The sequence below is a fragment of the Collimonas sp. OK412 genome, assembly GCF_900112135.1.
Taxonomy (GTDB): Bacteria; Pseudomonadota; Gammaproteobacteria; order Burkholderiales; family Burkholderiaceae_D; genus Collimonas; species Collimonas rhizosphaerae.
This window is the reverse complement of the sequence record NZ_FOLC01000016.1, coordinates 1-54,956: the sequence shown is the minus strand read 5'-3', so window position 1 is coordinate 54,956 and position 54,956 is coordinate 1. Positions and strand designations below refer to the sequence as shown.

Here is a 54,956-nt window from a genome sequence, read left to right as displayed (position 1 = left end):
ATAAAAAAATCAAAGTATTGTGTGTGGACGATTCGGCGCTGATACGCAGCTTGATGACCGAAATCATCAATAGCCAGCCGGACATGACCGTGGTGGCGACGGCGCCCGATCCGCTGGTGGCGCGCGACCTGATCAAGCAGCTCAATCCCGACGTATTGACGCTGGATGTCGAAATGCCGCGCATGGATGGACTGGATTTCCTGGAAAAGCTGATGCGCCTGCGGCCGATGCCGGTGCTGATGGTGTCTTCGCTGACGGAGCGCGGTTCCGAAATCACGCTGCGCGCGCTGGAGCTGGGGGCGGTCGATTTCGTCACCAAGCCGCGCCTCGGCATACGCGAAGGCTTGCTGGAATATACCGACCTGATCGCCGACAAGATCCGCGCCGCCGCCCGCGCCCGCCTGCAATCGGCGCGCCGGCCCGCGGCCGATGCGGCGGCAGCGGGACAGGCGCCGCTGCTGCGCAGTCCTTTGCTGAGTACTGAAAAACTGATCATCATCGGCGCTTCCACCGGCGGCACCGAAGCGATCCGGGAAGTATTGCAGCCGCTGCCGCCGGATTGCCCGGGCATCATGATCGCGCAACACATGCCGCCCGGCTTTACCCGGTCGTTCGCGCAGCGCCTGGACGGCTTGTGCCGCATCACCGTCAAGGAAGCGGAGCACGGCGAGCGGGTATTGCCGGGCCATGCTTATATCGCGCCCGGCGGTTTCCATCTGTCGCTGGCGCGCAGCGGCGCCAACTATGTCGCCCACCTGGACCAGGAAGATCCGGTCAACCGCCATCGGCCTTCGATCGACGTGCTGTTCGATTCGGTCGCCCAGCATGCCGGCAAGAACGCCATCGGCGTGATCCTGACCGGCATGGGACGGGACGGCGCGGCCGGTTTGCTGCGCTTGCGCCAGGCTGGCGCTTACACCCTGGCGCAAGACGAAGCCAGCTGCGTGGTGTTCGGCATGCCGCGCGAAGCGATCGCCATGGGGGCGGCCAACGAGGTAGCCGGCATAGCGGAAATGAGCGCACGCCTGATGGCGCGCCTGATGTCGTACGGCGAACGCTCGAACCGGGTGTAAAAAACGGTGTGAACAATATCCGCCCTGTGTTTTTTTACATTTGTGACGTTATACAGGCATGGCGTCAGGAATGCGGGCATGCGTGCCAGGTCCTATTTTTAGTGTGGAGTAATCATGGTTGATAAAAGTATCAAAATTCTGGTGGTGGACGATTTTCCTACCATGCGGCGGATTGTAAGGAACCTGTTGAAAGAACTCGATTTCGTCAATGTCGACGAAGCCGAGGACGGCGCGGCAGGACTGGCTAAGCTAAAGGACGGCAATTTCGGGTTTGTCGTGTCCGACTGGAACATGCCGAACATGGATGGCTTGACCATGCTGCAATCGATACGCGCCGATCCGGCCCTGTCCAGGCTGCCGGTGCTGATGGTGACGGCCGAAGCCAAGAAGGAAAACATCATCGCCGCCGCCCAGGCCGGCGCCAACGGCTATGTGGTCAAGCCTTTTACCGCGGCCACGCTGGAGGAAAAGATCACCAAGATATTCGAGAAAATTGCGAAAGAGAGTGCTTGATATGAGCCTGCACGCCTTACAGATGCCGGCCGCCGGCGACTCCGCCGAGCAGCTGGTCAACCGCATCGGCCACCTGACGCGCCTGCTGCGCGAAAGCATGCGCGAACTCGGCCTGGACCAGGAAATCGCCAAGGCGGCGCAGGCGATCCCGGATGCCCGCGATCGCCTGAACTACGTGGCGGCGATGACAGAGCGCGCCGCCGAACGGGCCTTGAACGCGATCGACGTCGCCCAGCCGATCCAGGAAAAACTCAGCAAGCAAGCCAAGACGCTCAGCCAGCGCTGGGATGAATGGTTTGTCAGCCCGGTCGAGCTGGACGATGCCCGGGTGCTGGTGCTGGATACCCGCAATTACCTGAAAGACGTGCCGCAGCAGGCTTCGGCCATCAATGCGCAGCTGATGGAAATCATGATGGCGCAGGACTTCCAGGACCTGACCGGCCAGGTCATCAAGAAAATGATGGAAGTCGTGCAGGAAATGGAAAAACAGCTGCTGCAGGTGCTGATCGACAACACGCCGCTGGAAAAACGCAGTGAAGGCAACGGCCTGTTGAACGGTCCGCAAATGAACGCGGATGAAAATCCCGATGCGGTATCCGACCAGGAGCAGGTCGACGACCTGCTGTCGAGCCTGGGCTTCTGACCCGGATCATGGCGAATCCGCATCACGCCTGAAACAAAAGCGGCCAGGGCGGCGGTGAACACGCCCCGGCCGCAGCGATTGCCTGAGCAGCACCGCTATCCCCGCCTTGTTTGCCCGATTGCATCTGCGCCCTTGCATCAATAATCGATATTGATAGGGCGCTGTTCGTCCCTTCTGGTTCGGAGCATGCATGGCGGAAGAAAGCGATCTCGAAAAGACGGAACCCGGTTCTCCCCGGCGCCTGGAAAAGGCGCGCGAAGAAGGCCAGGTTGCCCGTTCGCGCGAGCTGAGCACGTTTGTCATGCTGAGCACCGGCATAGGCGGCTTGTGGCTGACGGCCGTGCCGATGGCGGAGCATATCGGCCATGCCTTGCGGCAGGGCATGCAATTCAAGCGCGCCGCCGGCTTCGATACCTCCTATATGCTGACCCAGGCCGCTGCTGCCGGGCAGGAAGCGCTGCAGGCTTTGCTGCCGTTGCTGGCCATGCTGGCGCTGGCGGCCCTGGCGGCGCCGCTGATGCTGGGCGGCTGGCTGTTTGCGCCGGATGCGCTGGCGCCCAAATTCTCCAAGCTCAATCCAATGGCCGGTATTGCTCGCATCTTTTCCAGCCAGTCGCTGGCGGAACTGTTCAAGGCATGCACCAAATCGGTACTGGTGGGCGGCATCGCCTACTGGGTCATGTCGCGCAATCTGGACACGCTGCTGGGCTTGCTGAGCGAACCGGTGCACGGCGCATTGGCGCATACGGTACGGCTGGTGGCCAATTGCTGCGGCCTGATCATTGCTTCGCTGCTGCTGGTGGCAGCCATCGACGTGCCCTACCAGCTGTGGAGTTATTACCGCAAGCTGCGCATGACGCGCGAAGAGCTGAAGCAGGAACACAAGGAAAGCGAAGGCGATCCGCACGTCAAGGGGCAGATCCGGCGCCAGCAGCAACAGATGGCGCGGCGGCGCATGATGGCCGAGGTGGCGACCGCCGACGTGGTGGTCACCAACCCGACCCACTTTGCGGTCGCGCTCAAATACAGCGACAAGGAAATGCGCGCGCCCCGGGTGGTTGCCAAGGGCACCGACCTGGTAGCGCTGCGCATCCGCGCCATCGGCGCCGAACACAAGATTCCCATGCTGGAAGCACCGCCCCTGACCCGGGCGCTGTATCGCCATACCAACCTGGGCGAAGAAATCCCGGCGGCGCTGTACACCGCGGTGGCTGAAGTGCTGGCCTGGGTTTACCAGCTGCAGCGCTGGCGCAGCGAGGGCGGCATCGCGCCACGCACACCGGCCGACCTGCCGGTTCCCGATTCACTCGACACTTTAGGAAGCCCGGCATGAAGCCAGCAGGCCCAGCTTTTTCATTCAGTTCCTTGCCCCGCCTGGGGGCCGCCATATTGGCCGGCAACAGCGTCAAGGGCATGGCCGGTCCGGTGCTGATCGTCATGATCCTGGGCATGATGATCCTGCCCCTGCCGCCGTTCCTGCTCGACTTGCTGTTCACCTTCAATATCGCGCTGTCGGTGATGGTGCTGCTGGTCAGCATGTACACCATGAAAGCGCTGGATTTCGCCGCCTTTCCGGCGGTGTTGCTGTTTTCGACCTTGCTGCGCCTGTCGCTCAACGTCGCTTCCACCCGTGTGGTGCTGCTGGAGGGCCATACCGGGCCGGACGCCGCCGGCAAGGTGATCGAAGCCTTCGGCCATTTCCTGGTGGGCGGCAATTTCGCCGTCGGCATCGTGGTGTTCGTGATCCTGGTGGTGATCAACTTCATGGTCATCACCAAGGGCGCGGGGCGGATTGCTGAAGTCGGCGCGCGCTTCACGCTGGATGCGATGCCTGGCAAGCAGATGGCGATCGACGCCGACCTCAACGCCGGCCTGATCGGTGAGGACGTAGCGCGCAAGCGCCGCGCCGAGGTCGCGCAGGAAGCGGATTTCTACGGCTCCATGGACGGCGCCAGCAAGTTCGTGCGCGGCGATGCGGTGGCCGGCTTGCTGATCATGGTGATCAATGTGGTCGGCGGCCTGATCGTCGGCGTCGCCCAGCATGGCCTGGATATTTCGGTGGCGGCCAAGAACTACACCTTGCTGACCATCGGCGACGGCCTGGTGGCGCAGATTCCGGCGCTGGTGATTTCTACCGCCGCCGGCGTCATCGTCTCGCGCGTGACGACCGATGAAGATGTTGGCCAGCAGCTGATGGGGCAGCTGTTCTCCAATCCGCAGGTGCTGTTCCTGACCGCCGGCATCATCGGCCTGATGGGGCTGGTGCCGGGCATGCCGCATGTGGCGTTCCTGATCATTGCCGGCGGCCTGGTATATCTCGGCCGGCGCCTGCTGCAGAAAAACGCGGCGGTGGAATATGCCGCCAAGGCGCCGCCGCCGTCCGCGGCAGCTGCCGAGCCGGCGGACGCCAGCTGGGACGACGTGGCGCTGGTCGATCCGCTCGGACTGGAAGTCGGCTACCGCCTGATTTCCCTGGTCGACCGCAGCCAGAACGGCGAACTGCTGGGCCGCATCAAGAGCATCCGCAAGAAGTTCGCGCAGGACATCGGCTTCCTGGTGCCGGTAGTGCACATCCGCGACAACCTGGAACTCAAGCCGAATTCCTATGTGATCACGCTCAAAGGCGTCGAGATCGCCAATGGCGAAGCCTGGCCTGGCCAATGGATGGCGATCAATCCGGGGCAGGTCAGCGCCACCTTGCCCGGCGTGCAGACGGCCGATCCGGCGTTCGGCCTGCCGGCGGTCTGGATCGAAAGCCACATGCGGGAACAGGCGCAGATCTACGGTTACACCGTGGTCGACGCCAGCACCGTGATCGCCACCCACCTGAACCACCTGATCCATGCCCATTCGGCGGAACTGCTGGGACGGCAGGAAGTGCAGCAGCTGCTGGACCGGGTCGCCAAGGACGCGCCGAAACTGATCGAAGACCTGGTGCCCAAGCTGCTGTCGCTGACGACGCTGCAGAAAATATTGCAAAACCTGCTGGACGAAAGCGTATCGATACGCGACATGCGCACCATCCTCGACGTCCTGCTGGAGCACGGAGGCACGGTCAGCGACGCCACCGAACTGACATCGCTGGTGCGGCTGGCGCTGGGCCGGGCGATCACCCAGCAGCTGTTCCCCGGCAACGGCGAACTGCAGGTGATCGGCCTCGACGGCTCGCTCGACCGCGTCCTGCTGCAGGCATTGAGCAACGGCAGCGGGCTCGAGCCGGGGCTGGCCGACAGCCTGCTGGCGCAGACCCAGGCCGCGATCGCGCGCCAGGAACAGTTCGGCCTGTCGCCGGTGCTGGTGGTGCAGCATCCGCTGCGGGTCTTGCTGGCGCGCTTCCTGCGCCGCAGCCTGCCGCAGCTCAAGGTGCTGTCGCACGCTGAAATTCCTGATACCCGCACCATCAAAGTAACCGCCACTATCGGAGGCAAGGCTTGAACATGCACACTGACAGCGTCACCATCGTCGCCCCGTCCAGCCGCGAAGCGCTGCGCCTGGTGCGCGAACAGCTGGGGCCGGACGCCATCATCGTTTCCAGCCGGGCGACCGCCGCCGGCGCCGAAATCGTCGCCATGCTGGAAACCGCGGGCGATGCGCGGCCGGCGCCGGCACCAACCCTGGCTCCTGTGGTTGCCGTACCGGCGACGGTGGCAGCACCAGTGGTCATACAGCCAGCTACAAGCGCCGCCGCGCCATCCGGCACGGACAGCAACGGTAGCGTTATCAGCGAAATCCATTCGATGCGCGGCATGATCGAGGAGCAGCTGGCCGGCCTGGTGTGGAACGACAAGCAGCGCCGCGACCCGGTGCGCGGCCATCTGCTGCGCACCTTGCTGGGCGCCGGCTTCAGCGCCAGCCTGGCGAAAGCGATGCTGGACCACCTGCCGACCGGCCAGAATTTTGCCTCCGGCATGGCATGGGTCAAGGCCGAACTGGCGCGCAACCTGCCGTTGATGGAAAACGAAGATGCGCTGATGGATGGCGGCGGCGTCTATGCCTTGATGGGCCCGACCGGGGTCGGCAAGACCACCACCACCGCCAAGCTGGCGGCGCGCTGCGTGATGCGCTTCGGCGCCGACAAGCTGGCGCTGCTGACTACCGACAGCTACCGCATCGGCGCATTCGAGCAGTTGCGCATCTACGGCAAGATCCTGGGGGTATCGGTGCATGCGGTGAAAGACGCCGCCGACCTGCGGCTGGTGCTGGAGGATTTGCGCGACAAGCACATGGTCCTGATCGATACGGTCGGCAAGAGCCAGCGCGACCGCAGCGTCTCCGAGCAGGTCGCCATGCTGTGCGGCGCCGGCCGCCCGGTCAAGCGCTTGCTGCTGCTGAACGCCGCCAGCCACGGCGACACCCTGAATGAGGTGGTGCATGCCTACAAGGACAGCGCCGGCGGCAACCAGCTGGCGGGCTGCATCTTCACCAAGACCGACGAAGCCACCCATCCCGGCGCATTGCTGGACACCGTGATCCGCCACCGGCTGCCGGTGCACTACGTTTCTTGCGGCCAGAAAGTGCCGGAAAACCTGATGCTGGCCGAGCGTTCGCAACTGGTCGACAGCGTGTTCCAGAGCGCCAGCCGCAGCGCCTTGTTTGTCCCGGGCGAAGCTGACCTGGGCGAGCTGCCGGCAGCATTGAACAACGACGCCGAACTGGCGGCCGCGTCTGCCGCTACCGAACGCTTGCGCGGCCAATGCCGGCAACTGATCCGGGTGCTGGCGCAGGACGCCGAAGAGCTGGCGGCCAACGCCGCTGCGCTGGCCGGCGGCGGGATCGGCTTCGAGACCAGCAGCCGGTTATGGCGCGACCTGGCGGACGACAGCACCGGCAGCCAGGCGGTGGTTCACAAGCTGCTGGCGCATGCGAAAACGGAAATCGGCGTTGCTTGCAACAGCCATGTGCTGGCAATCAGCGGCAAGACCGAGCTGGCCGCCAGCCGCAGCGGCGACGCCTATGCCTTGCAATCCAGCGTGCTGCTGTCGGATCGCGACGGCATGCCGCTGGCGGCGCCGCATCAATTGCTGTCCACCGTGTTTGCCGCCGCGGCAAACGGCGCTGTAGCCACGCCGGCGCTGCGCCAGCTGGCGTGGGTGCATGGCCAGGATTTCGGCAAGCCGGTGGTGCACCTGCTCGACAAAATGCCGGCGCCAGGCTTGATCGAATCCTGGCAGGCTGAAGGCATGTCATGGCTGGCCCGTGCGCGCGGCACTACTTGCGTGCTGGATGGCGCAGGCAGGACATCGTTGGCGAAGCTGGCGGCGCGGCTGGTGTTCGATGCACCCCAGGCGATGCTCTACAAGGGCAAGCCGGCGCAACAGATGCTGGCGGAGACGACAGTCGCCTTGCCCGGCGATAAACGGCACGATGCGGGCGCATTCAATTTGCGTTGCGTGGCCGTGCGCATCGTCGATCCGCACAGCGGAAAATTGCTGGCCGGCTGGTACCTGCTGGCCAATCTTGCGCCATCGGCGACGGCGTCGCAGCTTGCCGCGTGGGCCTGCTGGAAACAAGCCGCCGATCCTTACTACAAGCTGCTCAAGAAAGCGGTCCAGCAGCTCGATGCCTGCACCGAGCCGGGTGACAGCCGGATGCAAAAGCGCCTGCTGGTCGCTGCACAAGTCAGCACCACCGTCTGGCGCCTGGCGCACAACCGCGACAGCTGGGCCGGCGCCGCTCGCACGCTGCTGGCGCAGCTGGCCGGTCATCGGATCCGTGCCGGCGCGGCCAGCGCCACTTCCGCGGCAGCGCTGTTTGAAGGCTTCGGCAAGCTGATCGCCCTGCTGGATGCGCTGGCGCTGGATGCCGATAGCGTTCCCGGCCTGGCGCCGGCGCCGGGCACTGCGGCGCTGCCCGGATGAGGGGACGTCTGTGAGCAAAGTAGTCAGCGATCAGGCCGATGGTTTGCGCAACCTGATGGCGCAGCATTCGGGCACGCAGGCGGCGCGCGTCATCGCGCTGGTCGGCAGCAGTCCAAGGATAGGCGTCACCAGCGTCGCCTTGAACCTGGCCGCGGCCCTGGTGCAGCAAGGAAAAGAAGTGCTGCTGCTGGACGAGCAGAGCGGCGCACGGTCGGCAACGGCGATGTGGGCCGGCGCCGCGGCGTGCAGCTGGTCCGATGTCGCCGGCGGCCTGCCGCTGTCAACCGCGGCGTCGCGCCTGGCGTGCGGCGCGCTGCTGCTGGCGGTGCGCCAGGGCGATGCCCCTGCCGTGGCTGAGGTGCGCAATCTGTTCCAGGGGCAGGTGATCCTGGTCGACGCCGGCCTGGACCGCGACGGCGCCTTGTCGCCGCTGGCGGCGCAGGCCGACGATGTGGTGGTGCTGCTGCGGCCGCAGGCGGCTTCCATCACGGCTGCCTACGCCTGCATCAAGCAGCTGCATTACGCGCATGCCCTGCAGCGCCTGCGGATCATGCTCAACCTGGCGGCCGGCATGCCGGAGGCGCAGCGCGTGCTGGGCAACCTGGCCGGCGCCGGCAGCCGTTACCTGGGGCTGGCGCTGGAGCCTGCCGGCTGCGTCGCGGAAGACCCGCAGCTGGTGCGCGCGCTGGGACTCAAGTTGAGCGTGGTGGAAGCATTCCAGACCAGCGCCGCGGCAATCGATTTCCGCCGCATCGCTGGCCAGCTGCTGCAATGGCCGCGCCCTGTTGTTAACCGAAATCTGGACACTGTGTGAGTAAAGCAGGAAGAGGAATCCATCATGTATACGGCTCAGGGAAAAATCGATAAATCCGACACACTGGCGCAATACGCGCCGCTGGTGCGGCGCCTGGCTTTGCAGCTGATCGCGAAATTGCCGGCCAGCGTGGAGCTGGACGACATGATCCAGGCCGGCATGTTGGGTTTGCTGGACGCCGCCAACCGCTACCAGGATGACCAGGGCGCGCAGTTCGAAACCTACGCCAGCCAGCGTATCCGCGGCGCGATGCTGGACGAGCTGCGCGCCAACGACTGGCTGTCGCGCGGCTTGCGGCAGTCGTCGCGCAAGGTCGACGCTGCGGTGCAGGCGCTGGAGCAGAAGCTGGCGCGTCCGCCCAGCGAGCGTGAAATCGCGGTGTCGATGCAGCTGTCGCTGGAAGACTACCAGCATCTGCTGCAGGAAATCCACGGTTCGCAGCTGGTGTACTACGAAGACTGCGAAGGCGGCAGCAATGAAAATTCGTTTCTCGACCGCCAGCACGACAGCAGCGATCGCAGCGGCGTCGCCGATCCGTTGCAGCGTCTGCTGGACAGCGGCATGCGCCATATGCTGGTGGAGGCGATCGCCCTGATGCCGGAACGCGAACGGCTGCTGCTCAGCCTGTATTACGAGCAGGAAATGAACCTGCGTGAAATCGGCGCCATCCTGGAAGTCAGCCAGTCGCGCGTCTGCCAGCTGCATAGCCAGGCCATCAGCCGCCTGCGGGTGCGCTTGAATGAAACCAGCCGGAGCGAGGTAGCGTGAGATGAGCGACCTGGCCGGCTTCGGGTCCGGGCTGAGGCGGCTGTTGTTTTGCGGCGCGGCCGGCTGGCTGGCGCCTGCGGCTGTTTTTGCCGGAGAACCGCCGGTGGCTGCAATCAGTCTGAGTACCTATATGGGACGCGCTGAGAATCCGCCGGCCGGGCCCGGCGCTGTCCGGCTTGACAGCGGCGCTGCCGCGGGCGGAAAGGGCAGGGTGGCGGGTTCCTGGAGCGCTTCGGTTTCCACGCCCGCGCTGTTCTACCGCGGGGTGGCTTATCAGTCGGTTCAGGTAGCTCCGGTCGGCAGCGGCGTCTCTTCAGGCTCCAGGACCCGCCGGGTCGGCTGGCGCTACAGTTTCCTGACGGCGCCGCCGGCCGGCATCCATGCCTATCTGTGCAACTACGCCAGGTGCGCCGCTCTCAGCGGCGCCAGCGGCAGCACCGCCGCCTTTGACGGCGACAACGGCTGGTCGAATTTCGTGTTTGCTTTTGTGATCGACGGGCGCGGAGCCCTGGCCCCGGCATTGCAGGGGGCGGCCAGCCAGGTGATGGTCAGCTACGAGTAAATCGGGCTATGGGGGTCGGCGGCGTTCAGCTCGACGCCAGGCTATGGCCGTTGCCGAGCCCGACCTGGTGCTTGCCGTCGGCGCCATACAGCGATTGACCGTGGGCGCGCAGGAAATTGATCGAGCGCCGTACAAAATCCAGGTGGGTGTGGATCATGATGCCGTTGCGATGGTTGTAGTCGCGGGCCTGGGCTGCAAGCGCCAGCAATTCTTGCCAGGCTTGCTGCAGGTTGCCGCCGCCGGCCGCCGCCGCGGCGTCGCCGCCGGTTCGTCCCGCGTCGAAACCGGCTGCCCGTTGCCGCTGTTCCCGTTCCTGCTCAAGCGCAGTGATGCGTTCCGCCAGCTGGGCCTTGCGTTCGGTGATCAGCGGCAGCACATCGAAACGGCTCTTGATCAGCGCCTCCGCTTCCTGGTCCAGTAGATCGAGAAAGGCGTCCATGACGGCGCGCTCCTGCTGCAGGTGCTTGAAGAGCGCGCTGCTCATGACGGTTTCTTGCCCAGCAGGTCGCGTACCGTATCGAGCAAGCCGTCGGCGATTTTTTCGGGATTGATCTGATAGCGGCCTTCGCTGATGGCTTGGCGTATCTCGGCGACCCGGGCGGCGTCGAAATCGCCGGCGCCGGGTTGCAGCAACTGGGTTTGCAGCTGGCGCACTTGCGCCGACAGTGAATTCAGGGCGGCTGGCATAGGCGGGCTGGCGCTGTTGGCGGTGCCGGCGGCAGCGGCGTCGGCGGATGCGGCGCGCGCCGCGTTATCCTTGCTGGACGCCGCGTTGGCTGGGCTTGACACGCTATTGAGCGGCTTTGTAGGTTGATCGATTTTCAAGATGTTTCCTCTAAGGGATCTGTTCGTTATAACGGCAGCTTGCGCGGAATGTTTAGGGTTCCGGCTAAAAATGCCTGGATTGCTGTAAAAACAAGAGTCAATTCGGCAATTCTACCGAGCCATCGGCACGGGCGATGCCGCTCAGCATCTGCCCTGCCTGCGTCTTCACCTGTATTGCCACGCCGGCGGCGGCATTGGTCATCGCCCGTCCTTCGGTGCTGACGACGAAACCCGAGCCTTGCGACTGGACTTTCACGCTTTGCCCCTGTTGTATCACGGTGGCGCCGCGCAGCAGTTCCAGCCGCAGCGGCGCGCCCAGGGCAATCCGGTTCGAGGCTACCATGCCGGCGGCTTGCTGCGGATTGGTGACCACGCCGCGCGGCAGGGCGCTGAGGTCGCCCTGGCGCAGCTGGATATCGGCGGGGCCGACGGTGTCGCCGGCATTGATGGGACGGCTGGCTACATAGTAGTTCGCCACCACCGCCACATAGGCGGGCACATAGCGCGTCCACGCCGGCGTGGTGGAACCGTCGCCGTTGCAGCGCAGGCCGACCGAGACCCGTCCCCAGACCCGGGCGCCGGCGGGCAGGAACGCTTCCAGCGCATCGCAGGCGGGCAGGGCGCCTGACATCGGCGTCTCGACGCGGATGCTGACCTTGCCAGGCAAGCCGCCGGCCTGGGCCAGCAGGAACTGCTCGATCACCGGCCTGGCGCTGCCGCTCAGTTCCGCTGTCCTGGCGGATGCGGCCCGGCTGCCGACGCCTGGTCCCGCCGCCGCAAGGATCAGGCAGGTAATCGCAAGCCGGCGGCGCCGGGAGAATGGTGCATGCATATCGAATCTTCCCTCAATCGGAATTCATGGCGACGGAATGTCCGCCATCAGATTCTAGACAACCGCGCGTCGTCGCCAAGCGCCGAACTGGGCGCGGTTTGGCGTGCTGTTTGGGGTATTGGATTGCGATGCCCTGCCTATAATGGTTTGCGGAAACCTGTCGCGCCGGTTCAAAAAATTCTGCCGGAAGGCGATCTGAAAATCAAGGACATGCAATGGCGAACGTGAGCGAATTCGATGAAGAAGTCCCGGCCACCCTGGCGGATTTCCTGCGGCAGATGCGTTTGAAGCAAACCGGCGAGAACGGCAAGAGGCTGTCGCTGACAGCGATGCATCGGCGCTGCGGCTTGTCGGTGCCGGTGCTGAGCAAGCTCGAAACCGGCAGGGTCACCGATCCCAGCGGATCGACCATCAAGCGCGTGCTGGACGGTTACCGGCTGAGCTTCGAGGATGTCGCAAAATATTTTCCCGGTCCCAAATGAGGCCGGCATGGCGTATCTTGAATTGAGGCCGAATCAGCCGCCTGTTCCGTTGATTGCCGCCGGCGGCCGCTACCTATAATCGCTTTCATCAAAAGGTCTGTTGAGGGTAGGTACAAGATGGTAGACAAACTGGATGCAGCACTGCGCTTTCAGCAGGAAGCACTGAACTTGAGGGCGCGCCGGCAAGAGGTGCTGTCGTCGAATATCGCACACGCCGATACGCCCAATTACAAGGCGCGCGATTTCGATTTTAGCAGCAGCCTGACGCAAGCGATGGCGCAAGGCCGGCAGGCGCAGCCGGTGTCGATGGCGACCACTTCCGCGCGCCACATCCAGGGCGAGGCCATGGCCGCCGGCGAACCGGATTTGCTGTACCGGGTGCCGACCCAGTCCAGCATCGACGGCAATACCGTGGAGATGGATGTCGAGCGCGTCAATTTCACCGACAACGCGGTCCACTATGAATCCGGCCTGACCGTCATCGGCGCCCAGATCAAGTCGCTGCTGTCGGCGGTGCAGCAATGAATTTCCAGTTTTAGCCAGCGAGGATCAAGCCATGCCGTCCAATGTATCCATGAATATTTTCGACGTTGCCGGTTCCGCCATGAGCGCGCAATCGCAACGCATGAACGTCACCGCCAGCAACCTGGCCAATGCCGACAGCGTGTCCGGGCCCGATGGCCAGCCCTATCGCGCCAAGCAGGTGGTGTTTGCGGTGGCGGCAGGAGACCAGCAGGATCCGGCCAGCGCCGTCGGCGGCGTGCAGGTGGCGGGCGTGGTGGAAGACCAGTCGCCGCTGCGCATGGTGTACGACCCCAAGCATCCGCTGGCCAACGCCAGCGGCTACGTCACCATGCCGAACGTCAATGTGGTGGAAGAAATGGTCAACATGATTTCCGCTTCGCGCTCTTACCAGGCCAATGTCGAGGTGCTCAATACCGCCAAGAACATGATGCTGAAGACGCTGACCATCGGCCAGTAGCAAAGCACCGATTGCAGTTCCGATTTGAACGATTAATCCGCGGCCGCCTCGGCGGCGGCGCTTCAGGAGAAGACCATCATGGCAGTATCGGGAGTTTCAACCGACAACAGTGCAGCAGGAGCGCTGGCAGGAGCCGTGTCCAGCAGTTCCGACCAAGAGCAGCGCTTCCTTAAATTGCTGGTCACCCAGCTGAATAACCAGGACCCGCTGAATCCGCTGAACAATGCGGAGCTGACTTCGCAGCTGGCGCAGATGAGCACCGTCAGCGGCATCGAAAACCTGAACAGCACGCTCAATTCGCTGGTGGCGCAAACCGGCTCCAGCCAGACCTTGCAGGCCGCCTCGCTGATCGGCCATACGGTGCTGACGCCAGGCAGCAGCGTCGCGCTCAAGGATAGCGCCGCTACTTCCTTCGGGCTGGACATGCAAGGCGCGGCCGATACGGTCAAGGTCACGATCACCGACGCCGCCGGCAATACCGTGCGCACGATCGATGTCGGCGCGCTGCCGCAAGGCACCAAGACCTTGTCGTGGGACGGCAAGAACGACACCGGTACCGCGATGGGCGATGGCGCCTACAAAATCAGCGTGGCTGCTGCCGTCGGCGGCAGCGCAGTCGCGGCGAACACGCTGACGTACTCGCAGGTTGCCAGCGTGGCGCAGACGGCCAGCGGCGTGACGTTGAACCTGGGTGCGGCCGGCACGGCGGCATTGAGCGACGTTAAGCAGTTTCTATAAATCCGGCTTTTTTCATTATTTTTCCGCAACCCGGAAGCTGAAAAAAATGCTGCAAATTGATTTCAAAAGGAGTGGACCATGGGGTTTCAACAAGGCGTAAGCGGATTGAATGCAAGTTCCAGCAATCTCGATGTGATCGGCAATAATGTCGCCAACTCGGGCACCGTGGGCTTCAAGGCTGGCAGTGTCCTGTTTGCCGATGTATATGCGGGTTCGCGGGTCGGCCTCGGCACCCAGGTAGCCGGCGTTTCGCAAAATTTCACCCAGGGCGCGGTGCAGACCAGCACCCGCGCGCTGGACGTGGCGATCACCAACGGCGACGGTTTTTTCCGCCTGGCCAGCCCATCCGGCGAAGTATCCTATTCGCGCAACGGCCAGTTCACTATCGACAAGGATAACTACATCGTCAATTCCGGCGGCCTGCGCGTGACCGGCTATCAGGTCGGCGCCAATGGCAGCATCGCCGGCGGCACACCGGCAGCCTTGCAGTTGCCGGCTGCGGCGATGACGCCGAACGCCACCACCAAGATCAATGCGCAATACAACATCGATTCGCGCAGCACGGTGCCCGTCACGGCGCCGTTCAATGCGACCGATTCCACCAGTTTCAATTACCAGAACGCGGTGACCGGCTACGATTCGCTGGGCAATCCGCATGAAATCACGAATTTCTTCGTGAAGACCGCGGCGAACGCCTGGGATGTCTACCAGACCGTCGACGGCGGCGCCAGCAGCAATATCGGCTCGTTGACCTTCGATACGGCCGGCAAGATGCTGACGCCTGCCGCCGGCACCCTGGCTCCTGCCGCAGTGCCGCTGGCAAACGGCGCGGCGCCGATGAACTTCACGATCAACCTGACCGGCACTACGCAGTTCGGCAACGACAATGCGGTCGCCAAGCAGACCCAGGACGGTTATACCTCCGGCAGCCTGACTGCGTTCGCCATCAATCCGGACGGCACCGTAACCGGCAAGTACTCGAACGAACAGACCAAGACCCTGGGCCAGATCGTCCTCACTTCCTTTGCCAATCCGGACGGCCTGCAATCGAAGGGCGGCAATGTCTGGGCTGAAACCGCTGCGTCAGGCCAGCCGCTGGTCGGGACGGCGGGCGCCGGCACCAAGGTTGGTTCCTTGACTTCGGGCGCGCTGGAATCGTCCAACGTCGACCTCACCGCCGAACTGGTCAACATGATCATTGCGCAGCGTACCTACCAGGCCAACGCGCAAACCGTGAAGACCCAGGACCAGGTCATGCAGACCCTGGTGAGCATGCGCTGATGATGGATTTTTTCGTCATTAGCGCGGCGGCGGGAACCGGCCTGGAGAATCCATGGACCGCATGATCTACATTGCCATGAGCGGCGCCAAGCAAGCCATGGAGCAGCAAGCCTCGGTGGCCAGCAACATGGCCAACGTATCGACGCCCGGTTTCCGCGCGCAGCTGAACAATTTCCGCGCCGTGCCGGTAGTCGGCGAGGAAGCGGCGACCCGCGCTTTCGTGGTGACTTCGACGCCCGGCGCCGACATGAGCACCGGGCCGTTGACCGAAACCGGGCGGCCGATGGACGTAGCGGTGCGCGGCGACGGCTGGCTGACGGTGCAGACCGCGGACGGCGGCGAAGCGTATACGCGGGTCGGCAACCTGCAGGTGGGCGCCGACGGCCAGCTGATGACGATGGACAAGCTGCCGGTGATCGGCGACGCCGGACCGATGGCGGTGCCGCCCGGCGCCGCTGTGATGATATCGACCGACGGCCTGGTCAGCGCCATCGGCGCCGGCGATCCGGCTACCAACGTGGCCCAGGTCGGCCGTTTGAAACTGGTCAATCCGGCTGCCGGCGATTTGCTGCGCGGCGACGACGGCTTGTTTCGCATGCGCGCCGGGGCTGCCGCGCCGGACGCCGATCCGGCGGTGACGCTGCAGACCGGCGTGGTGGAAGGCAGCAACGTCAACCCGGTGTCGGCGATGGTGGAAATGATCGCCAATGCGCGCAGTTTTGAAATGCAGATGAAGGCGGTCAAGAGCGCCGATGAAAACGACCAGCGCGCCAACCAGCTGCTGAGCATGAGCAGCTAAAGCAGCTAATCCATTTTTCGACAGGAATTTCACCATGATACGTTCCCTTTCCATCGCCAAGAGCGGCCTCGACGCGCAACAGCAGCAGCTCGACGTGATATCGAACAACCTGGCCAACGTCGGCACCACCGGCTTCAAGCGCAGCCGCGCAGTGTTCGAAGACCTGATGTACCAGAACCTGCGCCAGGTAGGCGGCCAGACTTCGGACCAGACCAACCTGCCATCCGGCCTGCAGATCGGCACCGGCGTGCGGCTGGTGGCGACCGAGCGGATTCATACCCAGGGCAACCCGACCAAGACCGACAATACCAAGGACGTGGCGATTACCGGCGACGGTTTCTTCCAGGTGCAAATGCCGGACGGCACCACCGCCTATACGCGCGACGGTTCGTTCCAGTCCGACTCCACCGGCCAGCTGGTCACCGCCAGCGGCTACCCGGTGCAGCCGGCCATCACCATCCCGCAAAACGCCACCAGCATGACCATCGCCAAGGACGGCACGGTATCGGTGACCCAGGCCGGCAGCACCGCCAGCGTGCAGGTCGGCCAGATCCAGCTGGCGACGTTCCTGAATTCGACCGGCTTGCAAAGCAATGGCGAAAACCTGTACACCGAAACCAATGCTTCCGGCACCGCCAACCAGACCACGCCGGGCCAGAACGGCGCCGGCACGCTGAGCCAGGGATATGTCGAATCGTCGAACGTGAACGTGGTGGAAGAACTGGTGAACATGATTCAGACCCAGCGTTCTTACGAAATCAACAGCAAGGCGGTCACGACTTCTGACCAGATGTTGCAGCGCCTTACGCAGTTGTGATGGCGGCGCCGATGAAATATTGCACCAGGTGCCTGCTGCTGGCGGCGCTGCTGCTAGGCGGCTGCGCGCAATTGCCGCGCGAGCCGCTGGTGCAGCAGCCGATGACCGCGCGTGCGGAAGTGCGGCCGGCGGCGCCGGTGAATGGCGCCATCTACCAGTCCGGCTCCAGCAGCCAGGCCTTGTTCGAAGACCGGCGGCCGCGCAATGTCGGCGACATCCTGACCATCATCGTCAGCGAAAACGTTAACGCCAGCAAGAATTCGGCGGCCAACGCCAGCCGCAACGGCAGCACCAGCAGCGCGCTGGCGGCGATACCGAAGATTTTCGGCGGCCTGTTCGGCAACCTGGACGCCGACGCCAAGGCCAGCAACGCATTGACCGCCAAGGGCGGCGCCAATGCGACCAATACCTTTAACGGCGTGATCACGGTGACGGTGACCGAGGTGCTGGGCAACGGCAACCTGATGGTCAGCGGCGAGAAGCAGATGATGATCAACCAGGGCACCGAATTCATCCGTTTCTCCGGCGTGGTCAATCCGCGCACGGTGAGCGGCAACAACAGCGTGGCCTCGACCCAGGTGGCCGACGCCAGGATCGAATACAGCGCCAAGGGTTATATCGACGAAGCGCAGACCATGGGCTGGCTGCAGCGTTTCTTCCTCAACGTCTTACCGTTCTGACCATGCGATCATCATTCCAGTTTTTTTTGCGGCGCGCGCGGCGCAGCCGCGGCGCTGTATTCCTGTCGCTTTGCCTCGCCTGCGCCGTGTCGCCGGCGCAGGCGGAGCGTCTCAAGGAACTGGCCAGCATCCAGGGCGTGCGCGACAATCCGCTGATCGGCTACGGCCTGATGGTCGGCCTCGACGGCAGCGGCGACCAGACCATGCAGACGCCGTTCACCACCCAGACCCTCAACAACATGCTGTCGCAGCTGGGCATATCAATGGCGCCCGGCACCAACATGCAGCTCAAGAACGTGGCGGCGGTGATGGTGACCGCTACCTTGCCGTCGTTTGCCCGTCCGGGCCAGAACATCGACGTCACCGTATCGTCGATGGGCAACGCCAAGAGCCTGCGCGGCGGCACCCTGCTGATGACGCCGCTCAAGGGCGCCGACGGCATGGTGTATGCGATCGCGCAGGGCAACATGGTGGTCGGCGGCGCCGGCGCCTCGGCCAACGGCAGCAAGGTGCAGATCAACCAGCTCAGTTCCGGCCGGATTCCTGCCGGCGCCATTGTCGAGCGCGCGGTCAGTTCGCCGCTGGGCGACGCGAATAGCTTGACGCTGGAACTGAATGTATCCGATTTCGGCACGGCGCAGAAAGCCGTCGAGGCCATCAACCGCAGTTTTGGCGCCGGCACTGCCAGCGCGCTCGATGCGCGCGTGATCCAGGTCGCCGCGCCGGCCCAGGCGGAAGCGCGGGTCAGTTTCCTGGCGCGCATGGAAAATCTCGACATCACGCCGGCGCAAGCGGCAGCGCGGGTAGTGATCAACGCCCGCACCGGCTCGGTGGTGATGAACCAGACCGTGCGCGTGCTGGACTGCGCGGTAGCCCATGGCAATTTGTCGGTGGTGATCAATACCCAGCCTGTGATCAGCCAGCCTGGACCGTTCTCGGGCGGCAGCACGGTGGTGGCGCAAACTTCGCAAATCCAGCTGAACCAGGCGGGCGGCGCCTTGCAGGTAGTCAAGAACGGCGCATCGCTGGCCGATGTGGTGAAGGGCTTGAATACGCTGGGCGCCAATCCGCAGGACCTGGTCTCCATCTTGCAGGCGATGAAAGCCGCCGGCGCCTTGCGCGCCGAACTTGAAATCATCTGAGGCCGGCATGAGCGTCCCCGGTCCCATCAACAGCAGTCGCAGCGGCGACCTTGACCAGCGTTTTGCGCTGGATGTGCAAGGCGTGGACGCCTTGCGCCGCACTACCAGGAATTCGCCGCAAGACGGCTTGAAACAGGTGTCGCGCCAGTTCGAAGCGATGTTTATGCAGATGGTGTTGAAGAGCATGCGCGAGGCGACGCCGTCGGACGGCATGTTCGATAGCCAGCAGGAAAAAATGTACACCTCGATGCTGGACCAGCAGCTGGCGCAAAACCTGTCCGGCCGCGGCCTTGGCCTGGCCGAGGCGATGCAGGCCCAGCTTAGCCGCGCCGTCGACCAGTCGCCGCAGCAGCCTGCGGCGCTGGGCAAGATGCCGGCCGCCGATCCGCTTCCCGGCCAGCCGGCAGCCGCGGCTCCGGCAAATCCCGGCGTTGTGCAGAACCTGTCCCTGTACGACGCCGCTGCCGGTTCCGGGCGTGGCGCCGGCGGCAATCCGCAGGCATATGTCGACCAGTTCCTGTCGCGCATGAGCGCGCCGGCGCAAGCCGCCAGCCGCAGCAGCGGCGTGCCGTCGCAGCTGATCCTGGCGCAGGCCGCGCTGGAATCGGGCTGGGGCAAACGCGAAATCAAGGGAGAGGACGGCAGCAGCAGCCACAACCTGTTCGGCATCAAGGCCGGCAAGGGCTGGAAAGGCGCGGTGGTGCAAGCCGTCACCACCGAATACGTGGACGGCCAGCCGCAGCAGACCAAAGCCTCGTTCCGCGCCTATGCATCGTATGAGGAAGCGTTTTCCGACTATGCGCGTTTCCTGGCCGGCAATCCGCGCTATGCGCAGGTGCTGGCCACGCGCGATCCGGCCGAGGCTGCGCACGGCTTGCAGCGCGCCGGTTACGCCACCGATCCGCAATATGGCGAGAAGCTGGTGCGCATCCTCAAGCAGATCCTCTGATTTTTTTGCGCGGAACCGCTCATATCCCTCAAATTTCCCGGGCTGCTGCCGTTATACCTCAAGTGAGCCTGGCAGCAACGCCGGGCAGTTGCTTTCTAAAAGGAAGAATGTATGGGAAACAGCTTGTTTTTTACCGGGCTCAGCGGGCTCAACGCGGCGCAAGCGGCATTGGTGACCACCGGCCACAACACGGCCAACGTGAACACGCCCGGCTATAGCCGGCAAATGGCGCAGGTGGTGTCCGCCGGCGGTACATACACTCCCAGCGTCGGTTTCTTCGGCAACGGCGCGCAGGTGGTCGACGTCACCCGCAGCTACGACCAGTTCCTGAGTTCGCAGCTGAACCAGGCGCAGTCGACCAACCAGGCGCTGGGGGCTTACTCGACCCAGATCAACCAGATCAACAACCTGCTGGCCAACCAGACCACCGGCCTGGCGCCGATGCTGCAGACCATGTTCAAGGGCGTGCAGGCAGTCGCCAACACGCCTGCCGATTCCGCCGCGCGCCAGCAGCTGATCAGTTCCGGCCAGGCCCTGGCCAACCAGTTCCGCACCATGAGCCAGGTGCTGACCGGCCTGAACGGCAACGTCAACGACCAGATTTCCGGTTCGATCGACCAGATCAATACCTACGCCACCCAGATCGCCAGCATCAACAAGCAGATCGCCTTGCTCAGCAACGCTGCCGGCGGCCAGGCCCCGAACGATTTGCTGGACCAGCGCGACAGCCTGGTGAACAGCCTGGGCCAGCTGGTGGCGACCAAGGTGGTGGTGCAGGACGGCGGCCAGTACAACGTATTCATCGGCACCGGCCAGACCCTGGTGCTGGGCGACAAGGCATCGACCCTGAAGGCCGTCACCTCGGCGGCCGATCCCAGCCGCACCTCGGTGGCCCTGGTGAACGCTGCCGGCGTCGCGGTTGAAATGCAGGACAGCGTGATCAGCGGCGGTTCGCTGGGCGGCCTGATGCAGTTTCGCAACCAGACCCTGGGCGAGGCCCAGAACGCACTGGGGCGGATGGCGATCGGCCTGGCCGATACGTTCAATGCGCAGCACAAGCTGGGCATTGACCTGAACGGCGCCGCCGGCCAGGATTTCTTTTCGCAAGCCAGTCCGGCGGCGACTGCCAATTCCCGCAACACCGGCAACCTGCTGGTCACGCCTTCGTTCAGCGATACCAGCCAGCTGACCACCAGCGATTACCGGGTCGATTTTGTCAACGTCGCCGGCACGCCGCAATATTCGGTGACCCGTTTGTCCGATAACAAGGTGCTCGGCAGCTATCCCAGCTTGCCGGTGACTTTCGACGGCGTATCGCTGCAGGCGACCAGCGGCACGCCGCAAATCGGCGATTCCTTCCTGGTCCAGCCGACCCGCACCGGCGCGCGCGACCTGACGGTGACGGTGACCGATCCGGCCAAGATAGCGGCGGCTTCACCTATCGTCACCGGCAAGACGGCCACCAACCAGGGCAGCGCCGGCATCAGCGCCGGCAAGGTCGACGCCTCGTACCTGCCGACACCGCTGGCCAGCCCGCTGACGCTTAAATACGACAGCACCACCACGCCTGCCAGCCTGTCCGGCTTTCCGGCCGCCGCCGCGGTGACCGTCACCAACCCGGACGGCACGGTGGTCAACTATGCAGCCGGCGCTGCCGTCACGTATACCGACGGCGCGTCCTACAGCTTCAACGGCATCAGCGCCACCATCAGCGGCAAGCCGGTGAACGGCGATACGTTCACCATCGGGCCGAATACCGGCGGCGTTTCGGACGGCAGCAACGCCTTGCTGCTGGGCGCCTTGCAAAACAAGAAAACCCTGGCCGGCGGCACCGCCAGCTATACCGATGCGTATGGCCAGCTGGTCAGCAGCATCGGCAACAAGGCCAACCAGATCACCATCGCCAATACCGCGCAAACCAGCCTGGCGGCGCAGATCAAGGCGGCGCAGCAGTCGGTGTCCGGCGTCAACCAGGATGAAGAAACCGCCAATCTGCTGATGTACCAGCAGATGTACCAGGCCAATGCCAAGGTGATCCAGACGGCGTCGACCATGTTCGACGCAATCCTGGGGATTGTTGCTTAACCGGCCGCCGGACTCGCCAGCAAGACGATAAACAAGGAAAACAAGATGCGTATCAGTACCCAGTCGTTTTATGACCAGAGCCTGTCCGCGATGGGCTCCCAGCAAACCAGCCTGTTGCGGGTGCAACAGCAGATAGGCGCCATGTCAAAAATACTCACGCCGTCCGACGATCCGCTGGGCGCGACCCGGGCGCTGAGCGCATCGCAGTCGATTTCCCTTAACGATCAATATTCCACCAGCCGCGCCCAGGCGTCGCGCACGCTGGGCCTGGAAGACAATGCGCTGCAAAGCGTCACCACGCTGCTGCAAAATATCAAAGGGCTGGTGGTGCAGGCCGGCAACGGCACCATGACCGACGCCGACCGCGCGTCGGTCGCCACCACCTTGCAAAGCAATTACGACCAGCTGCTGGGCCTGGCCAATACCGACGACGGCAACGGCCAGTTCCTGTTCGCCGGCTTCAAGAGCGGCAGCGCGCCGTTCGTGCAGCAGGCCGGCGGCGGCGTGCAATATGTCGGCGACCAGGGCCAGCAGCTGCTGCAGGTCGACATCTCGCGGCAGATGGCGGGCACCGACGACGGCCGCAGCATTTTCCAGACCGCGCAGACCAGCTCCGGCTACGTCACGACTTCTGCCGCCGCCAACAGCGGCGACGGCGTATATGGCGCCACCTCTGTGATCGACGCTACCAATCCCGATTTCGGCAAGAATTTTTCGATCAGTTTTACTTCGGCCACGACGTTTACCGTGACCAATTCGGATACGCCGCCGGTGGTGACGGCAGGCACTTATACCTCCGGCACGCCGATCCAGTTCGGCGGCTTGCAAATCGTGCTGACCGGCGCCCCTGCCAGCGGCGACAGCTTCAATGTCAACACCGCAAAGAATGCCAATCCGGACATGTTCGGCGCGCTCAGCGACTTGATCGGTGCCCTCAAGACGCCGATCGACAACGGCACACCGGCTGCCAAGGCGCAGTTGCAGAATTCCTTGAGCACGGCAAACGTCAAGCTGTCCAACTCGCTCGACAATGTGCTGACGGTGCGCTCGTCGGTGGGCTCGCGCATGCAGGAGCTGGATACCCTCAACACCAATGGCGACGCCCGCAACCTGTCGGACAAGAGCTATCTGTCGGATATCCAGGACCTGGACTACAGCAGCGCGATTACCGAGCTGTACCAGCGGCAGATGGCGTTGCAGGCGACGCAGCAGACTTTTGTGCAGATCCGCAAGATTTCACTGCTGAACTACCTGTAAGCTTATTACCTGCAAGCCTTCCAGGCCGGGATCAGAAAACCTTGATTTTCAGCTGGAACGACAGGGCGCCATACAACCTGTCTTTGTAGCTCGGGATAACCGCGAGGTTCAAGCCGACGTTCTTGTATTCGATGCTGGCGACCGGAATGGCGGCCAGGAACCAGTCGCCGCGCCGCATCTTCGGATAGCCGTTGAATCCCCCGGCGACCAGGCCCAGGCGCACCGGCCCGATATATACGGGCTGGTAATACACGCCGACGTAATTCGAGTACTCGCGGTCGCTGTTGTAGAACCTGCCGGCAGTGGCCGACGCCACGGTCGAAAACCGGTATTCGGCGCCGAATCCCAGGTTGTTGCCGTTCAGTCCTTTATCGCGATTGAAATGATAGGAATAGAAGCCGGCATTGAGCCATGTTTCACTGAGCGGCTTGTTGTCCAGCAAACCAAACAGGTCGCCTTGTCCTGCATAGGCGCTGGCCGGGGTCAAAACCGAACAGGCTGCAAGAATGAGTGTTGCTCGCCATCGGGTCAGCTTAAGCATCGGTATCCTGTCAGTGAAGATGCAACGTAGGTCGGCGCGGATCAAATCCCGGGCTATTTTGGCATAACCGTCCCGTCTTTGACGGACAGCCGGCCCAACTTGTCTCATGGCCGCAACGCTTGCGCCAGGTGCAGCATGTTTGCCAGGCCAAGCGCAAATTCCTGTTCCAGGAATGGCGCCAGGTGCGGCATCAGCTGCTGCAGCATCAGGATCCCGCCCAGCAAAGTCAAAGGAAAGCCGACGGCGAAAATGCTCAGCTGCGGCGACGCCCGGTTGAGGATGCCCATCGCCAGGTTCAGGGTCAGCAGGGCGGCGACCAGCGGCAGCGCCAGCATCAGGCCGGCGGAAAAGACGTTGGCGCCGGCCAGCGCCAGGAAATGCCAGCCTTCCGCCGCCAGCGGCGCGTCCGAAATCGGCAGGACGTGGAAACTCTCGACCAGGGTGCTGATCACCATCAGGTGGCCGTCGACCGCCAGGAAGATCAGCATCGCCAGCATGTTGAGCAGGCTGGCCAGCACCATGGTGTTGCCGCCGCTGTTGGGATCGAAAAAAGAGGCGAAGGACAAGCCCATCTGCAGGCCGGCGTAGTCGCCGGCCGCTTGCACCGCGGCGAACACCAGCCGGATGGAAAATCCCATGGCCGAACCGATCAGCACCTGCTGGACCAGGATCCAGACGCCGCCGGCCGAGACCAGCGGCACGGCCGGCATGGCGCCCAGGGTAGGGGCGATGGCGATCGCCAGCAGCGCGGCCAGGCCGACCTTGACCTGGCGCGCCACTTTTTTCTCACCGAAAATGGGGCTGGCGCTGATCAGCGCCAGCATCCTGACGAATGGCCACACAAACGCCACGATCCAGGCGCTCAGCTGCGCGGACGTGACCGACAGCACCGGCGACATCAGCCAACCAGCTGCGGAATGCTGGAAAACAGCTGGCGCATGTAGTCCAGGATGGAATTGAGCATCCACGGCCCGGCGATGACCATGGTGGCGCATACCGCGAGCAGCTTGGGAATGAACGACAGGGTCATTTCATTGATCTGGGTGGCGGCCTGGAACAGGCTGATGATCAAGCCGCTGACCAGGGCCACCAGCAGCAGCGGCGCGCCTAGCAGGAGCGTCATTTTCATGGCCTGGTAGCCGAGCGCCATTACCGATTCGGGAGTCATTTTTTGGGCAACCTCAAGTATAGAAACTTTGGGCCAGGGCGCCGACCAGCAGCTGCCAGCCGTCGACCAGCACGAACAGCATCAGCTTGAACGGCAGTGAGATTGTGGCGGGCGGCACCATCATCATTCCCATCGACATCAGGACGCTGGCCACCACCAGGTCGACGATCAGGAACGGGATAAAGATGGTGAAGCCGATCTGGAACGCGGTTTTCAATTCGCTGATGACAAACGCCGGCACCAGTATCCTGAGCGGCACTTCTTCCGGCCCTTGCATCTGCGGCGTCTGCGCCAGCTTGGCGAACAGGGCCAGGTCGCCTTCGCGGGTCTGCTTCAGCATGAACTGCTTGAACGGCTGGATGCCGCGCTCAAGCGCCTGTTCGGCGCTGATCTTGTTGTCGGAAAAGGGTTTGTAGGCATCGCTGTAGGCTTTGTCGAATACCGGCGACATCACGAAAAAAGTCAGGAACAGCGCCAGTCCGACCAGGATCTGGTTGGGCGGCGAACTCTGGGCGCCGATGGCGGTGCGCAGCAGGCCCAGCACGATGATGATGCGGGTGAAGCTGGTCATCGCCAGCAGCAGAGCCGGCAGGAAGGACAGCGAAGTCAGCAGCAGCATGGTCTGGACGCTGAGCGACCAGGTCTGGCTGCCGCCGGGGCCGGTGGTGCTGGTGATGCCGGGCAGCGCCTGGGCGGCGGCGACGGCAGGCAGCGCGGTCAGCAATAGCGCTGTCAGCAGCTTGCGGTGTTGCGCGAGGAAGGAAAGGGGACGCATTCTGCCGATCGGTTCTTGAGGAGTCAATGAGGGGTAAATGGCTTGGGCCGAGTGCAATATTGCGATGGACCTATTTGCGGCCTAGCGACTCTCGCAGCTTTTGCGCAAAGGCGTTGGCAGCGTTGCCGGCAGCGATGGCGCTTTGCCTGATCGGCAGCTTGGGATCTTCCGGCAGTTCCTGCGCCGGCATGCTGTGCAACGACTGGATCTGTCCGGGAGTAACTCCGAGCGTCAGCCAGGTGCCGCCGATTTCGACCACCACCACCCGTTCGCGCTGGCCGATGGCGGTGCTGGCGATGACTTTTACCAGGCGGCCGCTATTGTGCTTTTGCAGCCCCATCCGGCGCGCCGCCCAGGCGCAAAAGAAAATCAGCGCAAGCACCACGGCCAGGCCGGAAGCCGCCTGCAACAGGCCGCTCGCGCCCCATGACGGCGTCGCCGGTATTGCTGTGGCGGCGGGCGCGGCGATCATGGCCGAGGCGGGCAAGGCCAGGCATGCCGACAGCAGCAGCGCGCGCCGCGCCAAGGGCAGAAATTTCATCGGTTCAGCTTGTGTATGCGTTCCGACGGCGTGATGATGTCGGTCAGGCGGATGCCGAACTTGTCATTGACGACCACCACCTCGCCCTGGGCGATCAGGTAGCCGTTGATCAGCACATCCATCGGCTCACCGGCCAGGCCGTCCAGTTCGACCACCGAACCCTGCGCCAGCTGCAGCAGGTTCTTGATGGTGATCCTGGTGCGCCCCAGTTCCGCGGTCATCTGCACCGGGATATCCAGGATCATGTCGATATCGGTCTTGGCGACCTCGGCGGCGTCGCCGCTGAGAGGCTGGAACACCTTGGCGGCAGGCGCCGGTTCCGGCGCAGGCTGCGATGCCGCGGTCTGGGCCGCGAGCGCGCTGGCCCAGTCGTCGGCGGCTTCGGCGTTTGGATCCGGCTTGTTTTCGTCACTCATTATCATTCCCTTTTAAATCACCATCGCGGTGATTGATCATTTTTTCAACTCGCAGCGCGTAGCGGCCGTTGGAAGTGCCGTAACCGCATTCCATCACCGGCACGCCGTCCACCTTGGCAACGATGGTTTCGGGCATTTCTATCGGCAGGACATCGCCGACCTTCAGTTTCAGCAGCTGGCCGATGGTCGACGGGATATGCATGAAATCCACTTTCAGCTGGACGTCGGCGCTTTGCACCTGCTGCGACAGCTGCTTGACCCAGCGCTTGTCGACTTCGACTTCATCCTGCACCGGATTGGACAGCAGGTCGCGTATCGGTTCTATCATCGAATACGGGATGCAGATATGCAGGGCGCCGCCGATAGGCCCGAACTCGATGTGGAAAGTGGTGTTCACCACAACCTCATTCGGCGTCGCGATATTGGCGAACTTGGTATGCATTTCCGCCCGCACGTACTCGAATTCGAGCGGATAGATCGGATTCCAGGCGCTGCCGTAGCTATCCAGCGCCAGGTTCAGCAGGCGGGTGATGATGCGCTGTTCGGTCTGGGTGAAATCGCGGCCCTCGACCCGCATATGGAAACGGCCGTCGCCGCCGAACAGGTTGTCCACCACCAGGAACACCAGGTTCGGATCGAACACGAACAGCGCCGTGCCGCGCAAGGGCTTCATGTGCAGCAGGTTGATATTGGCCGGCACCGGCAGGTGGCGGATGAATTCGCTGTACTTCTGGACATGGACCGCGCCTACCGAAATGTCGGCGCTGCGGCGCATGAAATTGAACAGGGAGCTGCGCAACTGGCGCGCGAAGCGCTCGTTGATGATTTCCAGCGTATGCATGCGGCCGCGCACGATACGTTCCTGGGTGCCGAGGTTGTAGGCTTGCACGCCTTCCGGATTCGGCGCCGGCGCCGCGGCGGCATCGGTCTCGCCGGTGACGCCTTGCAGCAGTGCATCTACTTCGTCCTGAGACAGTAGCTGTTCATAAGCCATAGCTGGGTCTCGGTTTTACTGCACCACGAAGGCGGTGAACAGCACATTGACGATGTGCTGCGGCGGCTGGCTGCTGGCCAGGGGTTTGTTCAATGCCTTGAGGATTTCGGCGGCGAGCTTGTTCTTGTCGTCGGCGGTGATCAGGGAATTCGGATCGCGGTTCGACAGCAGGCTGAGGACCCGGCTGCGCGTTTCCGGCAGGTATTCGGCAATCTGCGCCTGGGATTTGGCGTCCGCCACTTTCAAGGTCAGGCCGATATGCAGGAAACGGTCGCGGTCGTCCGCTTGCAGGTTGACGGTAAACGGATCGAGCGCGACAAAGATCGGCGTTTCCGGGACCGGCGCGGCGACGCTTTTGCTGCCCGTCTGCATGCTGGTGAAGTAATAAGCAGCGCCCGCCGCGGCCAGGGCTGCGGTGAGCACGATCAATATCAGTCCGAGCTTGCTTTTTTTGGGTGTTGCCACTGCTTCGTTAGTGATGGTTGCCATGGTTTTTCCTGCATCAGATTCCAGCGTCCATTCTTTGCCAAAAAGGCTTCGAACCATCTGCTGATATAAAGGGAGAAAGCGCTTCAGATCCTGCGTTTGTCGCGCCGGGAAAGTCTGTTTTTTTCTGTCAAGCAAAAATATCTACCTTGCCGTTGCCGTTCCTGCCGGCGGCGGCAGTGCTGCGTTCAACTTTGGCGGCCAGTTCGCCCGCCGCTGCGCCAGCCTGGAACGGGCTGCCCGATCCGCGCTGGCTGCCTTGGTGCTGGGCAAACGTTCCTTGCTGCTGTTGCTGCGGCTGCTGGGCGTCGGAACTGACCGATGTGTTGCCCAGGCTGATGCCGCTTTCCGCCAGGCTGGTGCGCAACTGAGGCAAGGCCGCTTCCAGCGCCGTGCGCACCGACTGGTGGGCAGAGACAAATGTCGCCTGGGCCTGGTTGTCATTGATGGTCAAGGTGACTTTCAGGGGCCCCAGGTCGGGTGGGTTGAGATGCAGTTCGGCGCTCTGGTTGCGGGTGTTGCCCATCCAGACGACTTGCTTGCCAAGCGCTGCGCCCCAGCCGTCGCTGCCGACCGCCGGCGACAGCGCCAGCTTGACGGCAGGCGGCGGTGCGGTGTCGGCTGCAGTTACCGCAGACGGGGTATGCGCTAGCACCGGATTTGCCTGCGCCGTGACGGCGAGCCCGGGTTGGCCGCTGCTGCCGGCGGCGGCTTTGGCCGTGGCGATCTCGCTGGCGTTTGTATTGGCGTTGGCCTGCGCCGGTCCTGAGGCGATCTTGGCTGCGTCCAGGCTATCCTTCCGCTCTGCTTTTTCCAGCTTGCCGTGCTGGTCCGCATGAGCGTCGTCTTGCGTTGCCTGCTGTCCGGCGGCATCGGCTGCACCGGCCTGGCTGGCCAACGGCTGCGGGTTATGCGCCAATGGCGTGTATTCGCCGCTGGTGGTTTCCTTGCGTGCCGAGGCGCTTGGCTTGGTTGGCGCGGCCTCAACCGGGCCGGCTGGCGTTGCCAGCTGTGCCACAGCGGGCGGAGCCGCTGCCGTCGGAATAGCGTTCTTGCCGGGATTTTCTGCGACTGCGGCAGCGACGACCGCGGATGTGGCTGGTTTGCCGCCGGCAGCGGCAATCGCCGCGTTGAGCTGCTCTTCTGCCGCTGACTTTGGCTGGCTGCCGCTGCCGGATTCGGGATGGGCCTCGATCGCTTTCGCCCCAGCCGGCGGCAACGCCAGGAACGCCAAGGCCGGTACGGCGCCTGGATCTTGTTCCTTGTCTGTGCCGGCCTGGCGCCGGGGTGCCGTGCGCTCGGCTGGCTTGGCGCCGGCGCTGGCCTTGTCGGCGATCTTTTCAGGGGGTTGGCCGGCGCTTGCCAGGGAGCGGTCCAGGACCTTGCCAAAATGATCGGCGCCGTCCTGCTGCGGATTGGCATTGCCGGCGGCGTTGCCGTTTGGCGGCGCGGCCTGCAGGGCGGCTGTGCTGGATGAAACAGGTAAAGACATGGCGGTTCCTTGATTGGTTATTCTGCGGCGGCGCGCATGCGCAGCTGGAACTGGCGGGCAGCATGTTCGTCGCTGCCGCGCTGTTCGCGTTTGTTGAGCAGTTGCATCTGCTGTTGCCTGGCGCGTTCAGCCAAGGTGTCGAAGGAACTCAGGCGGCGCTTGTTCTGCTGCCAGTCGCTGCGTCCGCGCGCCAGCCGCGAATCGGCCTGGCCGGCGACTGCGCGCTGCTGCTCGATGGCGCCGTCCAGCGTGCCGATGAAATGCTGGAAATTGCGCCAGCGGGAAGACGACACGCCGTCCTGCATCTGGCTCTGCAGCTGGTCGCAGTATTCCTGCCGGTAGCGGATCAGCATCTCCAGCTTTTCCGCGGCGCCGACCTGGGCGCGCTGCAATTGTCCCAGGCGGCGGCTGGCTTCGTCGGTCTTGTTCTGGGCCAGTTCAATCAACATGGCGAGCGGCAATGTGTTTGACATGATGTTCTCTCAGGGTTTGCGGCTTATCTATGACGCCTTATCTTTGTGTTAACGGCGGCATTCAGGAAATCTATAGAGCCGGAACCGGCGGTCTTGCTTAATCGGCCTGGAACAATTGCTCCAGCTGCGTCACTGCCTCCCTATAACCGGCGCGTTCCGCCATTCCCTGCTGCAGGAAAGCTTCGATTTCCGGGTACAGCGCAATCGCCTTGTCCAGCTGCAAGTCATGCCCCGCGGCATAGGCGCCGACGCTGATCAGGTCGCGGTTGCGCTGGTAGCGCGACAGCATCTGCTTGAAGCGCCGCACCGCATCGAACTGGGCCGGCTCGATCAGCGAAGTCATGGCGCGGCTGATCGACGCTTCGATGTCGATCGCCGGGTAATGACCGGATTCGGCCAGGCTGCGCGACAGCACCACGTGGCCGTCGAGGATCGCGCGCGCGGCGTCGGCAATCGGGTCTTGCTGGTCGTCGCCCTCGGTCAGCACGGTATAAAAAGCGGTAATCGCGCCGCCCTTGCCGTTGGCGTCGCGGGCGCCGTTGCCGGCGCGTTCCACCAGCGCCGGCAGCTTGGCGAACACGGATGGCGGATAACCTTTGGTGGCGGGCGGTTCGCCCACCGCCAGCGCAATTTCACGCTGCGCCATGGCGTAACGCGTGAGCGAATCCATGATCAGCAAGACATCCTTGCCCTGGTCGCGGAAATATTCGGCCAGCGAAGTGGCGTAGGCCGCGCCCTGGAGGCGCAGCAGCGGCGAGGTATCGGCCGGGGCGGCGACCACGATCGCGCGCGCCAGGCCTTCCTCGCCCAGGGTGTTTTCGATGAAATCCTTGACCTCGCGGCCGCGTTCGCCGATCAAGCCGACGATGATCACTTCTGCGCTGGTATAGCGCGCCATCATGCCAAGCAGCACGCTTTTGCCGACGCCGGAACCGGCGAACAGGCCCATGCGCTGGCCGCGGCCTACCGTGAGCAGGGCGTTGATGGCGCGCACGCCGACGTCCAGCACGCTGTCGATAGGCGCGCGCGCCAGCGGATTGATGGGCGCCGCCGAGAGCGGCACTTCGCGGCTGAAATCGAGGGGGCCGAGACCGTCCAGCGGCCGGCCGGCGGCGTCCACCACCCGCCCCAGCATGCCCGCTCCGGCCGGCAGGCGCTTGCTGCCGGGTTCGGCTGGCGGATTGCCGTTGTTATTCGCAACTGCAACGGCTTCCAGCGGATAGACCCGCGCCCCCGGCAGCAATCCTGCGACTTCGGTTTGCGGCATCAGGAACAGGCGGTCGCCGGCGAAGCCGACTACTTCGGCCTCGGTGGTGCGTTGCGCATAGCCGGGCGGCAGTTCTATCAGGCAGTCGCTGCCTACCGGCAAGCGCAAGCCGACCGCTTCCAGCACCAGGCCAACGGCCCGGGTCAGGCGGCCGTAGGTGCGGATCGGGATGCTGCGGCCGACGCTGGTGCTGGCGTTGCCGAGCGTATTGCGCCAGGCTTGCAGGTGGCGGTTGTTTGCGGCCGGCTCGGCGCCGGCCTGGCTGCGGTTGTCGCTCATGGCATGGCCTGGCTGCGGCCAAGCGCCGCCGCGACGCGCTGCCAGCGGGTTTCCATGGTGGCGTCCAGTTCGCCGCTGCTGGCTTGCACCCGGCAGCCGCCGCGCGTGATGGCGGGGTCGCTGCGCAGCAGCCAGCCGGCGGCTTGCAGGTCTTCCGCCAGGTACTGCTGCACCAGCGCCATGTCGTCGGCATGCAGCAGCAGGCGCGGCGTGCCGCTCAGCGCCGGCTCGGTCTGCAGCAGTTCGCGCACCGCGGCCAGGATCAGCTGCGGTTCCACGGCCAGGGCCTGGCGCACCACCTGGCGCGCAATGTCCAGCGCCAGCGTCAGCAGGTCGTCGGCCAGTTCTTTTTCCGCCAGGCGCAGGGCGTCAGGCAAGGCCAGGCTTAGCGCACGCAGGCTGCCGGCTTCGGTTTGCGCCATCTCCAGGCCGGCTTGATAACCTTCCTGCCAGCCTTCGGCATGGCCTTGGCGAAAGCCTTCGCCGGCGCCGTCTTCTTGCGCCTGCTGGCGCAGCCGCTGCAGTTCGGTTTCGTCGATCAGCAGCTTCGGTTCCAGCTCCGCCAGCGCCGGTCCGGCCGCAAGCGGCGCCGGCGCTTCTGCGTCGCCTGCCGTTTGCTGCGCATCTGCTTGCAGCACGTCCGCCATTTCCCAGCGCTGCCAGGCGCTCATCTGCGGTTTCAGCTTGCGCTGGGGCGACAACCGTTCGCGCGCTTGGATTGGATCAGACATAGGCGTCGTTGCCTTGGCCGCCGATCACGATTTCGCCGGAATCCGCCAGGCGCCTGACGATCTGCAGGATGTTTTTCTGCTCGCTCTCGACCTGCGAAACCCGCACCGGGCCGCGCACTTCCAGGTCTTCGCGCAGCATTTCGGCCGCACGCTGCGACATGTTGCGCAGGAATTTCTCGCGCAGTTCCGGCGCCGCGCCCTTGAGCGCGATGATGAGGGATTCCGATTCCACTTCCTTGAGCAACAGCTGGATGCCGCGGTCTTCGATTTCCAGCAGGTTTTCGAACAGGAACATCTCGTCGATGATCCGTTGCGCCAGGTCGCCGTCGTGCTCGCGCACATGCTGGATCACGCTTTCTTCCTGGGTGCTGCTCATCAGGTTGAGGATTTCCGCCGCGGCCCTGACGCCGCCCAGGCGGCTGCGCTTGACGCCCTGGCCGGACAGCAGGCCGGACAGCACATCGGTCAGTTCGCTGAGCGCCGCCGGCTGCACGCCGCCGAAGGTGGCGACGCGCAGGATCACGTCGTGCCGCAGGCGTTCGGTAAACAGCTCCAGCACTTCGGACGCCTTGCTGCGGTCCAGGTGCACCAGCAGGGTGGCGATGATCTGCGGATGCTCGTCGCGGATCAGCTCGGCCACTTCGTTGGCTTCCAGCCAGTTCAGGGTGTCGATGCCGTTGGTGGAGTTGTTGCCGGACTCGAGAATGTCTTCGATCAGGCTGGCGGCGCGGTCGCTACCCAGCGCCTTGTTGAGGACGGCCCGTATGTAGCCGCTGGAATCCAGGTTGAGCGCGGAGAACTGCTCCGTTTCAAGCCGGAACTCTTCCATGACTTCGGCAATCTGTTCGCGCGTCACCTGGCGCAGCTTGGACATCGCCATGCCCAGCTTCTGCACGTCCTGCGGGTTCAGGTGCTGGAACACGGCGGCAGCGCCGTCTTCGCCCAGCGACATCAGCAGGATGGCGCTCTTTCTGATTCCGTCGTCACTCATTGTTGCCCATCCAGTTCTTGATTACCATGGCGACCAGGCGCGGATCTTTCTCGGCCAGGCTCTGTGCGTGCTGCAGGTTGTCCTGATGGCGGTCGGCCTGGCGTTGCTTGGCCTCGTCGTTCAGCTTGACCTGCTCGGGAGTCGGCTCGGCGGCGGCTTTGGCGGTTGTGCCGGCGGCGGCAGCTGCGGCTCGCGGTCCTTGCAGGTGCTTGCGCAGCAGCGGCCGCACCAGGCCAAACCAGAGCCACAGGGCGGCGATGGCCAGCAGCAGGTACTTGCCGACGCTCTTGGCCAGTTCGATATTGTCGGCCTGGCGCCACACAGGCAATTCCGGCTCCGGCGCCTCGCCGGCAAACTGGCTGTTCACCACATTCAGCGAATCGCCGCGGTCGGCGCTATAGCCCATCGCTTGCTTGACCAGGTTTTTCACCTGTTCCATTTCGGCCGCCGGCAGCGCCTGCGCGGCTACCTTGCCCTGGGCATTGGCCGTACCGCGGTAGTTCACCACCACCGCGACCGACAAGCGCTTGACTGCGCCGGCGCTTTGCTGCACATGGCTGATCGAGCGGTCCACCTCATAGTTGGTGGTGACGTCGCGCCGTACGCTGCTGGAGCCGCCGCTGCGCGCCGTGTTGCTGGCGGTGTTGGTGCCGGCTCCTGCTCCAGCGGCGGGATTTGCCTGCGCGCCGGCTGCTCCTTGCTGGTTCGCCGGGGCAGTGCTGATTGGCGCGGTCGGATTGACCGGCGGCTGGTTCGACAAAGCGCCCGGCACGCCGCCCGGCGGGCTCGCGCCCTGCTGGTTGGCGTCGCTCGATTGCTGGCTGCGGATGGCGGCCTTGGCCGGATCCTGGTTAGGGCTGTATTTTTCGTCGGTATGTTCGACCGTCGAAAAATCGATGTCGGCCGCTACCTGGGCGCGCACATTGCTGGCGCCGACGATCGGCTGCAGGATGGCTTCGATGCGGCGGATATAGCTCTGCTCGATTTCCTGCGCGTATTTAAGCTGGCTCGCATCCAGGCCGCGGTTGCCGGCCGCCGGCGTCGACAGCAGGTTGCCGCTCTGGTCGACTATCGTCACATTCTTGGCGCTCAGTTCCGGCACGCTGCTCGACACCAGGTGGGCGATGGCGCTGACCTGGCCGTCATCGATAGAGCGTCCGCGATGCAAGGTGAGCACCACCGAGGCACTCGGTTTCTGCTGGTCGCGCACAAACAGCGACGGCTTGGGCAAGGCCAGGTGGACCCTGGCCGCCTCTACCGCCGAAATCGATTCGATCGAACGCGCCAGCTCGCCTTCCAGGGCGCGCTGGTAATTGACCTGTTCGGCAAACTGGCTGACGCCGAATTTCTGGTTGTCCATCAGTTCAAAGCCGACCGAACCGCCCTTGGGCAAACCTTGCGACGCCAGCCGCAGGCGCGCTTCATGCACCTGGTCGGCGGCAACCAGCACCGCGCCGCCGCCGTCGGCGAACTTGTAGGGAATGTTCATCTGCTGCAGCGAGGCGATGATGGCGCCGCCGTCGCGGTCCGACAGGTTGCTGTAGAGGACGCGGTAGTCGGGCGCCCGGCTCCACAGCCAGAATGCTGCAATGGCGGCCAGGGCAAACGAGGCGCCGATGATCAGCGGCAGCTTTGGATTGGCGCGCAGCTGCTCCAGCAGCGGCGGCTTCCTGTCGCCGGCGAGGTTGGCGCCGCTTGCGGCAGCATTCATGCTGCCACCCCGGATGACGACGGACTATGGCCGCGGTTGGTGTTCGCTATGCGCTTCTGTGTATCTGACACAAGCTTTCCTTTGAATGGGGTAACAGATGTCAACAAAGGTAAACCGGGCCAAGCCGGGGCAGCCTGTGTCGACGCTAATGATTGTCAACGGCTGGCCGTTATTTCGATCGCTCGAATAGCCGGGGTTTTCCCCATCATTTGACGCTATGTAAAAAAATCATTGCTGTTACGCTGGCTGGCAGCAGTGAAACGTTATCGCCCGGGCCGGGCAGCGCATGGGCCGGGTTCCAGGGCGATGGCGAGAATTCAAAACAGGAAAGAGGTGGAACATGGCGATTTCGGCAATCGAATCGGTATTACAGCAATTAACGGCGACAGCGCAAATCGCCGGCAGCGGCGCAGCAGCATCCGGCAACGGCATTGCCGGCGGCGGTTTTGCCGACGAGATGAAAAAATCGCTGGAGCGCATCAGCAATAGCCAGCAGCATGCGGCCGGCCAGGCTGAAGCATTCGAGCTGGGCAAGCCAGGCGTGTCGCTGAACGACGTGATGATTGATTTGCAAAAGGCCAACGTCGGTTTCCAGATGGGGCTGCAAGTGCGTAACCGCGTGGTTGCCGCTTATCAGGAAATCATGAATATGCCAGCTTGAAGGTAAGTTTTGGAACATGCGTGTTTAGAGCAGGGCACTAGTTATCTGTTGCAGGATGCGGCCGATATCGAAAGTATCTTGCGCGAGCTGGAGCGTCAGAACAGTACCATGACCATGCGGCTGCTGGGCGGCGGCGAAAGCGTCGCCACGCGTCTGGTGGCGGTAGCGCTGGCGCACGACATTTTCATCCATGCAGGCGACGCCGACGGCAACGGTGCGCATTACCTGCCGGGCGACCTGCTGTGTTTTGACGGCGCGCTGGACGGCGCCGGGGTGCGTTTCGTGAGCAGCGTCGCGCGCAACAGCGTGAGCCCCTGGCCGACGGCGCTGGCGGCAGCGCTGCCGACCTGCATTGCGTATTTTCCGCACCAGAAATTCATCCGCATCGGCATGCAGCCGGTGGAAGCTTGCGTAGTACGCGCCAAACGGCGCGACGGCAATGATTTTGTGCTCGACGTCCACGACCTGAGCGCGCGCGGCATCGGCTTGCGTTCAGCCTATGTCGCGCTGCAGGCGCTGCCGGTGGGCACGGTGTTGCCGGCGGCGGTGCTGGATTTCCGTTCTTCGGGACGGCTGCTGGTGGATTTGCGGGTAGTGTTCAGCCGCAGCGTGCACGGGCCGGATGGCGTCATCAACCATTTCGGCTGCTATTACGTTGACCTCGACCAGGCCAGGCAGAGCCTGGGCGGGCTGCTAGGCGCCTAGGGCCTTTATTTTGCGGCAGGCCCTAAATGTTTTCCAGGCAAGTGCCGATAACCTGAATAACGGTGGCTTGCTTATCCCGGTTGTTGTCTGGCCGGGAGCGAGTCCAGCGTTACGGCGGCTTAGCCGGAACCCATAAACTTTAGCAACAGGAGTCATGCCATGTCTGTCATCAATACCAATATTCTTTCGCTGGTAGCTCAAAACAACCTCACCAAATCGGCATCTTCGCTGAGCTCGGCCATCCAGCGCCTGTCGTCCGGCATGCGCATCAACAGCGCCAAGGACGACGCTGCCGGCCAAGCCATTGCGAACCGCTTCACAGCCAACATCACCGGCCTGACACAAGCATCGCGCAACGCCAACGACGGCATCTCGCTGGCGCAAACCACTGAAGGCGCGCTGACTGAAGTCAACAACAACCTGCAGCGTATCCGTGAACTGTCGGTGCAAGCCGCCAGCGGCACGAACTCTTCCAGCGACCTGCAATCGATCCAGGATGAAGTCACCCAGCGCCTGAAAGAAATCGACCGCATCTCTTCGCAAACCGACTTCAACGGCGTCAAGGTCCTCGCAGCCAACCAGACCCTGAACATCCAGGTCGGCGCCAACGATGGCCAGACCATCGGCATCGATTTGCAAAAGATCGATTCGACAGCGCTGAAGCTGAATACGCTGAACCTGGCTGGCCCTTCCGGCGCGACAGCTGCCCTGACGCCTACCGGCAAAGACAACACCGGCGCTTCGGTTGCCGTCGTCGCCGGCGGCTTCACTGCCGTCAACCGCGATGCTGCTGCCGCCTTCACCGCGACAGTCGCTGACCTGGTGACAGATGCACGTGGCAATACTTACGTCAAGAACGGCGCCAACTTCTACGCCGCTACCGTGACTGTTGCTGATGCGACTCAAGGCGCAACCGCAGCGACACCGACAGCCACCGTGACTTACGACTCGTCGAAATCGCTGACAGCCGCCAGCGGCAGCCCGCTGACAGCAATGGACAGCGCCTTGTCGCAAGTTGACAGCCTGCGCAGCTCGCTGGGCGCCGTGCAAAACCGTTTTGCCTCGACTATCGCTAACCTGGGCACGACAGTCACCAACCTGTCTTCCTCGCGTTCCGGCATCCAGGATGCAGACTATGCGACTGAAGTGTCGAACATGACACGTTCGCAGATCCTGCAACAGGCAGGCACTTCGGTGCTGGCGAAAGCGAACCAGTCGACACAAAGCGTTTTGACATTGCTGCAATAAGCCATGAGCCGGTTCCGCAGACGCCTGCTTGAGGCGTCTGCGGGATTTGCCGATCCGGGGGGCGGCCGCTGTTGCGGCCGCCCACGGTTCCATGATGTTTTGTCCAGTCGGGTTTGGCGCGCCAGACCCGAGTGGACAGGGTACAGCCGAAAGAAGACGTGAGGACGTGATGCCGAATGCGATCAATATGGATGCTGCAAGCAGGACCGCGCCAGCCGAGGGCACGCCCGCCGTTGCGAATGACAGGGTTGCCAAGGATGCCGGCGCGCTTGCGCAGAAGCCGCAGGAAAGCGGCGACGGCAAGTTTGCCGGCGTGCCCGAGCGCTCGCAGATCCAGAGCAAGATCGACGACATCAATCGCCAGCTGCAGCTGAGGGCGGTCAGCGTGCAGTTCCAGATCGATCCTGGCTACAAGGACGTGATCCTGAAAGTGGTAGACCAGCAGGACGGCAAGGTGGTCTTGCAGATCCCCAGCGAAGAAGTAGTGCGGATCGCCAAGGTCATGGACCAGATGAAGGGTGTATTGCTGGAAAAGACCGCATAGCAGCTGCAGGCAGTCCGGCCGACCGAAAACGATATTCAATGCAAAGGAATTGACATGACTTTAGTGACCAACCTGGGAGCCGCATCCGGACTGCCGCTGGCAACTCTGCTGAGCAGCATTACGGTCTCCGAAAACATGCCGCTCACCGCCATGAGCAACCAGCAAAGCGCGTACAACGCCAAGCTGTCGGCATACGGCGTCATACAGAACGCCTTGAGCACATTGCAGGCGGCCGCAGCGCAGCTGGGCAATCCCACGCTGTTCCAGAATGTGACGGCGACCTCGAGCGCCACCTCGGTGCTGAGCGCAACCGCGACTGCCACCGCCGGCGCAGGGAATTACGCAATCAACGTCGGCCAGCTGGCGCAAGCGCAGTCGCTGGCGACCGGCGGCGTCGCCAGCACTACCGCGGCCATCGGCAGCGGCACGGTCACCCTGCAGTTCGGCAGCATCTCGGGCGGCACGCTGGATCCGGCGTCCGGCAAATACAGCGGCGCCACGTTTACCGCGGACAGCACGCGCGCCGCGGCGTCGATCACTATCGATTCCAGCAACAACACGCTGGCTGGCATCCGCGACGCGATCAATAAAAACAAGGCCCTTGGCGTCACGGCCACCATCGTCAACGACGGCAGCAACACACCGAACCGCCTGGTCCTGACATCCACCCAGACCGGCGCGGCGTCTACCATGAAGATCAGCGTGAGCGGCGACGCGGCGCTGTCGAACCTGCTGTCCAACGATCCTGCCGGCACGCAGAACCTGCAGCAGACCGTGGAAGGCAAGAATGCGCAGCTGACGGTCAACGGCATCGCCATCACCAGCGCCAGCAACACCGTCAAGGAAGCGGTGCAGGGCGTGACCATGACGCTGACCGGCACCGGCCCCAGCACATTGTCGTTGCAGAGCAATACGGCCGCCGTGCAAGCCGCGATTTCGAATTTTGTCACTACCTATAACAGCCTGCAGACCCTCACCAAGCAATACACCGCATTCGACACGACGGCGCAGACGCAGGCGCCGCTGACCGGCGATGCGACCTTGCGCAATATCCAGACCCGCATCCGCGACACCATGAACACGCCGCAACCCGCGAGCGGCAGCGGCGCACCCTTGACCATGCTGGCCCAGATCGGCGTGACGTTCCAGGCCGACGGCACCATGGCGATCGATTCGACCAAGCTGACCAGCGCGCTCAGCACCAACCTGAGCGGCGTGCAAAACCTGTTCTCCAGCACCTCCGGCACCACCGGCTTCGGTTCAACCATGTCGACCTTGCTGACCGGTTTCACGGCCAGCAACGGGCCGCTGAAATCGGCCACCGACGGCTTGAACAGTTCCTTGAAAACGCTGGCGACGCAGATGACCAGCACCCAGTCGCTGATCAGCACGACGATTGCGCGCTATACCAAGCAATTTACCGATCTTGATACGCTGATCGCCGGCATGAACCAGACCAGCAGCTACCTGACCCAGCAATTTGCCGCCATCAACGGCACGACTACTTCCAAATAAGGCGAGGTTTCATGTATACATCTTCAGCCGCCGCGCCGACACTTAATTCCGGCGCGCGCGCCTATGCCCGGGTCGGCATCGAGAGCGCGGTCATGAGCGCTTCACCGCAGCAGCTGCTGAGCATGCTGTTCGACGGCGCCAAAGCTGCCATCAGCATGGCGCGCCACCATATGGCGAACGGCGATGTGGTCGCCAAAGGCAACGCCATTTCAAAGGCGGTCAGCATCATCGACAGCGGCCTCAAGGCCAGCCTGGACGCCGAGGCCGGCGGCAGCGCCGGCGCCGAACTTGCGGCAAACCTGTCGGCCCTCTACGACTACATCAACCAGCGCCTGCTGTACGCCAACCTGCGCAACGATCCCGCCTTGCTGGAGGAGGCTGACCGGCTGCTGGAAAACATCGCTTCCGCCTGGCGCGAAATCAGCGGCGGCCAGATGCATGCGGCGTCTCCCGGTCCGGTTGCCGGCGACCGCTCCGCAAGGGGATGAGATGACGCCTCAACACGAAGTGATGGAGTGCTACGAAAAGATCGCGCCGCTGACCGGCCGCATGCTGGAGCTGGCGCGCGCCGGCGACTGGGATGGCCTGGTGCAGCTGGGGCAGCAGTTCCGCTCTTATGTCGAACGCTTGAAAGGCATCGAGCTGGCCGAACCCCTGGAGCCGCTGCAGCTGGCGCGCAAGCAAAGCCTGCTGAGCCGGATCCTGGCTGCCGACGCCGAAATCCGCGATATTGTGACGCCTGAGCTGGCGCAGCTGAGCAGCATGCTGGGCAACATGCATCGGCAGCAGCATCTCAACCATGCATACGGCCAGTAAGCCTGGGCGAGCATCATGAGCGGCGGCACGCCCCTGGTCGACAAGCTGCTGGCGCCGGCGGCGCTGCAGCGTTCGGACCTGGTGCCGTTGAAAGGCCAGCTGGCCATCTATGCGCCGGACGTGATCACCGACATCGAGGCGATTGCCAACGATACCCGGCTGCCGTCGCGTGCGGCGATCGACCGCCAGCTGGGGATCGATCCGGCCCAGCCGGCGCAGGCGGGCAACCTGCGGCCGGCGCCAGGCGTTGCCGACGGCGCCAGCCTGAGTGCGGCAGCGCGCGTCATCAGCGAGCTGCTGGGCGCGGCGCCGGCCAAGGGACAGGCGGTAAGCGGCAGCGCAGCCCTATGGCCGGACGCCGCCGCGGCGCCGCAACCGCAGCACCTGGCGGCGACCCTGGCGCGCAGCGTTGCCGACAGCGGCCTGTTTTACGAATCCCACCTGTTACAGTTTTTCACCGGCGAACGCTCGCTGGCCCAGTTGCAGCAAGAGCCGCAGTCCGGGCTGGCCCTGTCGTTGGCGACGACCGATGCAGAAGCTGCCCCGGCGCATGTTCCCGCCGCGAGCCATGCCGCCGCCAGCATCGCTACTGAAGCGATGCCGCTGGTGCGCCAGCAGCTCGAGCTGCTGGCGCTGTCGCAATTCCGCTGGAGCGGAGAAGCCTGGCCGGATGCCGGCATGGAATGGGAAATTACAGAGCAGGGGCGGCGCCAGCCCGACGACGACACGCCGCGCAGCTGGAGCACCTGCCTGAGCATGACCTTGCCCCGGCTTGGCCGCATCGAGTTGCGCCTGAGCCTGGCGCACCACAGCTGGCGCGCCGAGCTGGGCGCGGCCGAGGCGGCCACGATCACATCCATGCAGGGCGGCGGCCCTCGATTGCTGCAGCGGTTTTCGACCGCCGGCTTGCATCTGGGCGGCTTGCAAGTGGTGCAATTGCCACAAGCGGCGCCAGATGATGAATTGGATACAAAAAATGACAACAAAGATAAATAATTATATTAGAGTAATGTTTTTTATCGGCAGCACACGTCCGGCTGGCATGGAATCGGCAGATAGCAATGGCCGAGGGGCGGGCAACAGTGGAAACTGAGGACGCATTTCGGAAAAGCGTGGTAGCGTTATCACCTGCGCGCCACGACCAGGCGCCCCTGGTGGTGGCGAAAGGTTACGGCGCGGTGGCCGACGCCATCATGCAAAAGGCGCGCGAACACGGCTTGTATGTGCACGCGTCGCCCGACCTGGTGAAGCTGCTGATGCATGTCGACCTGGACCAGCAGGTTCCGCCGCAGCTGTATGTGGCGGTGGCCGAGTTGCTGGCCTGGGTGTATAGCTTGGAAAATGGGCAGGAGCCGCCGCTGCCTGCTTGAATACCGCGATAGTGCATGCAGATATTGATTATTTAATATCGCTCATCTGCACCGGAGCAAAATGTGTGCGTATTGTTGATATAGTTGCGCTCCCGTATTGTGCGGACCTGGCCGCAGATCGATAATGCACAGTCATCGGTTGTGAAATGAGATTGTTCAAAGAGTCATGGAAATGAAAGTTGCATCACCGATTCGGGTATTGATCGCTGATGATCATCGCATTGTCAGGCGCGGGCTACTGCATATCCTGAACGCCAGCCCAGGCATCACCGTGATCGGCGAGGCCAGCGACTACAACGGCATTACCGACATCCTGAGAGAGCAGCCGTGCGATGTCCTGCTGCTGGATATCTCGATGCCGGGCAAGGACGGCATTGAAATCCTGCACCTGCTCAAGAAGCGCGAGCCGATGCTGCGCATCATGGTGCTGAGCAGCCATGGCCCGGAACAGTTTGCGGTGCGCGCCCTGAAAGCCGGCGCTGCTTCCTACCTGACCAAGGACGGCGCGCCGGATGAACTGGTGGAAGCGGTGCGGGTGGTGGCGCGCGGCCGCAAGTACATCAGCAAGGGCCTGGCGGAATCGCTGGCGAACCACGTCATCGAGGAAGACGACCTGATGCCGCACGAACAATTGTCCAACCGCGAATTCCAGACGGTGCGCATGATCGCCTCCGGCCAGACCCGCACCGAAATAGCCAAAAACCTCTCCATCAGCCCCAAGACCGTCAGCGTCTATCGTTCCCGCGTGTTCGAGAAAATGGGGGTGCGCACCAACGCTGAACTGACCCGCTACGTGATCGAGCACGGTTTGCTCGAATAGAGGGCTGTTTCAATCCCTTTTCGCTATATCGATAGCGCTTGCTCCTGTTTATATTGAATCACCCAAGTGCTGCGCGCGCCGGATTTCCTCTGTCCGGCGCGACAGGTGCATTTCAATTCTCAAGGATCAAGTTCATGACGCTTGCCGCTCAAACGCCGACGCAGATGCGCCGTTCAACCGTTCAACACGAGGTAGCCGGCCAGGAGTTCCTGACCTTTACCCTGGGCAAGGAAGAGTACGGCATCGATATCCTCAAGGTGCAGGAGCTGCGCGGTTACGACAATGTCACCCAGATCGCCAACGCGCCCGATTTCCTGAAAGGCGTGGTCAACCTGCGCGGCGTGATCACACCCATCATCGACATGCGCATCAAGTTCAACCTGGCGGCTTCCAGCTACGACCAGTTTACGGTGGTCGTGATCCTTCACCTCGGCGAGCGCACGGTAGGCATGGTGGTCGACGGCGTGTCCGATGTGATCACCCTGTCCAGCCAGCAGATCAAGCCGGCGCCGGAAATGGGCACGGTCCTCAATACCGATTACCTGATCGGCCTGGGCACGCTCGACGACCGCATGCTGATCTTGCTGGATATAGACAAGCTGATGTCCAGCGACGAGATCGGCCTGATCAACAAGCTGACGGCGTGACGGGCGGGAGCTAAAAAAGAGGAGGGGACATGAATTTCGCCAATACAAGAATAGGGGTCCGGCTGAGTATCGGATTTACCGCCATATTGCTGCTGGTAGTGGCAATCACAGGAATAGGCATCTGGCGCTTGCAGCAGACCGGCGCCGCGGTCGACGCCATGGTCTCGCAGTTCCTGGTGCGTGAACGGCTGGCGGCGGAATGGCAGGATGCGGTGGCGGTCAACGCGGTGCGCACGATGGCGGTGGTGCGCAGCGACGACAGCAAGACCCAGAAGATTTTCCAGGCCGAAATGAGCGCGACATCCGAGCGCGCATCGGCGCTGCAGACCAAGCTGCATGGACTGTCCGACGACCAGGGCCGGCAAGCCCTGGGAGAAATCGCCGCGGCGCGCGCGGCCTATACGGAAATGCGCGACACCGTGCTGACCACGCGCCAGTACGGCAGCGCTGAAAGCGCGGTGGCCATGATAGAGAAAGACCTGGATCCGGCGCGCAAGGAGTACCTGGAAAAGCTGCAGAAATTTGTCGGCGTCCAGCGCCAGGCAATCGATGAGGCGGCGCTGGATATTGCTGCCAACTATCGCGCCGGCCGCAACCTGCTGGTGACGTTCGGCGCCATCGCCATCTTCCTCGGCGCGGCGTTCGCATGGCGCCTGACCGCCGGCATCGTCAAGCCGCTGCATGCGGCTGTCGCGGTGGCGCAGCGGGTGGCGAAGGGCGACCTTGGCGCCAGCATCGAAGTCAAGGGCAAGGATGAAACCGGACAGCTGCTGCTGGGGATCAGGGAAATGATTTTTTCCTTGCGTGATACGGTCAGCCGGGTACGCAACGGAACCGAGAGCATTGTCACCGCTTCGCGCCAGATCGCGGCCGGCAACCAGGATTTGTCGAGCCGCACCGAAGAACAGGCCGCCAGCCTGGAACAGACCGCGGCGTCGATGGAGCAATTGACTTCGACCGTCAGGCAAAATGCCGACAACGCGCGGCAAGCCAACCAGCTGGCTGAAAACGCCGCGTCGGTGGCGCTGGGCGGCGGCCAGATGGTGTCCGAGGTGGTTGCCACCATGGCATTGATCAGGGACAGCTCGCACCAGATCAGCGACATCATCGGCGTCATCGACAGCATTGCTTTTCAGACAAATATCCTGGCGCTGAACGCGGCGGTGGAAGCGGCGCGGGCCGGCGACCAGGGACGGGGCTTTGCGGTGGTGGCGGCCGAAGTGCGCAACCTGGCGCAGCGTTCGGCGGTCGCGGCCAAGGATATCAAGGTCTTGATCGGCGCATCGGTCGACAAGGTGGATGCCGGCGGCAGGCAGGTCGACGCGGCAGGCGCCGCGATGAGCGAGATCGTCGCCTCGATACGGCGCGTGGTCGACATCATGGCTGAAATCGCCGCCGCCAGCGAGCAGCAGAGCAGCGGCATCGAGCAGGTCAACCAGGCGGTAGGGCAAATGGACCAGGCTACCCAGCAGAATGCGGCGCTGGTAGAGCAGGCCGCCGCTGCCGCGCACAGCTTGCAGGAACAGGCGGGAGAATTGCTGCAGGCGGTCAGCATCTTTCAACTGGCAGAGGACGCTGCCTATTCAGGCATGCCTGAACGACAAGATTCCGGACCGGCCGAGGCCGCTGCAGACATGCCAGAAGAACATCATGCCGGCAGCCGGCCTGTCCTGGTCAGCATAAATTGACAGGTGACGGGCTTGTACGATGCTGGATAATAGCGGATACGTTAAGTTGCGCCGGTGCTGACATCGTGGCTGCCGGCGGGCTTCACGTATTGTGGCGGTAATATCTGTCACAGTTTCCAATAGATTGTATGCCCATCGTAATGCAAAGATTTACCTCTGCCTGGCGTCGCCTGCTAGCCGCTTCAAAAACGGATGGCATTTTCTGCGGCTCGCGTTTCATGCGCCTCGTCTACGCAATCACCATCACAGCCATCCTGGTCATCGGCTACGTCTGGCTGTACGCCGGTTACCAGATAGGTTCCGACTACGAGCGAGACGTCAAGACCATCCAGCTCAGCCATACCATCGTGGTGCGCGATTTCACCCAGCGGCTGCTGCGTTCCATCGACGAACGCGATCGCCTGCTGCGGCTGGTGCGTGACGATTTCCAGATGGCGGATGGAAAAATAGACCTGCTGCGCTATACGAAGATATTCGGCAGCCTGTATACCCAGCTGAACATCGTCGACCAGGGCGGCCGCCTGCTGGCCTCGACCAAGCCTGGCGCCGCCGCCGACTGGAGCGGCAACGAACTGTATGTCGCGCAGCGCGATCACCTGGATGACGCCTTGCGTTTTGCCCGCCCGCGCAAGCTGCCCGGCAGCGGCCAATGGGTGATGCATGTGGCGCGCCGCATTTTTTCTGCGCGCGGCGATTTCGCCGGCATCGTCGAGCTGGAGTTTGCGGTGGACCGCCTGCCGGCCCTGTATGCCAGCCTGGACCGGATCCGCGCCGGCGAGCGGCAAGTGGTCGGCAGCGACGGCATTGCCGCCGACGGACCGCCGGCCAATGAAAGGATGATCCTGCGCCGCATCGATGAAACGGTGATGGAGCTGGACGATAGCGAGCTGAGCAAGAGCCAGCCTTTCGCCGACCAGAAAGCGCCGGCCGACCAGCATTCGTGGGTGTCGCGCAAGCTGGAGCCTTATCCGCTGCTGCTGTCGGTGAAGCTGCCCGACCCGGAACCGTTGCCGGGACAGGAAAGCCCCAAGCTGATGGGCTATGTGATGTACGCCTGCGTGCCGACCGCGCTGATCCTGCTGCTGATGAGCCTGGCCTACCGCACCATCAAGCGGCAATATGAAGTGGTGCGCAAATACGACGTCATGCGCCGGCGCGCGAGCGACGCCAACAAGCGGAAATCCCGTTTCCTGGCGACGGTGGTGCATGAACTGCGCACGCCCCTGAGCGGCGTCCACGGCTATTCCGAGCTGGTGCGCGACACCAGCAGCGATCCGCAGAGCCGCGAGTTCGGCGACCTGATCCATCAAAGCGCGATCTACCTGCACGGCTTGCTGAACACCCTGTTCGACCTGGCGCGCATCGAAGCCGGCAGGGTGGTGATATTCCACGAGAATATCGATACGCTCAGCTATTTCGAGTACGTCGGGTCGATGCATAAAATCAACGCCGACAAGAAGGGCTTGAGTTTCCAGATGCGGCTGGCGCCGGATTTGCCGGGCAATTTCCTGTGCGACCGCGTCAGGCTGTCGCAGATACTGAACAACATGCTCGACAACGCCGTCAAATTCACCGTCACCGGCGGCGTCACGATGGAAGTGACCACGTTCAGGGACAAGCTCAAGATCCGGGTGCTCGATACCGGCCCCGGCATCGCCAAAGCCGAGCTGAAACATCTGTTCGAATACTTCTACCAGGCGGAATCGGTGCGCGCCGGCCGCAGCCGCGGGCTGGGCCTGGGCTTGTCGCTGGCCAAGGAGTTTACCGACCTGATACGCGGCAGCATCCGCATCGACTCCGAAGTGGGGATCGGCACCGTCGTCAATCTCAGCATTCCGCTGAATGCGCGCTGAACCCGTCCTCTCCGCGGCGGATCGCGGGTTTGCTACACTGGATGCCGGCGATGCTGTTACGGCTCCCGGGGCTGGCATTGCAGCCGGCTTGCTGCGCCCCGTGGCCATCGCCAAAACAGGATATCTTCTCCTTTCCTAGGAGGTGGCGATGCGTTCCGCTTTAATTCTCGTGGTCGAAGATCATCCTATCAACCGTCGCATGCTGCAGGCGCAGCTGGCGGCCGAAGGCTGGCAGAGCGAACTGGTCGCCACCGGCGCCGAGGCCTTGCTATGGCTGACGCATACCAGGCCGGCGGCGGTCATCACCGACTACGTGCTGGAAGACATGACCGGAGTCGAGCTGCTGCACCGGGTCAGGCGCTGGGAAGCCGACACGTCGGCCTTGCCGGCGATCCCGATGATCCTGTACAGCGGCATGTCGCTCGACTACCTGCAGCGTGAATCAAGGGGGCTGGATTGCACCGCCATCCTGACCAAGCCCATCAGCCGCGCACAGCTGCGGCAAACGCTGGCGCCGATCGTGCCGCAGAAACCTGCCGCCGTAACGCCTGCTGCGCCCGACGACTTGCTGGCCGACCTGCTGCAGTTCGGTTACCTGCAGCTGGCCGGGCTCAAGCTCAGCATAAAAAACCGGCGCTGGGCGGAGACCGCGAGCATCGCCCATGGCTTGCGCGGCGCGGCGGCGGTATTGCAGCAAAAAGAAATTTCGCAATCCGCAGCGGAAATCGAGAACCAATCGCGCAATAACCCGTCAGAGGCTATGGAAGTCGTCTACGACCGTCTGCAAAATGCGCTGGACCGGCTTGCTTTGCAGCTCAAGGCAAGCCACTCAATGCCCTGACAAAACCGTTATACGCCCTCTGTTTTCACCACTCTCCCTGGCAGCCGCGCAATGCGGTGCCGACGTAGGAACAATGCCTACATCGACTCAGCCAAATATTTCATCCATATCGAGAACCTTACCGACTTATTTCTTTTTTGAAACATTTCATAATTGCTTTGAAGCAGCGCAAAAAGACAAAAACTAAAAGATTGCTCACCAAGTGCCGTAAACATTCATAAGTAGTTTCAGTCTGGGGGAAAGCATGGACAGTAATGGATTTGTAAACGAGATAAGCGAAGTGAATCTTTCTTATCTGCTGCTGGCACAACGTCTGTTGCGGGAGGATAAAGCGACAGCCATGTTTCGTATGGGATTGAGCCGGGAACTGGCCGAGCTGCTCGGCAACCTCTCTTTGTCGCAGGTGGTGAAGCTGGCCGCGTCCAGCCTCCTGTTGTGCCGTTTCCGGTTCGACGACCACGCGATTCTTTCATCTTTGACGCATACCGACAAAGACCATGCCTTGCAACAGGCGCACGCTTCCATCCTGCTGGCAGGACAACCGCTGGAAGGCATCCGATGAAGCTGCCGAATTCATGTTCCGCCATGGCGTTGACTGTCGAGGCCGGCAACCATGGCTACTAACAAAAGCGTGATCCTGGAAGCCCAGGAAATCCAGCTCGCGATCGACCTGATCAAGCTCGGCGCGCGCCTGCAGTTCCTGGAAGCCGAAACCTCCTTGAGCCGCGACCGCCTGATCAAGCTGTACAAGGAAATCAAAGGCATTTCGCCGCCCAAGGGATTGCTGCCGTTTTCCACCGACTGGTTCATGACCTGGCTATCGAATATCCATTCGTCGATGTTCTACAACATTTACCGTTTCATGGTGGCGCATGGCGACGGCCAGCAGATCGTTGCGGTGGTCAAGAGCTACCGGCTCTACCTGGAGCAGGTCGAGCGGCAAGGCGGCAAGCCGGTGCTGGATTTCACGCGGGCCTGGACGCTGACCCGTTTCTTCGACAGCGGCATGCTGCAGCTCAGCACCTGCAGCCGCTGCAACGGCCGCTTCGTCGCCCATGCCCATGACTTGCAGAACGGTTTCGTCTGCGTCCTGTGCCGGCCGCCGTCGCGCGCCGGCAAGACGCGCAAGCTGGAATCCCCGGCCTTGCCCGGAGCAGATCTTGTTCCGGCGCATGGGTATATGCCGCTTCCGGTGCGGCAGGTTGCCGGCCTTGCTAACGGCGGGCTGGCCTGAGCCTGGTGGCGACAGTGGCGGCTGCGGCTGCATAAGGTTTATTTCAAGGGGAATCAAAAGTGCTAGTTTTTGTTGGCTATATCGTTGTCATAGCTTCTGTGTTTGGCGGTTATGCCATGATGGGCGGCCACCTCGGCGTGTTGTTCCAGCCGATCGAACTGCTGATGATCGGCGGCGCCGGAGTCGGCGCCTTCGTGGTCGGCAACGATGGCAAGGCCATCATGGCCACCGTCAGGGAGCTGCCGAAACTGCTGCGCAGTTCCAAGCACGACAAGGCCCTGTACATGGAGCTGATGGCCTTGCTCTACGTGTTGCTGGCGAAAGCGCGCAAGGACGGCATGCTGGCGCTGGAAGCGGATATCGACGACCCTTTGAACAGCCCCGTCTTCGCCCCGTATCCGCTGGTGCAGCACGATCCGCGCGTGATCGAATTCCTTACCGACTACCTGCGGCTGATCGTCAGCGGCAACATGGACGCGTTTGAAATCGAATCGCTGATGGACCACGAGATAGAAACCTACAAGCACGAGGCCGAGGTGCCGGCGCACAGCCTGGCCAAGGTCGGCGACGCCTTGCCGGCGTTCGGCATCGTGGCGGCGGTGATGGGCGTGGTGCATGCGCTGGCATCGGCCAACCTGCCGCCGTCGGAAATGGGCGAGCTGATTGCACATGCGATGGTGGGCACTTTCCTGGGGATCTTGCTGGCTTATGGATTCGTGTCGCCGCTGGCGACCCTGATCGAACACCAGGTTGCGGAATCGGTGAAAGTGTACCAGTGCATCAAGGTCACTTTGCTGGCTAACCTGAACGGCTATGCGCCGCAGCTGGCGGTGGAATTCGGCCGCAAGGTGCTGTACTCGACCGAACGCCCATCGTTCACGGAGCTGGATGACCATGTGCGCCAAGTCAAAAGCCGCTAGCGCCTGCCGGCCCGGTGCGGAGGCCGCATGAGCAAGCTCAAGCAGCGCATTGTCGTCAAGCGGATAAGCGCCGCCAAGCACCAGGCGCATGGCGGCAGCTGGAAGATCGCCTACGCCGATTTCATGACGGCGATGATGGCTTTTTTCCTGGTGATGTGGCTGCTGTCGATTTCTTCTCCCAAGCAAAGGGAGGGGATCGCCGAGTATTTCAAGATGCCGCTCAAGGTCGCCATCAGCGGCGGTGAAAAAAGCAGCACCAGCAGCAGCGTGATTCCCGGCGGCGGCACCGATTTTACCCAGGTCGACGGCGACGACAAGCGCAGCAACCCGGATAGCGCCGATGCCGACCGGCTGAAGCAGCTGAAGAAGCGGCTGGAGCAGGTGATCGATGCGAATCCGGTGCTCAAGCAGTTCCGGCCGCAGCTGCTGATCGACATCACCAGCGAAGGATTGCGGATCCAGATCGTCGATAACCGCAACCGGCCGATGTTCGATCTTTCCAGCGCCAAGGTGCAGCCGTACATGAGCACCATCCTGCACGAGATCGGGCCGGTGCTCAATGAATTGCCGAACAAGATCACCCTGGCGGGACACACCGATGCAACGCCTTATGTGCCTGGTTCGAAGTCTTACAGCAACTGGGAGCTGTCGGCCGACAGGGCGAATGCATCGCGGCGCGAACTGGTCAGCGGCGGCATGACGGAACAAAAGGTGCTGCGCGTGATGGGCGTGGCGTCGACCATGGATTTGAACAAGGCCGACCCGCTCGATCCGATCAACCGCCGCATCAGCATCGTGGTGCTGAACCGGCGCGCGCAGGCGCAGATCGAACAGGAAAACAGCAGCGGCAGCAGCGCCGGCCTCAAGCTCGACGGCCAGAAGGACAGCGCCGGCCAGCTGCGGGACAGCGTGCCCAAGCCTGCTGCCGCGGCCCAGCCATGACACAGGAAGCATATGACGACTAGGACAATACTGGTGGTGGACGACTCGGCGGTCATGCGCAAGCTGATTGCAGCAGCCTTGGCCGAGGGCGACTACCAGGTCCTGCTGGCGGCTGACGGCACGGCTGCGATGCTGCATGCCCGAACGGCAGCGGTCGACCTGGTGCTGACTGACTGGAACATGCCGGCGATGGGCGGCCACCAGCTGATTCGCGCATTGCGGCAGCTGGAAAACCATGCCGAGACGCCGATCCTGGTGCTGACCACCGAAGCCAGCGATGCCGAAAAATCCGATGCGCGCGCGGCGGGCGCCAGCGGCTGGCTGAGAAAGCCGATAGAACCTGCAACCTTGCTCGAAGTGGTCGCCAGCATGCTGGCCGAATAGCGATAAGCCGGACAATCAAAGAACGCAGTAAGGAGATCACAAACGATATGGATATCACCGAGTTTTACCAGACCTTCTTTGAAGAAGCGGATGAACTGCTGGCCGAAATGGAACAGTTGCTGCTGGGGCTCGACATGGACGCGCCCGACAGCGAGCACCTGAACGCCATATTCCGCGCCGCGCATTCGATCAAGGGCGGCGCAGCTACCTTCGGGTTTGTCGCGCTGACCGACACCACGCATCTCTTGGAAAATTTACTGGACCGTGCCCGTCATCAGGAAATACGACTGCGCAAGGAAATGATCGATGCCTTTTTGGAAACCAAAGACGTGCTACAAGAACAGATAAGTGCTTACCGGGCCGGCGCCGAGCCCGATCCCGACATGGTCGCGCGGATTTGCGCGGTGCTGCAACAGCTGGCGCAGGAGGAAAGCGCCGGCGCCAAGCCTGCGGCGCCGGCGCCAGTGGCGGTGGCGGCGTCAGTGCCGGCGCCGGCTGCCGCTGCTGCCGGCAACGCGCAGCTGCGCGTACGTTTTTCCAGGATATCCGAGAGCGACCGCAAGCTGCTGAGCGCGGAGCTGGAAAACCTGGGAACCGTGGCAGCGCAGACGCAAAGCGAGGACAGCCTGACCCTGTGGCTGGAAACCAGCTGCGAGGCGGACGACATCATCGCCGTGTGCTGTTTCATCATCGATATCGACCAGATCGACATCACGCAGGAAGCGGCGACGCCAGCGCTGCCGGCAGCCGAACCGCTTCCGGTTGAACTGCCAGAACCAACGCCGGCGAAGGTGATTGCCATCACGGCAGCCACGACGCCGCCGAAGGCTGCCGCCGCTGCAACCGCTGCTACCGCTGCTGCAGCGCCTGCAGCCGCCAAGGAATCCAGCTCGATCCGCGTCGACGTGGAAAAGGTCGACCAGATCATCAACCTGGTGGGAGAACTGGTGATCACCCAGTCGATGCTGGCGCAGACCGCGGCGACGCTGGATCCGGTGCTGCATGAGCGCCTGCTGAACGGCATGGGGCAGCTCGAACGCAACGCGCGCGACCTGCAGGAATCGGTCATGTCGATCCGCATGATGCAGATGGATTACGTATTCAGCCGTTTCCCGCGCCTGGTCAGGGACCTGACCGACAAGCTCGGCAAGCAGGTGCAGCTGGTGACTTTCGGCAAGGCCACGGAACTGGACAAGAGCCTGATCGAACGCATCATCGATCCCTTGACCCACCTGGTGCGCAACAGCCTGGACCACGGCATCGAACAGCCGGAACAGCGCATCGCCGCCGGCAAGGATCCGGTCGGCGAGCTGCTGTTGTCGGCCCAGCACCAGGGCGGCAATATCGTGATCGAAGTCAGCGACGACGGCGCCGGCCTGAACCGCGAAAAGATCCTGGCAAAGGCGATCCAGCAAGGGATGGCGATCAGCGACACCATCAGCGACGACGAAGTCTGGCAACTGATCTTTGCGCCGGGATTCTCCACCGCTGAAAAAATTACCGATGTCTCGGGACGCGGCGTCGGCATGGACGTGGTCAAGCGCAACATCCAGGAGATGGGCGGCCATGTCGAAATCGCATCGCGCCAAGGCAACGGCACCACTACCAAGATCGTATTGCCGCTGACGCTGGCGATCCTGGACGGCATGTCGGTCAAGGTCGGCAATGAAGTCTACATCCTGCCCTTGAATTACGTGATCGAATCCTTGCAGCCGCGCGCTGAAGACATCCATTCCGTGAGCAATGAAGAACAGGTGCTGCACGTGCGCGGCGAATATCTGCCGCTGACTGAATTGCATCGGGTATTCAGCGTCGCCGACGCCCGCACCGATCCGACCCAAGGCATCGTGGTGATCTTGCACGGCGAGGGGAAACGCTTCGCCTTGCTGGTGGACCAGCTGGTCGGGCAGCACCAGGTGGTGGTGAAGAACCTGGAAACCAATTACCGCAAGGTCCCGGGCATTTCCGCCGCCACCATCCTTGGCGACGGCAGCGTTGCCCTGATTGTCGATGTCGCAGCGCTGCAGCGCGCCGGCCGCGAGAAGGCGCCGTTGCTGGCAGCGGCCTGAGGCATGGCGCCGGCCGGCGCCTGGCAAGAAATTTTGAAAGGATAGAGAAAATAAAATGGTCAACGATCACAATAAAATTCTAGCAGGACAGGATGAGTCGGAAGGACAGAAATTCCTGGTGTTCACGCTTGGCAGCGAAGAGTATGGAATCGACATATTGAAAGTGCAGGAAATCCGCGACTACGAAGCCGTGACGCGGATTGCCCATGCGCCGGACTTCATCAAGGGCGTGACCAACCTGCGCGGCATCATCGTGCCTATCGTCGACCTGCGCATCAAGTTCCGCCTTGAAAACATCCAGTACAACCACCAGACCGTCGTGATCATCTTGAATATCGCCGAGCGTGTGGTCGGCATATTGGTGGACGGCGTATCCGATGTGCTGACGTTGAGCCGCGACGAAATCAAGCCGCCGCCTGAATTCGGGGCGGCGCTGTCGGCAGAGTATCTCAGCGGCCTGGGCACGGTGGAACAGCGCATGCTGATCCTGATCGATATAGAAAAACTCATGTGCAGCGCGGACATGGCTTTGTTTGACAACGCTGAACTTGCCTGAGGCAACGGCGAGATAGGCAAAGACAGGAAATCAAAGATGAAACTTCTAGATAGCCAATGGCAGAAACTGGAGCCTCTGTTGATCGGCAAGCAGGGCGATCCCGGCGCCAAAGGCCGAGACAACCGCTTGTTTATCGATGCCGTGCTTTGGATCATCAGCAGTAAATCCATCTGGCGCAGCCTGCCTGCCGAATTCGGCAAATGGAATACCACTTACATGCGCTTCCGGCGCTGGAACGAGTGCGACGTCTGGCGCCAGCTGGAGCAAGGCATGTACGACGATCCGCTGCTGAAATCGATGTTCCACGAGATCGTTGAATACGGCGACCGGCAGACCGGACGCATCAGGCAAAGGCTGGCGCGGCGCGCCAATAAAGTGGTTTATAACTCATCGCTGGGCAAGGTCGGCGGCGCCAGGAAAAATTCGCCGGGCGTGGATGAATCGACCTCGCACTGGGTCGGCCTGGTGATGCGAGGCTTGCCTGTTTGACCGACGCCGGAATGCGTTATTTTTTGAAATGAAAATGTAGAAAGACAGCTCCGACAAACTCGTGATTTGCCGTTCAAGAAAGCCAGGCGACGTCCGTTAATACAGTAAACGGATGGCCTGCCTGGCCAATGATTGAAGCAAATATTCTGAGGATGTCATGAACAAGGAACTGTCTGCCGGATATTCATTGTCGGTGATCGCCATGGCCGTGTCGGTCATGGTTTCAGGCTGCGGCGGGGGAGGCGGCGGCAGCGGCAACGCTAATCCGCCGGCGCCCGCGGTGCCGACCACCCCGCCTCCCGCAACTGACAACAACGGCAATGCGATCACGCCGCCGGTAGTGGCGCCGACGGCCATGCTGGACGTACTCGACCCCAGCAACGCCAAGGCCGCCCACGCACAAGGCATGACCGGCGCCGGCGTCGCGGTCGGCGTGGTCGATACCGATTTCGACGTCAGCGATCCCCAATTGGCCGGCCGCATCAGCAAGACCGTCTACAGCAGCGGCGGCGCCAACGGCAACATGCACGGCGCCGAAGTGGCGCAGGCCTTGGCCGGCAGCACCCTGGGGATCGCCCCCGGCGTATTCGTGCAGGCCGCCGCCGCCGGCACCACCGGCAACAGCCTGCTGCTCAGCAGCCAGATCTACCAGGACCTGTTCGCCAAGGGCGTGCGCATCTTCAACCAGT

Annotated in this window: 62 protein-coding genes (1 of these 62 running past the window's edge); 45 read left to right on the top strand and 17 right to left on the bottom strand. The window is 62.9% G+C overall.

The genetic code is table 11. The features are described 5' to 3' along the window. The 9 genes from BM062_RS16840 to BM062_RS16800 form a co-directional block, all read left to right on the top strand. Window positions 1-1,073, top strand: partial view of a protein-glutamate methylesterase/protein-glutamine glutaminase gene (locus BM062_RS16840; RefSeq protein ID WP_092398908.1) — the 3' portion only. The gene continues 7 nt to the left of window position 1, outside the view; only the last 1,073 of its 1,080 coding nucleotides appear in the window; the start codon falls outside the window, past its left edge; its stop codon occupies window positions 1,071-1,073. A 114-nt stretch (window positions 1,074-1,187) separates the two neighbouring features. Beyond that, window positions 1,188-1,586: a chemotaxis response regulator CheY gene (cheY, locus tag BM062_RS16835; protein ID WP_092398906.1), complete on the top strand. Its 399-nt coding sequence runs from the start codon at window positions 1,188-1,190 to the stop codon at window positions 1,584-1,586. Between the two features lies 1 nt (window position 1,587). After that, entirely contained in the window at window positions 1,588-2,229 is a 642-nt protein-coding gene (gene cheZ, locus BM062_RS16830; protein WP_092398904.1) for a protein phosphatase CheZ, read from the top strand. Window positions 2,230-2,419: 190 nt separating this feature from the next. Further along, window positions 2,420-3,562: a flagellar biosynthesis protein FlhB gene (gene flhB, locus BM062_RS16825; RefSeq protein ID WP_092398902.1), complete on the top strand. Its 1,143-nt coding sequence runs from the start codon at window positions 2,420-2,422 to the stop codon at window positions 3,560-3,562. Then, entirely contained in the window at window positions 3,559-5,664 is a 2,106-nt protein-coding gene (gene flhA, locus BM062_RS16820; protein WP_254785118.1) for a flagellar biosynthesis protein FlhA, read from the top strand. Before flhB ends, flhA begins: the two co-directional genes overlap by 4 nt. Before the next feature lie 2 nt (window positions 5,665-5,666). Then, window positions 5,667-8,087: a flagellar biosynthesis protein FlhF gene (flhF, locus tag BM062_RS16815; RefSeq protein WP_092398900.1), complete on the top strand. Its 2,421-nt coding sequence runs from the start codon at window positions 5,667-5,669 to the stop codon at window positions 8,085-8,087. 10 nt (window positions 8,088-8,097) lie between these two features. Further along, window positions 8,098-8,901 (top strand): P-loop NTPase family protein, encoded by an 804-nt coding sequence (locus tag BM062_RS16810; RefSeq protein ID WP_092398898.1) that lies wholly within the window; start codon window positions 8,098-8,100, stop codon window positions 8,899-8,901. Window positions 8,902-8,925: 24 nt separating this feature from the next. Then, entirely contained in the window at window positions 8,926-9,669 is a 744-nt protein-coding gene (locus BM062_RS16805) for an RNA polymerase sigma factor FliA (protein WP_092398896.1), read from the top strand. A gap of 1 nt (window position 9,670) precedes the next feature. Further along, the gene (locus tag BM062_RS16800; RefSeq protein ID WP_092398894.1) at window positions 9,671-10,231 is read left to right on the top strand and encodes a flagellar protein FlhE; all 561 of its coding nucleotides are present in this window, start codon (window positions 9,671-9,673) and stop codon (window positions 10,229-10,231) included. Window positions 10,232-10,256: 25 nt separating this feature from the next. Here BM062_RS16800 and BM062_RS16795 read toward each other — a convergent pair whose 3' ends face one another. The 3 genes from BM062_RS16795 to flgA form a co-directional block, all read right to left on the bottom strand. Further along, on the bottom strand, window positions 10,257-10,715 hold the full coding sequence (locus BM062_RS16795) for a flagella synthesis protein FlgN (RefSeq protein ID WP_092398892.1): 459 nt from the start codon (window positions 10,713-10,715) through the stop codon (window positions 10,257-10,259). After that, on the bottom strand, window positions 10,712-11,056 hold the full coding sequence (gene flgM, locus BM062_RS16790; protein WP_254785117.1) for a flagellar biosynthesis anti-sigma factor FlgM: 345 nt from the start codon (window positions 11,054-11,056) through the stop codon (window positions 10,712-10,714). The genes BM062_RS16795 and flgM overlap by 4 nt, the downstream gene beginning before the upstream one ends. Before the next feature lie 97 nt (window positions 11,057-11,153). Beyond that, window positions 11,154-11,888, bottom strand: a complete 735-nt coding sequence (gene flgA / locus BM062_RS16785) for a flagellar basal body P-ring formation chaperone FlgA (RefSeq protein ID WP_092398890.1) — start codon at window positions 11,886-11,888, stop codon at window positions 11,154-11,156. Here flgA and BM062_RS25180 point away from each other — a divergent pair. From BM062_RS25180 to flgL, 13 genes are all read left to right on the top strand, one after another. Then, the gene (locus tag BM062_RS25180; RefSeq protein WP_139220080.1) at window positions 11,883-12,116 is read left to right on the top strand and encodes a hypothetical protein; all 234 of its coding nucleotides are present in this window, start codon (window positions 11,883-11,885) and stop codon (window positions 12,114-12,116) included. The genes flgA and BM062_RS25180 overlap by 6 nt on opposite strands. Then, window positions 12,104-12,370 carry a helix-turn-helix domain-containing protein gene (locus BM062_RS16780; RefSeq protein ID WP_061539106.1) on the top strand — a complete coding sequence of 89 codons (267 nt, stop codon included), beginning with the start codon at window positions 12,104-12,106 and terminating at the stop codon, window positions 12,368-12,370. Before BM062_RS25180 ends, BM062_RS16780 begins: the two co-directional genes overlap by 13 nt. Window positions 12,371-12,487: 117 nt before the next feature. After that, complete coding sequence (gene flgB / locus BM062_RS16775) at window positions 12,488-12,895, top strand: flagellar basal body rod protein FlgB (RefSeq protein WP_092398888.1); 408 nt, start codon at window positions 12,488-12,490, stop codon at window positions 12,893-12,895. Between the two features lie 31 nt (window positions 12,896-12,926). Further along, on the top strand, window positions 12,927-13,352 hold the full coding sequence (gene flgC / locus BM062_RS16770) for a flagellar basal body rod protein FlgC (RefSeq protein WP_092398886.1): 426 nt from the start codon (window positions 12,927-12,929) through the stop codon (window positions 13,350-13,352). 78 nt (window positions 13,353-13,430) lie between these two features. Beyond that, window positions 13,431-14,090, top strand: coding sequence for a flagellar hook assembly protein FlgD (locus BM062_RS16765; protein WP_092398884.1), 660 nt, complete (start codon window positions 13,431-13,433; stop codon window positions 14,088-14,090). A gap of 78 nt (window positions 14,091-14,168) precedes the next feature. Continuing rightward, window positions 14,169-15,371, top strand: coding sequence for a flagellar hook protein FlgE (flgE, locus tag BM062_RS16760; RefSeq protein WP_092398882.1), 1,203 nt, complete (start codon window positions 14,169-14,171; stop codon window positions 15,369-15,371). A 52-nt stretch (window positions 15,372-15,423) separates the two neighbouring features. Then, window positions 15,424-16,170, top strand: coding sequence for a flagellar basal body rod protein FlgF (locus BM062_RS16755; RefSeq protein WP_092398880.1), 747 nt, complete (start codon window positions 15,424-15,426; stop codon window positions 16,168-16,170). Between the two features lie 34 nt (window positions 16,171-16,204). Further along, window positions 16,205-16,987 (top strand): flagellar basal-body rod protein FlgG, encoded by a 783-nt coding sequence (gene flgG / locus BM062_RS16750; RefSeq protein WP_014004932.1) that lies wholly within the window; start codon window positions 16,205-16,207, stop codon window positions 16,985-16,987. A gap of 11 nt (window positions 16,988-16,998) precedes the next feature. Further along, the gene (locus BM062_RS16745) at window positions 16,999-17,667 is read left to right on the top strand and encodes a flagellar basal body L-ring protein FlgH (protein WP_092399020.1); all 669 of its coding nucleotides are present in this window, start codon (window positions 16,999-17,001) and stop codon (window positions 17,665-17,667) included. Window positions 17,668-17,669: 2 nt separating this feature from the next. After that, a complete protein-coding gene (locus BM062_RS16740) occupies window positions 17,670-18,809 on the top strand; it encodes a flagellar basal body P-ring protein FlgI (protein ID WP_092398878.1) in 1,140 nt (379 codons plus the stop codon). Between the two features lie 7 nt (window positions 18,810-18,816). Next, a complete protein-coding gene (flgJ, locus tag BM062_RS16735; protein WP_092398876.1) occupies window positions 18,817-19,758 on the top strand; it encodes a flagellar assembly peptidoglycan hydrolase FlgJ in 942 nt (313 codons plus the stop codon). Window positions 19,759-19,869: 111 nt separating this feature from the next. Further along, window positions 19,870-21,843 (top strand): flagellar hook-associated protein FlgK, encoded by a 1,974-nt coding sequence (gene flgK / locus BM062_RS16730; RefSeq protein WP_092398874.1) that lies wholly within the window; start codon window positions 19,870-19,872, stop codon window positions 21,841-21,843. Window positions 21,844-21,888: 45 nt separating this feature from the next. Beyond that, window positions 21,889-23,100 (top strand): flagellar hook-associated protein FlgL, encoded by a 1,212-nt coding sequence (gene flgL / locus BM062_RS16725; protein ID WP_092398872.1) that lies wholly within the window; start codon window positions 21,889-21,891, stop codon window positions 23,098-23,100. Window positions 23,101-23,131: 31 nt separating this feature from the next. On the opposite strand, the gene BM062_RS16720 is transcribed toward flgL, so the two are convergent. The 14 genes from BM062_RS16720 to fliF all read right to left on the bottom strand — a co-directional run bounded on the left by BM062_RS16720 (window position 23,132) and on the right by fliF (window position 34,965). Continuing rightward, window positions 23,132-23,641 (bottom strand): hypothetical protein, encoded by a 510-nt coding sequence (locus tag BM062_RS16720; RefSeq protein ID WP_254785116.1) that lies wholly within the window; start codon window positions 23,639-23,641, stop codon window positions 23,132-23,134. A gap of 104 nt (window positions 23,642-23,745) precedes the next feature. Then, complete coding sequence (gene fliR, locus BM062_RS16715) at window positions 23,746-24,540, bottom strand: flagellar biosynthetic protein FliR (protein ID WP_092398870.1); 795 nt, start codon at window positions 24,538-24,540, stop codon at window positions 23,746-23,748. Further along, the gene (gene fliQ, locus BM062_RS16710; RefSeq protein ID WP_041743011.1) at window positions 24,540-24,809 is read right to left on the bottom strand and encodes a flagellar biosynthesis protein FliQ; all 270 of its coding nucleotides are present in this window, start codon (window positions 24,807-24,809) and stop codon (window positions 24,540-24,542) included. Before fliQ ends, fliR begins: the two co-directional genes overlap by 1 nt. A 13-nt stretch (window positions 24,810-24,822) precedes the next feature. Next, complete coding sequence (gene fliP / locus BM062_RS16705) at window positions 24,823-25,584, bottom strand: flagellar type III secretion system pore protein FliP (RefSeq protein ID WP_092398868.1); 762 nt, start codon at window positions 25,582-25,584, stop codon at window positions 24,823-24,825. A gap of 70 nt (window positions 25,585-25,654) precedes the next feature. Beyond that, a complete protein-coding gene (fliO, locus tag BM062_RS16700) occupies window positions 25,655-26,125 on the bottom strand; it encodes a flagellar biosynthetic protein FliO (RefSeq protein ID WP_092398866.1) in 471 nt (156 codons plus the stop codon). After that, entirely contained in the window at window positions 26,122-26,541 is a 420-nt protein-coding gene (fliN, locus tag BM062_RS16695) for a flagellar motor switch protein FliN (protein ID WP_092398864.1), read from the bottom strand. Before fliN ends, fliO begins: the two co-directional genes overlap by 4 nt. Then, window positions 26,534-27,535 (bottom strand): flagellar motor switch protein FliM, encoded by a 1,002-nt coding sequence (gene fliM, locus BM062_RS16690; RefSeq protein ID WP_092398862.1) that lies wholly within the window; start codon window positions 27,533-27,535, stop codon window positions 26,534-26,536. Before fliM ends, fliN begins: the two co-directional genes overlap by 8 nt. A 15-nt stretch (window positions 27,536-27,550) precedes the next feature. Continuing rightward, window positions 27,551-28,024: a flagellar basal body-associated protein FliL gene (fliL, locus tag BM062_RS16685; protein WP_092398860.1), complete on the bottom strand. Its 474-nt coding sequence runs from the start codon at window positions 28,022-28,024 to the stop codon at window positions 27,551-27,553. Window positions 28,025-28,151: 127 nt separating this feature from the next. After that, complete coding sequence (locus BM062_RS16680; protein WP_092398858.1) at window positions 28,152-29,513, bottom strand: flagellar hook-length control protein FliK; 1,362 nt, start codon at window positions 29,511-29,513, stop codon at window positions 28,152-28,154. 17 nt (window positions 29,514-29,530) lie between these two features. Then, window positions 29,531-29,986 (bottom strand): flagellar export protein FliJ, encoded by a 456-nt coding sequence (gene fliJ, locus BM062_RS16675; RefSeq protein ID WP_092398856.1) that lies wholly within the window; start codon window positions 29,984-29,986, stop codon window positions 29,531-29,533. 97 nt (window positions 29,987-30,083) lie between these two features. Then, window positions 30,084-31,532, bottom strand: a complete 1,449-nt coding sequence (fliI, locus tag BM062_RS16670) for a flagellar protein export ATPase FliI (protein ID WP_092398854.1) — start codon at window positions 31,530-31,532, stop codon at window positions 30,084-30,086. Continuing rightward, the gene (fliH, locus tag BM062_RS16665) at window positions 31,529-32,263 is read right to left on the bottom strand and encodes a flagellar assembly protein FliH (RefSeq protein WP_092398852.1); all 735 of its coding nucleotides are present in this window, start codon (window positions 32,261-32,263) and stop codon (window positions 31,529-31,531) included. Before fliH ends, fliI begins: the two co-directional genes overlap by 4 nt. Further along, the gene (gene fliG / locus BM062_RS16660) at window positions 32,256-33,254 is read right to left on the bottom strand and encodes a flagellar motor switch protein FliG (RefSeq protein ID WP_092398850.1); all 999 of its coding nucleotides are present in this window, start codon (window positions 33,252-33,254) and stop codon (window positions 32,256-32,258) included. The genes fliH and fliG overlap by 8 nt, the downstream gene beginning before the upstream one ends. Beyond that, window positions 33,247-34,965 carry a flagellar basal-body MS-ring/collar protein FliF gene (gene fliF, locus BM062_RS16655; RefSeq protein WP_092398848.1) on the bottom strand — a complete coding sequence of 573 codons (1,719 nt, stop codon included), beginning with the start codon at window positions 34,963-34,965 and terminating at the stop codon, window positions 33,247-33,249. The genes fliG and fliF overlap by 8 nt, the downstream gene beginning before the upstream one ends. A gap of 340 nt (window positions 34,966-35,305) precedes the next feature. Here fliF and fliE point away from each other — a divergent pair, with 340 nt between their 5' ends. The 23 genes from fliE to BM062_RS16540 form a co-directional block, all read left to right on the top strand. Beyond that, window positions 35,306-35,626, top strand: a complete 321-nt coding sequence (fliE, locus tag BM062_RS16650) for a flagellar hook-basal body complex protein FliE (protein WP_092398846.1) — start codon at window positions 35,306-35,308, stop codon at window positions 35,624-35,626. 9 nt (window positions 35,627-35,635) lie between these two features. Further along, window positions 35,636-36,331 carry a flagellar regulator YcgR PilZN domain-containing protein gene (locus tag BM062_RS16645; RefSeq protein ID WP_092398844.1) on the top strand — a complete coding sequence of 232 codons (696 nt, stop codon included), beginning with the start codon at window positions 35,636-35,638 and terminating at the stop codon, window positions 36,329-36,331. A gap of 159 nt (window positions 36,332-36,490) precedes the next feature. Beyond that, window positions 36,491-37,579 carry a FliC/FljB family flagellin gene (locus BM062_RS16640; RefSeq protein WP_092398842.1) on the top strand — a complete coding sequence of 363 codons (1,089 nt, stop codon included), beginning with the start codon at window positions 36,491-36,493 and terminating at the stop codon, window positions 37,577-37,579. 187 nt (window positions 37,580-37,766) lie between these two features. Beyond that, the gene (locus BM062_RS16635) at window positions 37,767-38,123 is read left to right on the top strand and encodes a flagellar protein FlaG (protein WP_175501050.1); all 357 of its coding nucleotides are present in this window, start codon (window positions 37,767-37,769) and stop codon (window positions 38,121-38,123) included. A 54-nt stretch (window positions 38,124-38,177) separates the two neighbouring features. Next, complete coding sequence (fliD, locus tag BM062_RS16630; protein ID WP_092398838.1) at window positions 38,178-39,638, top strand: flagellar filament capping protein FliD; 1,461 nt, start codon at window positions 38,178-38,180, stop codon at window positions 39,636-39,638. A gap of 11 nt (window positions 39,639-39,649) precedes the next feature. Next, window positions 39,650-40,126, top strand: coding sequence for a flagellar export chaperone FliS (gene fliS, locus BM062_RS16625; protein ID WP_092398836.1), 477 nt, complete (start codon window positions 39,650-39,652; stop codon window positions 40,124-40,126). Between the two features lies 1 nt (window position 40,127). Then, on the top strand, window positions 40,128-40,454 hold the full coding sequence (locus BM062_RS16620; RefSeq protein WP_175501049.1) for a flagellar protein FliT: 327 nt from the start codon (window positions 40,128-40,130) through the stop codon (window positions 40,452-40,454). 15 nt (window positions 40,455-40,469) lie between these two features. Beyond that, complete coding sequence (locus BM062_RS16615) at window positions 40,470-41,450, top strand: flagellar hook-length control protein FliK (RefSeq protein ID WP_092398832.1); 981 nt, start codon at window positions 40,470-40,472, stop codon at window positions 41,448-41,450. Window positions 41,451-41,515: 65 nt separating this feature from the next. Then, window positions 41,516-41,824, top strand: coding sequence for an EscU/YscU/HrcU family type III secretion system export apparatus switch protein (locus BM062_RS16610; RefSeq protein WP_092398830.1), 309 nt, complete (start codon window positions 41,516-41,518; stop codon window positions 41,822-41,824). Window positions 41,825-41,996: 172 nt separating this feature from the next. Continuing rightward, window positions 41,997-42,644, top strand: a complete 648-nt coding sequence (locus tag BM062_RS16605) for a response regulator (RefSeq protein ID WP_217647603.1) — start codon at window positions 41,997-41,999, stop codon at window positions 42,642-42,644. A gap of 164 nt (window positions 42,645-42,808) precedes the next feature. Next, complete coding sequence (locus BM062_RS16600; protein WP_175501053.1) at window positions 42,809-43,291, top strand: chemotaxis protein CheW; 483 nt, start codon at window positions 42,809-42,811, stop codon at window positions 43,289-43,291. Between the two features lie 29 nt (window positions 43,292-43,320). Continuing rightward, complete coding sequence (locus tag BM062_RS16595) at window positions 43,321-44,979, top strand: methyl-accepting chemotaxis protein (RefSeq protein WP_092398824.1); 1,659 nt, start codon at window positions 43,321-43,323, stop codon at window positions 44,977-44,979. Between the two features lie 218 nt (window positions 44,980-45,197). Then, window positions 45,198-46,832, top strand: coding sequence for a sensor histidine kinase (locus BM062_RS16590; protein ID WP_175501048.1), 1,635 nt, complete (start codon window positions 45,198-45,200; stop codon window positions 46,830-46,832). A gap of 148 nt (window positions 46,833-46,980) precedes the next feature. Beyond that, a complete protein-coding gene (locus BM062_RS16585; RefSeq protein WP_092398820.1) occupies window positions 46,981-47,673 on the top strand; it encodes an Hpt domain-containing response regulator in 693 nt (230 codons plus the stop codon). 244 nt (window positions 47,674-47,917) lie between these two features. Continuing rightward, window positions 47,918-48,235 (top strand): flagellar transcriptional regulator FlhD, encoded by a 318-nt coding sequence (gene flhD / locus BM062_RS16580; RefSeq protein ID WP_014004965.1) that lies wholly within the window; start codon window positions 47,918-47,920, stop codon window positions 48,233-48,235. Window positions 48,236-48,286: 51 nt separating this feature from the next. Beyond that, window positions 48,287-48,907, top strand: coding sequence for a flagellar transcriptional regulator FlhC (gene flhC, locus BM062_RS16575; protein ID WP_092398818.1), 621 nt, complete (start codon window positions 48,287-48,289; stop codon window positions 48,905-48,907). A gap of 59 nt (window positions 48,908-48,966) precedes the next feature. Next, window positions 48,967-49,827 carry a flagellar motor stator protein MotA gene (gene motA, locus BM062_RS16570; RefSeq protein ID WP_092398816.1) on the top strand — a complete coding sequence of 287 codons (861 nt, stop codon included), beginning with the start codon at window positions 48,967-48,969 and terminating at the stop codon, window positions 49,825-49,827. Between the two features lie 27 nt (window positions 49,828-49,854). Further along, window positions 49,855-50,769, top strand: coding sequence for a flagellar motor protein MotB (motB, locus tag BM062_RS16565; protein WP_092398814.1), 915 nt, complete (start codon window positions 49,855-49,857; stop codon window positions 50,767-50,769). Between the two features lie 12 nt (window positions 50,770-50,781). Beyond that, window positions 50,782-51,153 carry a response regulator gene (locus tag BM062_RS16560; RefSeq protein WP_092398812.1) on the top strand — a complete coding sequence of 124 codons (372 nt, stop codon included), beginning with the start codon at window positions 50,782-50,784 and terminating at the stop codon, window positions 51,151-51,153. A gap of 47 nt (window positions 51,154-51,200) precedes the next feature. Beyond that, on the top strand, window positions 51,201-53,222 hold the full coding sequence (cheA, locus tag BM062_RS16555; RefSeq protein WP_092398810.1) for a chemotaxis protein CheA: 2,022 nt from the start codon (window positions 51,201-51,203) through the stop codon (window positions 53,220-53,222). Between the two features lie 55 nt (window positions 53,223-53,277). Further along, window positions 53,278-53,778: a chemotaxis protein CheW gene (locus tag BM062_RS16550; RefSeq protein WP_092398808.1), complete on the top strand. Its 501-nt coding sequence runs from the start codon at window positions 53,278-53,280 to the stop codon at window positions 53,776-53,778. A 36-nt stretch (window positions 53,779-53,814) separates the two neighbouring features. Then, window positions 53,815-54,267: a transposase gene (locus BM062_RS16545; RefSeq protein WP_092398806.1), complete on the top strand. Its 453-nt coding sequence runs from the start codon at window positions 53,815-53,817 to the stop codon at window positions 54,265-54,267. A 157-nt stretch (window positions 54,268-54,424) separates the two neighbouring features. After that, a partial coding sequence (locus BM062_RS16540; RefSeq protein WP_254785115.1) for a S8 family serine peptidase occupies window positions 54,425-54,956 on the top strand: 532 nt, incomplete at its 3' end.

Excerpts from the sequence above, each read along its gene's own strand:
- cheY (WP_092398906.1), top strand. The coding sequence starts at position 1,188 with ATGGTTGATAAAAGTATCAAAATTCTGGTGGTGGACGATTTTCCTACC.
- cheZ (WP_092398904.1), top strand. The coding sequence starts at position 1,588 with ATGAGCCTGCACGCCTTACAGATGCCGGCCGCCGGCGACTCCGCCGAG.
- flhB (WP_092398902.1), top strand. The coding sequence starts at position 2,420 with ATGGCGGAAGAAAGCGATCTCGAAAAGACGGAACCCGGTTCTCCCCGG.
- flhA (WP_254785118.1), top strand. The coding sequence starts at position 3,559 with ATGAAGCCAGCAGGCCCAGCTTTTTCATTCAGTTCCTTGCCCCGCCTG.
- flhF (WP_092398900.1), top strand. The coding sequence starts at position 5,667 with ATGCACACTGACAGCGTCACCATCGTCGCCCCGTCCAGCCGCGAAGCG.
- BM062_RS16805 (WP_092398896.1), top strand. The coding sequence starts at position 8,926 with ATGTATACGGCTCAGGGAAAAATCGATAAATCCGACACACTGGCGCAA.
- BM062_RS16800 (WP_092398894.1), top strand. The coding sequence starts at position 9,671 with ATGAGCGACCTGGCCGGCTTCGGGTCCGGGCTGAGGCGGCTGTTGTTT.
- BM062_RS16795 (WP_092398892.1), bottom strand. The coding sequence starts at position 10,715 with ATGAGCAGCGCGCTCTTCAAGCACCTGCAGCAGGAGCGCGCCGTCATG.
- BM062_RS25180 (WP_139220080.1), top strand. The coding sequence starts at position 11,883 with ATGCATATCGAATCTTCCCTCAATCGGAATTCATGGCGACGGAATGTC.
- flgA (WP_092398890.1), bottom strand. The coding sequence starts at position 11,888 with ATGCATGCACCATTCTCCCGGCGCCGCCGGCTTGCGATTACCTGCCTG.
- BM062_RS16780 (WP_061539106.1), top strand. The coding sequence starts at position 12,104 with ATGGCGAACGTGAGCGAATTCGATGAAGAAGTCCCGGCCACCCTGGCG.
- flgB (WP_092398888.1), top strand. The coding sequence starts at position 12,488 with ATGGTAGACAAACTGGATGCAGCACTGCGCTTTCAGCAGGAAGCACTG.
- flgC (WP_092398886.1), top strand. The coding sequence starts at position 12,927 with ATGCCGTCCAATGTATCCATGAATATTTTCGACGTTGCCGGTTCCGCC.
- BM062_RS16765 (WP_092398884.1), top strand. The coding sequence starts at position 13,431 with ATGGCAGTATCGGGAGTTTCAACCGACAACAGTGCAGCAGGAGCGCTG.
- flgE (WP_092398882.1), top strand. The coding sequence starts at position 14,169 with ATGGGGTTTCAACAAGGCGTAAGCGGATTGAATGCAAGTTCCAGCAAT.
- BM062_RS16755 (WP_092398880.1), top strand. The coding sequence starts at position 15,424 with ATGGACCGCATGATCTACATTGCCATGAGCGGCGCCAAGCAAGCCATG.
- flgG (WP_014004932.1), top strand. The coding sequence starts at position 16,205 with ATGATACGTTCCCTTTCCATCGCCAAGAGCGGCCTCGACGCGCAACAG.
- BM062_RS16745 (WP_092399020.1), top strand. The coding sequence starts at position 16,999 with ATGAAATATTGCACCAGGTGCCTGCTGCTGGCGGCGCTGCTGCTAGGC.
- BM062_RS16740 (WP_092398878.1), top strand. The coding sequence starts at position 17,670 with ATGCGATCATCATTCCAGTTTTTTTTGCGGCGCGCGCGGCGCAGCCGC.
- flgJ (WP_092398876.1), top strand. The coding sequence starts at position 18,817 with ATGAGCGTCCCCGGTCCCATCAACAGCAGTCGCAGCGGCGACCTTGAC.
- flgK (WP_092398874.1), top strand. The coding sequence starts at position 19,870 with ATGGGAAACAGCTTGTTTTTTACCGGGCTCAGCGGGCTCAACGCGGCG.
- flgL (WP_092398872.1), top strand. The coding sequence starts at position 21,889 with ATGCGTATCAGTACCCAGTCGTTTTATGACCAGAGCCTGTCCGCGATG.
- BM062_RS16720 (WP_254785116.1), bottom strand. The coding sequence starts at position 23,641 with ATGCTTAAGCTGACCCGATGGCGAGCAACACTCATTCTTGCAGCCTGT.
- fliR (WP_092398870.1), bottom strand. The coding sequence starts at position 24,540 with ATGTCGCCGGTGCTGTCGGTCACGTCCGCGCAGCTGAGCGCCTGGATC.
- fliQ (WP_041743011.1), bottom strand. The coding sequence starts at position 24,809 with ATGACTCCCGAATCGGTAATGGCGCTCGGCTACCAGGCCATGAAAATG.
- fliP (WP_092398868.1), bottom strand. The coding sequence starts at position 25,584 with ATGCGTCCCCTTTCCTTCCTCGCGCAACACCGCAAGCTGCTGACAGCG.
- fliO (WP_092398866.1), bottom strand. The coding sequence starts at position 26,125 with ATGAAATTTCTGCCCTTGGCGCGGCGCGCGCTGCTGCTGTCGGCATGC.
- fliN (WP_092398864.1), bottom strand. The coding sequence starts at position 26,541 with ATGAGTGACGAAAACAAGCCGGATCCAAACGCCGAAGCCGCCGACGAC.
- fliM (WP_092398862.1), bottom strand. The coding sequence starts at position 27,535 with ATGGCTTATGAACAGCTACTGTCTCAGGACGAAGTAGATGCACTGCTG.
- fliL (WP_092398860.1), bottom strand. The coding sequence starts at position 28,024 with ATGGCAACCATCACTAACGAAGCAGTGGCAACACCCAAAAAAAGCAAG.
- BM062_RS16680 (WP_092398858.1), bottom strand. The coding sequence starts at position 29,513 with ATGTCTTTACCTGTTTCATCCAGCACAGCCGCCCTGCAGGCCGCGCCG.
- fliJ (WP_092398856.1), bottom strand. The coding sequence starts at position 29,986 with ATGTCAAACACATTGCCGCTCGCCATGTTGATTGAACTGGCCCAGAAC.
- fliI (WP_092398854.1), bottom strand. The coding sequence starts at position 31,532 with ATGAGCGACAACCGCAGCCAGGCCGGCGCCGAGCCGGCCGCAAACAAC.
- fliH (WP_092398852.1), bottom strand. The coding sequence starts at position 32,263 with ATGTCTGATCCAATCCAAGCGCGCGAACGGTTGTCGCCCCAGCGCAAG.
- fliG (WP_092398850.1), bottom strand. The coding sequence starts at position 33,254 with ATGAGTGACGACGGAATCAGAAAGAGCGCCATCCTGCTGATGTCGCTG.
- fliF (WP_092398848.1), bottom strand. The coding sequence starts at position 34,965 with ATGAATGCTGCCGCAAGCGGCGCCAACCTCGCCGGCGACAGGAAGCCG.
- fliE (WP_092398846.1), top strand. The coding sequence starts at position 35,306 with ATGGCGATTTCGGCAATCGAATCGGTATTACAGCAATTAACGGCGACA.
- BM062_RS16640 (WP_092398842.1), top strand. The coding sequence starts at position 36,491 with ATGTCTGTCATCAATACCAATATTCTTTCGCTGGTAGCTCAAAACAAC.
- BM062_RS16635 (WP_175501050.1), top strand. The coding sequence starts at position 37,767 with ATGGATGCTGCAAGCAGGACCGCGCCAGCCGAGGGCACGCCCGCCGTT.
- fliD (WP_092398838.1), top strand. The coding sequence starts at position 38,178 with ATGACTTTAGTGACCAACCTGGGAGCCGCATCCGGACTGCCGCTGGCA.
- fliS (WP_092398836.1), top strand. The coding sequence starts at position 39,650 with ATGTATACATCTTCAGCCGCCGCGCCGACACTTAATTCCGGCGCGCGC.
- BM062_RS16620 (WP_175501049.1), top strand. The coding sequence starts at position 40,128 with ATGACGCCTCAACACGAAGTGATGGAGTGCTACGAAAAGATCGCGCCG.
- BM062_RS16615 (WP_092398832.1), top strand. The coding sequence starts at position 40,470 with ATGAGCGGCGGCACGCCCCTGGTCGACAAGCTGCTGGCGCCGGCGGCG.
- BM062_RS16610 (WP_092398830.1), top strand. The coding sequence starts at position 41,516 with ATGGCCGAGGGGCGGGCAACAGTGGAAACTGAGGACGCATTTCGGAAA.
- BM062_RS16605 (WP_217647603.1), top strand. The coding sequence starts at position 41,997 with ATGAAAGTTGCATCACCGATTCGGGTATTGATCGCTGATGATCATCGC.
- BM062_RS16600 (WP_175501053.1), top strand. The coding sequence starts at position 42,809 with ATGCGCCGTTCAACCGTTCAACACGAGGTAGCCGGCCAGGAGTTCCTG.
- BM062_RS16595 (WP_092398824.1), top strand. The coding sequence starts at position 43,321 with ATGAATTTCGCCAATACAAGAATAGGGGTCCGGCTGAGTATCGGATTT.
- BM062_RS16590 (WP_175501048.1), top strand. The coding sequence starts at position 45,198 with ATGCGCCTCGTCTACGCAATCACCATCACAGCCATCCTGGTCATCGGC.
- BM062_RS16585 (WP_092398820.1), top strand. The coding sequence starts at position 46,981 with ATGCGTTCCGCTTTAATTCTCGTGGTCGAAGATCATCCTATCAACCGT.
- flhD (WP_014004965.1), top strand. The coding sequence starts at position 47,918 with ATGGACAGTAATGGATTTGTAAACGAGATAAGCGAAGTGAATCTTTCT.
- flhC (WP_092398818.1), top strand. The coding sequence starts at position 48,287 with ATGGCTACTAACAAAAGCGTGATCCTGGAAGCCCAGGAAATCCAGCTC.
- motB (WP_092398814.1), top strand. The coding sequence starts at position 49,855 with ATGAGCAAGCTCAAGCAGCGCATTGTCGTCAAGCGGATAAGCGCCGCC.
- BM062_RS16560 (WP_092398812.1), top strand. The coding sequence starts at position 50,782 with ATGACGACTAGGACAATACTGGTGGTGGACGACTCGGCGGTCATGCGC.
- cheA (WP_092398810.1), top strand. The coding sequence starts at position 51,201 with ATGGATATCACCGAGTTTTACCAGACCTTCTTTGAAGAAGCGGATGAA.
- BM062_RS16550 (WP_092398808.1), top strand. The coding sequence starts at position 53,278 with ATGGTCAACGATCACAATAAAATTCTAGCAGGACAGGATGAGTCGGAA.
- BM062_RS16545 (WP_092398806.1), top strand. The coding sequence starts at position 53,815 with ATGAAACTTCTAGATAGCCAATGGCAGAAACTGGAGCCTCTGTTGATC.